At 65.2% G+C, this 56581-nt stretch carries 58 protein-coding genes (2 of these 58 only partly in view); 48 read left to right on the top strand and 10 right to left on the bottom strand.

All coding sequences use genetic code 11. From position 1 onward, the window contains the following. Together dapB and E3O11_RS11740 are read left to right on the top strand one after the other, a co-directional pair. Positions 1–220: the 3' portion of a 4-hydroxy-tetrahydrodipicolinate reductase gene (dapB, locus tag E3O11_RS11735; protein ID WP_092449921.1), read on the top strand. The gene continues 542 nt to the left of window position 1, outside the view; the window shows 220 of its 762 coding nt (coding positions 543–762); the start codon falls outside the window, past its left edge; its stop codon occupies positions 218–220. Next, positions 217–657 carry a tetratricopeptide repeat protein gene (locus E3O11_RS11740; protein WP_092449920.1) on the top strand — a complete coding sequence of 147 codons (441 nt, stop codon included), beginning with the start codon at positions 217–219 and terminating at the stop codon, positions 655–657. The genes dapB and E3O11_RS11740 overlap by 4 nt, the downstream gene beginning before the upstream one ends. 11 nt (positions 658–668) lie before the next feature. On the opposite strand, the gene E3O11_RS11745 is transcribed toward E3O11_RS11740, so the two are convergent. From E3O11_RS11745 to E3O11_RS11760, 4 genes are all read right to left on the bottom strand, one after another. After that, positions 669–1559, bottom strand: coding sequence for a TIGR01777 family oxidoreductase (locus E3O11_RS11745; protein ID WP_092449917.1), 891 nt, complete (start codon positions 1557–1559; stop codon positions 669–671). Positions 1560–1568: 9 nt separating this feature from the next. Continuing rightward, positions 1569–2000, bottom strand: a complete 432-nt coding sequence (locus E3O11_RS11750; RefSeq protein ID WP_092449915.1) for an OsmC family peroxiredoxin — start codon at positions 1998–2000, stop codon at positions 1569–1571. A gap of 133 nt (positions 2001–2133) precedes the next feature. After that, entirely contained in the window at positions 2134–2637 is a 504-nt protein-coding gene (locus E3O11_RS11755; RefSeq protein WP_092449913.1) for a DUF4395 domain-containing protein, read from the bottom strand. After that, positions 2624–3091, bottom strand: a complete 468-nt coding sequence (locus E3O11_RS11760; protein ID WP_134477294.1) for a TlpA family protein disulfide reductase — start codon at positions 3089–3091, stop codon at positions 2624–2626. The genes E3O11_RS11755 and E3O11_RS11760 overlap by 14 nt, the downstream gene beginning before the upstream one ends. A 165-nt stretch (positions 3092–3256) precedes the next feature. Between E3O11_RS11760 and thyX the strand changes: the two genes are divergently transcribed. The 15 genes from thyX to dapF all read left to right on the top strand — a co-directional run bounded on the left by thyX (position 3257) and on the right by dapF (position 18924). Next, positions 3257–3967: an FAD-dependent thymidylate synthase gene (gene thyX / locus E3O11_RS11765; RefSeq protein ID WP_092449911.1), complete on the top strand. Its 711-nt coding sequence runs from the start codon at positions 3257–3259 to the stop codon at positions 3965–3967. 88 nt (positions 3968–4055) lie between these two features. Beyond that, the gene (gene dapA / locus E3O11_RS11770) at positions 4056–5033 is read left to right on the top strand and encodes a 4-hydroxy-tetrahydrodipicolinate synthase (protein WP_092449909.1); all 978 of its coding nucleotides are present in this window, start codon (positions 4056–4058) and stop codon (positions 5031–5033) included. Positions 5034–5210: 177 nt separating this feature from the next. Further along, entirely contained in the window at positions 5211–6272 is a 1062-nt protein-coding gene (locus tag E3O11_RS11775) for an efflux RND transporter periplasmic adaptor subunit (protein ID WP_174775753.1), read from the top strand. Then, positions 6269–6964 carry an ABC transporter ATP-binding protein gene (locus tag E3O11_RS11780; RefSeq protein WP_092449907.1) on the top strand — a complete coding sequence of 232 codons (696 nt, stop codon included), beginning with the start codon at positions 6269–6271 and terminating at the stop codon, positions 6962–6964. The genes E3O11_RS11775 and E3O11_RS11780 overlap by 4 nt, the downstream gene beginning before the upstream one ends. Next, entirely contained in the window at positions 6961–8190 is a 1230-nt protein-coding gene (locus E3O11_RS11785) for an ABC transporter permease (protein ID WP_092449905.1), read from the top strand. The genes E3O11_RS11780 and E3O11_RS11785 overlap by 4 nt, the downstream gene beginning before the upstream one ends. A gap of 99 nt (positions 8191–8289) precedes the next feature. Next, positions 8290–11190 (top strand): FtsK/SpoIIIE family DNA translocase, encoded by a 2901-nt coding sequence (locus E3O11_RS11790; RefSeq protein ID WP_092449903.1) that lies wholly within the window; start codon positions 8290–8292, stop codon positions 11188–11190. Between the two features lie 3 nt (positions 11191–11193). Further along, positions 11194–11787, top strand: coding sequence for a CDP-diacylglycerol--glycerol-3-phosphate 3-phosphatidyltransferase (pgsA, locus tag E3O11_RS11795; protein WP_092449901.1), 594 nt, complete (start codon positions 11194–11196; stop codon positions 11785–11787). After that, on the top strand, positions 11780–12349 hold the full coding sequence (locus E3O11_RS11800) for a CinA family protein (protein ID WP_092449899.1): 570 nt from the start codon (positions 11780–11782) through the stop codon (positions 12347–12349). Before pgsA ends, E3O11_RS11800 begins: the two co-directional genes overlap by 8 nt. A gap of 155 nt (positions 12350–12504) precedes the next feature. Further along, the gene (locus tag E3O11_RS11805) at positions 12505–12828 is read left to right on the top strand and encodes a helix-turn-helix domain-containing protein (RefSeq protein ID WP_092449897.1); all 324 of its coding nucleotides are present in this window, start codon (positions 12505–12507) and stop codon (positions 12826–12828) included. A 103-nt stretch (positions 12829–12931) separates the two neighbouring features. Next, positions 12932–13156 carry a DUF3046 domain-containing protein gene (locus E3O11_RS11810; protein ID WP_092449895.1) on the top strand — a complete coding sequence of 75 codons (225 nt, stop codon included), beginning with the start codon at positions 12932–12934 and terminating at the stop codon, positions 13154–13156. A 317-nt stretch (positions 13157–13473) separates the two neighbouring features. Continuing rightward, positions 13474–14619: a recombinase RecA gene (recA, locus tag E3O11_RS11815; protein WP_092450132.1), complete on the top strand. Its 1146-nt coding sequence runs from the start codon at positions 13474–13476 to the stop codon at positions 14617–14619. Positions 14620–14658: 39 nt separating this feature from the next. After that, positions 14659–15348: a regulatory protein RecX gene (locus E3O11_RS11820; RefSeq protein WP_241994707.1), complete on the top strand. Its 690-nt coding sequence runs from the start codon at positions 14659–14661 to the stop codon at positions 15346–15348. 76 nt (positions 15349–15424) lie between these two features. Then, positions 15425–17029 carry a tRNA (N6-isopentenyl adenosine(37)-C2)-methylthiotransferase MiaB gene (gene miaB / locus E3O11_RS11825; protein WP_092449893.1) on the top strand — a complete coding sequence of 535 codons (1605 nt, stop codon included), beginning with the start codon at positions 15425–15427 and terminating at the stop codon, positions 17027–17029. Positions 17030–17034: 5 nt separating this feature from the next. Further along, positions 17035–18033: a tRNA (adenosine(37)-N6)-dimethylallyltransferase MiaA gene (gene miaA, locus E3O11_RS11830; RefSeq protein ID WP_373866155.1), complete on the top strand. Its 999-nt coding sequence runs from the start codon at positions 17035–17037 to the stop codon at positions 18031–18033. A 9-nt stretch (positions 18034–18042) separates the two neighbouring features. Next, positions 18043–18924 carry a diaminopimelate epimerase gene (dapF, locus tag E3O11_RS11835; protein WP_092449889.1) on the top strand — a complete coding sequence of 294 codons (882 nt, stop codon included), beginning with the start codon at positions 18043–18045 and terminating at the stop codon, positions 18922–18924. A gap of 172 nt (positions 18925–19096) precedes the next feature. On the opposite strand, the gene E3O11_RS11840 is transcribed toward dapF, so the two are convergent. Then, on the bottom strand, positions 19097–19705 hold the full coding sequence (locus tag E3O11_RS11840; RefSeq protein ID WP_092449887.1) for a class I SAM-dependent methyltransferase: 609 nt from the start codon (positions 19703–19705) through the stop codon (positions 19097–19099). 40 nt (positions 19706–19745) lie between these two features. Here E3O11_RS11840 and hflX point away from each other — a divergent pair, with 40 nt between their 5' ends. After that, positions 19746–21326 carry a GTPase HflX gene (gene hflX, locus E3O11_RS11845; protein ID WP_092449885.1) on the top strand — a complete coding sequence of 527 codons (1581 nt, stop codon included), beginning with the start codon at positions 19746–19748 and terminating at the stop codon, positions 21324–21326. 239 nt (positions 21327–21565) lie between these two features. Here hflX and E3O11_RS11850 read toward each other — a convergent pair whose 3' ends face one another. Genes E3O11_RS11850 through E3O11_RS11860 form a run of 3 tightly spaced genes read right to left on the bottom strand, consistent with a single transcriptional unit; the run spans position 21566 to position 24146 of the window. Further along, positions 21566–22585: a CobW family GTP-binding protein gene (locus tag E3O11_RS11850; RefSeq protein WP_092449883.1), complete on the bottom strand. Its 1020-nt coding sequence runs from the start codon at positions 22583–22585 to the stop codon at positions 21566–21568. Positions 22586–22639: 54 nt separating this feature from the next. Next, positions 22640–23065 carry a hypothetical protein gene (locus E3O11_RS11855; RefSeq protein ID WP_092449881.1) on the bottom strand — a complete coding sequence of 142 codons (426 nt, stop codon included), beginning with the start codon at positions 23063–23065 and terminating at the stop codon, positions 22640–22642. A gap of 43 nt (positions 23066–23108) precedes the next feature. Beyond that, positions 23109–24146: a GTP-binding protein gene (locus E3O11_RS11860; RefSeq protein ID WP_092449879.1), complete on the bottom strand. Its 1038-nt coding sequence runs from the start codon at positions 24144–24146 to the stop codon at positions 23109–23111. Between the two features lie 47 nt (positions 24147–24193). Here E3O11_RS11860 and E3O11_RS18785 point away from each other — a divergent pair, with 47 nt between their 5' ends. The 9 genes from E3O11_RS18785 (at position 24194) to metE (ending at position 32269) form a co-directional block, all read left to right on the top strand. After that, on the top strand, positions 24194–24343 hold the full coding sequence (locus tag E3O11_RS18785) for a ribosomal protein bL36 (RefSeq protein WP_134477310.1): 150 nt from the start codon (positions 24194–24196) through the stop codon (positions 24341–24343). Positions 24344–24647: 304 nt separating this feature from the next. Beyond that, the gene (locus E3O11_RS11870; protein ID WP_092449877.1) at positions 24648–24803 is read left to right on the top strand and encodes a zinc transporter permease; all 156 of its coding nucleotides are present in this window, start codon (positions 24648–24650) and stop codon (positions 24801–24803) included. A 163-nt stretch (positions 24804–24966) separates the two neighbouring features. Continuing rightward, positions 24967–25512 (top strand): Chromate resistance protein ChrB, encoded by a 546-nt coding sequence (locus tag E3O11_RS11875; RefSeq protein WP_174775754.1) that lies wholly within the window; start codon positions 24967–24969, stop codon positions 25510–25512. Beyond that, positions 25509–25940 carry a chromate resistance protein ChrB domain-containing protein gene (locus E3O11_RS11880; RefSeq protein ID WP_092449875.1) on the top strand — a complete coding sequence of 144 codons (432 nt, stop codon included), beginning with the start codon at positions 25509–25511 and terminating at the stop codon, positions 25938–25940. The genes E3O11_RS11875 and E3O11_RS11880 overlap by 4 nt, the downstream gene beginning before the upstream one ends. 18 nt (positions 25941–25958) lie before the next feature. Next, entirely contained in the window at positions 25959–27362 is a 1404-nt protein-coding gene (gene chrA, locus E3O11_RS11885) for a chromate efflux transporter (RefSeq protein WP_241994708.1), read from the top strand. Positions 27363–27929: 567 nt separating this feature from the next. After that, positions 27930–28145 (top strand): RNA polymerase sigma factor, encoded by a 216-nt coding sequence (locus E3O11_RS11890; RefSeq protein WP_134477316.1) that lies wholly within the window; start codon positions 27930–27932, stop codon positions 28143–28145. Between the two features lie 101 nt (positions 28146–28246). Then, positions 28247–28471 carry an RNA polymerase sigma factor gene (locus tag E3O11_RS18790; RefSeq protein WP_166787573.1) on the top strand — a complete coding sequence of 75 codons (225 nt, stop codon included), beginning with the start codon at positions 28247–28249 and terminating at the stop codon, positions 28469–28471. A gap of 399 nt (positions 28472–28870) precedes the next feature. Further along, on the top strand, positions 28871–29836 hold the full coding sequence (locus E3O11_RS11900; protein ID WP_170851564.1) for a methylenetetrahydrofolate reductase: 966 nt from the start codon (positions 28871–28873) through the stop codon (positions 29834–29836). Between the two features lie 87 nt (positions 29837–29923). After that, the gene (gene metE, locus E3O11_RS11905; protein ID WP_092449869.1) at positions 29924–32269 is read left to right on the top strand and encodes a 5-methyltetrahydropteroyltriglutamate--homocysteine S-methyltransferase; all 2346 of its coding nucleotides are present in this window, start codon (positions 29924–29926) and stop codon (positions 32267–32269) included. Positions 32270–32376: 107 nt separating this feature from the next. On the opposite strand, the gene lexA is transcribed toward metE, so the two are convergent. After that, the gene (gene lexA, locus E3O11_RS11910; protein WP_092449867.1) at positions 32377–33081 is read right to left on the bottom strand and encodes a transcriptional repressor LexA; all 705 of its coding nucleotides are present in this window, start codon (positions 33079–33081) and stop codon (positions 32377–32379) included. A gap of 290 nt (positions 33082–33371) precedes the next feature. Between lexA and E3O11_RS11915 the strand changes: the two genes are divergently transcribed. The 8 genes from E3O11_RS11915 (at position 33372) to E3O11_RS11950 (ending at position 43415) form a co-directional block, all read left to right on the top strand. Further along, positions 33372–33785 (top strand): LysM peptidoglycan-binding domain-containing protein, encoded by a 414-nt coding sequence (locus E3O11_RS11915; RefSeq protein WP_092449865.1) that lies wholly within the window; start codon positions 33372–33374, stop codon positions 33783–33785. A gap of 31 nt (positions 33786–33816) precedes the next feature. Further along, positions 33817–34941: a histidinol-phosphate transaminase gene (locus E3O11_RS11920; RefSeq protein ID WP_092449863.1), complete on the top strand. Its 1125-nt coding sequence runs from the start codon at positions 33817–33819 to the stop codon at positions 34939–34941. 9 nt (positions 34942–34950) lie between these two features. Continuing rightward, a complete protein-coding gene (gene hisB / locus E3O11_RS11925) occupies positions 34951–35574 on the top strand; it encodes an imidazoleglycerol-phosphate dehydratase HisB (RefSeq protein ID WP_092449861.1) in 624 nt (207 codons plus the stop codon). Next, on the top strand, positions 35571–36203 hold the full coding sequence (gene hisH, locus E3O11_RS11930; RefSeq protein ID WP_092449859.1) for an imidazole glycerol phosphate synthase subunit HisH: 633 nt from the start codon (positions 35571–35573) through the stop codon (positions 36201–36203). The genes hisB and hisH overlap by 4 nt, the downstream gene beginning before the upstream one ends. Positions 36204–36296: 93 nt before the next feature. After that, on the top strand, positions 36297–37043 hold the full coding sequence (gene priA, locus E3O11_RS11935; RefSeq protein WP_092449858.1) for a bifunctional 1-(5-phosphoribosyl)-5-((5-phosphoribosylamino)methylideneamino)imidazole-4-carboxamide isomerase/phosphoribosylanthranilate isomerase PriA: 747 nt from the start codon (positions 36297–36299) through the stop codon (positions 37041–37043). Then, entirely contained in the window at positions 37043–37882 is an 840-nt protein-coding gene (locus E3O11_RS11940; RefSeq protein ID WP_092449856.1) for an SseB family protein, read from the top strand. Before priA ends, E3O11_RS11940 begins: the two co-directional genes overlap by 1 nt. A gap of 48 nt (positions 37883–37930) precedes the next feature. Beyond that, entirely contained in the window at positions 37931–42634 is a 4704-nt protein-coding gene (locus E3O11_RS11945) for an ATP-dependent helicase (RefSeq protein ID WP_092449854.1), read from the top strand. Next, positions 42627–43415, top strand: a complete 789-nt coding sequence (locus E3O11_RS11950) for a DNA-formamidopyrimidine glycosylase family protein (protein WP_092449852.1) — start codon at positions 42627–42629, stop codon at positions 43413–43415. The genes E3O11_RS11945 and E3O11_RS11950 overlap by 8 nt, the downstream gene beginning before the upstream one ends. A 66-nt stretch (positions 43416–43481) precedes the next feature. Here E3O11_RS11950 and E3O11_RS11955 read toward each other — a convergent pair whose 3' ends face one another. Then, positions 43482–43847 (bottom strand): DUF1844 domain-containing protein, encoded by a 366-nt coding sequence (locus tag E3O11_RS11955; protein WP_092449850.1) that lies wholly within the window; start codon positions 43845–43847, stop codon positions 43482–43484. Between the two features lie 289 nt (positions 43848–44136). Here E3O11_RS11955 and infC point away from each other — a divergent pair, with 289 nt between their 5' ends. The 13 genes from infC to argB form a co-directional block, all read left to right on the top strand. Further along, the gene (infC, locus tag E3O11_RS11960) at positions 44137–44763 is read left to right on the top strand and encodes a translation initiation factor IF-3 (RefSeq protein ID WP_104127223.1); all 627 of its coding nucleotides are present in this window, start codon (positions 44137–44139) and stop codon (positions 44761–44763) included. Next, the gene (gene rpmI / locus E3O11_RS11965; RefSeq protein WP_092341054.1) at positions 44756–44950 is read left to right on the top strand and encodes a 50S ribosomal protein L35; all 195 of its coding nucleotides are present in this window, start codon (positions 44756–44758) and stop codon (positions 44948–44950) included. Before infC ends, rpmI begins: the two co-directional genes overlap by 8 nt. Before the next feature lie 36 nt (positions 44951–44986). Then, the gene (gene rplT / locus E3O11_RS11970) at positions 44987–45379 is read left to right on the top strand and encodes a 50S ribosomal protein L20 (RefSeq protein WP_092449848.1); all 393 of its coding nucleotides are present in this window, start codon (positions 44987–44989) and stop codon (positions 45377–45379) included. 125 nt (positions 45380–45504) lie between these two features. Beyond that, positions 45505–46305: a TrmH family RNA methyltransferase gene (locus E3O11_RS11975; RefSeq protein WP_092449846.1), complete on the top strand. Its 801-nt coding sequence runs from the start codon at positions 45505–45507 to the stop codon at positions 46303–46305. Between the two features lie 263 nt (positions 46306–46568). After that, positions 46569–47357, top strand: a complete 789-nt coding sequence (locus E3O11_RS11980) for an amino acid ABC transporter ATP-binding protein (RefSeq protein WP_092449844.1) — start codon at positions 46569–46571, stop codon at positions 47355–47357. 84 nt (positions 47358–47441) lie between these two features. Then, positions 47442–48305 (top strand): glutamate ABC transporter substrate-binding protein, encoded by an 864-nt coding sequence (locus E3O11_RS11985; protein ID WP_092449842.1) that lies wholly within the window; start codon positions 47442–47444, stop codon positions 48303–48305. A 137-nt stretch (positions 48306–48442) separates the two neighbouring features. Beyond that, the gene (locus E3O11_RS11990; RefSeq protein ID WP_092449840.1) at positions 48443–49090 is read left to right on the top strand and encodes an amino acid ABC transporter permease; all 648 of its coding nucleotides are present in this window, start codon (positions 48443–48445) and stop codon (positions 49088–49090) included. Next, on the top strand, positions 49087–49995 hold the full coding sequence (locus tag E3O11_RS11995) for an amino acid ABC transporter permease (protein WP_092449838.1): 909 nt from the start codon (positions 49087–49089) through the stop codon (positions 49993–49995). Before E3O11_RS11990 ends, E3O11_RS11995 begins: the two co-directional genes overlap by 4 nt. A gap of 110 nt (positions 49996–50105) precedes the next feature. Next, positions 50106–51131, top strand: coding sequence for a phenylalanine--tRNA ligase subunit alpha (gene pheS / locus E3O11_RS12000; protein ID WP_092449836.1), 1026 nt, complete (start codon positions 50106–50108; stop codon positions 51129–51131). After that, a complete protein-coding gene (gene pheT / locus E3O11_RS12005; protein WP_092449834.1) occupies positions 51131–53725 on the top strand; it encodes a phenylalanine--tRNA ligase subunit beta in 2595 nt (864 codons plus the stop codon). Before pheS ends, pheT begins: the two co-directional genes overlap by 1 nt. 170 nt (positions 53726–53895) lie before the next feature. After that, entirely contained in the window at positions 53896–54942 is a 1047-nt protein-coding gene (gene argC / locus E3O11_RS12010) for an N-acetyl-gamma-glutamyl-phosphate reductase (protein WP_092449832.1), read from the top strand. After that, complete coding sequence (argJ, locus tag E3O11_RS12015; RefSeq protein ID WP_092449830.1) at positions 54939–56120, top strand: bifunctional glutamate N-acetyltransferase/amino-acid acetyltransferase ArgJ; 1182 nt, start codon at positions 54939–54941, stop codon at positions 56118–56120. The genes argC and argJ overlap by 4 nt, the downstream gene beginning before the upstream one ends. Positions 56121–56122: 2 nt before the next feature. Further along, positions 56123–56581, top strand: the 5' portion of a protein-coding gene (gene argB, locus E3O11_RS12020) for an acetylglutamate kinase (protein WP_092449828.1). It continues 450 nt past the right edge of the window; the window shows 459 of its 909 coding nt (coding positions 1–459); the start codon lies at positions 56123–56125; its stop codon lies beyond the right edge, outside the window.

Genomic DNA, 56581 nt, shown 5'->3' on the forward strand with positions numbered 1-56581 from the left:
CAGCCTGCGCCTTGCCGGACTGCTCGCCCGGCAGGACGTGATTCTGGGCGGGACCGGTGAAACGCTCACGATCAGCCACAACACCCTGTCGCCGAGCGCCTACGAGAGCGGCATTCTACTGGCCCTCGCCGCGACACGCACCGCCACTGGGGTGACGGTGGGCCTGGACCAGATCGTCGACCTTGGATTCGATTCGGACACCGCGGGAGCGAACAAATGAAGGGCAAAATCGCCGTCATCGTCATGGCGGTACTCCTGGTTTTCTACCTACTGCTTGCCGGAGTGCGCGCCATTGCGTTCGTCCAGAGTGGGGAACCGGTCGGGATAGCGATCGGCGTGGCGCTGCTCGTCTTGCCGCTGATCGGATTCTGGGCGCTCGCGCGGGAGATTACCTTCGGCATCCGCTCGGAGCGGCTGGTGCGTCAGCTCGACGAACTCGGGGGGTTTCCGTCGAACGACCTGCCGGTGCGTCCGAGCGGTCGTCCTTATCGGGACGCTGCCGACGCTCAGTTTCCGGCGGCCCAGGCCGAGGTTGAGGCGGAACCCGAGAATTGGCAGTCCTGGCTACGTCTCGGCCTGGCCTACGACGCCTCCGGCGACCGCAAACGTGCGCGCGGCGCGATTCGCACGGCGATCACCCTCGAGCGCACGCGCTAGAGCCAGCGCCGCTACGGCTGGCGCAGCATCCAGGCGATCGCGGTGGCCGGCGTACGCTGAGCGAACTCGAATCCGTCGTCGAGCAGCTTCTGGGGGCTCACTTGCTGGTCGGCGAGCAGCAGTTGGCGGGCGGCATCCTGTAACAGAAAAGTCAGTATCGGTTTCGGTACCGGCAGCCGGAACGGCCGGTGTAGCGCTGCGGCGAGTGTGCTGATGATGTCGTTGGCCGTCGCGGGGGTCGGCCCGACCAGGTTCACCGGGCCGGACAGGGTCGAGGTCAACAGGTGCACGATCGCCGCGGCCTCGTCGTGCAGGCTGATCCAGGCCCAGTGCTGCATTCCGCTGCCGAGCGGCCCGGCCAGACCTAGCTTGGCCAGCGGCAGCACGGGTTTGAGCGCCCCGCCCTTGGCTAAAACCAGACCGGTCCGCAGAGTGACGATGCGGGTCGATTCGGGTGTGAGTTGCGCCTCGGCTTCCCAGCGCGTGACCACCTCGGCGAGAAAATCGGTGCCGACAGCGGATGCCTCGCTCAGTACTTCCCCCGGCCGATTCCCATAGATCCCCACCGCAGAGCCGTTCAGCAGAACGGTCGGCGGGTTCGTTGACCGACGCAGCGCGTCGGTCAACGTGCGCGTGGCGTGCAGACGGGATTGCAGGATTTCCTGGCGGTACCCGCTTGTCCACGGCAGCCGCGCCAGCGACGCGCCGGACAGGTTGACGACGGCGTCGATGTCGTCGAGCACGCTCGGATCCAAAACCAACGTGGCCGGGTCCCAACGAATCTCGTTGGGACCGAGGGCCTCGCGTCGTACCAGCCGCACCGGGGTGTGGCCGGCAGTTTCGACCTGGCGGCTAAGCTCCCTGCCGATGAGACCGGATGCGCCGGCAATCAGAACGCGCATGGCCTGAGCCTAGGCCAGCTCTGCTTCAATGGTGATCGGAATGCCGGCGAGCGCCTTCGAGATCGGGCAGTTCTCCTTGGCATCCTGTGCAAACGTTTCGAACTCGGCCTCGGTCAGACCGGGAATCTTCGCGCTGACCAGCAGGTGGCTGCCGATGACGCCGGTTCCGGCCGCAAAGGTGACGGCGGCGGTGGTCTGGATACTCTCGGGGGTATGGCCAGCCGAGCCGAGGGCGTTGGCGAGGGCCATAGAGAAGCACGCTGCGTGAGCGGCGCCGAGCAATTCCTCGGGGTTGGTGGTGTTCGATACCCCTTCGGCGCGAGCCTTCCAGTTCACCGAAAATTCCGCGGTATGTGAGGAATCGAGCGTGACAATTCCAGAACCGGTCGGAAGATCGCCGGTCCAGACGGTGGTTGCTTCACTCGTGAGTGTCGTGGGCATGGTGTTACCTCCAGGTGGTTGAATTCCACCCTATCCGTCAGACCTGCCCGGCGAACCTGTCCCGTCTGGGAACTTCCTGAGAGCCAGCCCGACACGACCCCGACCCAGTTTCCCGGCTGGGCCTGGAACACCTTCAGGCGCCTCGAACCCGTGCACCCCGGTTCAGCAAGCCGAATCGTACGAGCAGCAAGTAGATCTGGCAGCCGAGGCAGTAATCGAACACAGCGTTGAGAAAGGCCGCGACGAAGGCTGCCGCCGCGGCGATGCCGACCGCGCCGGGCACTCCGGCCAGCCCGAGAGCCACGCCGACGAGCGCGACCGCGAGGCCGACGCCCTGGGCAAAGGTCGGTGGAGCGGCATCCTCGAGTTCGGCCGGGGGAGCAAGGCGGGGTCGGACGAATTTCTTGAACAGCACGCCATAGGGATGCCGTCCGGCTCCGGCCGCAGCGCCCCACGCGAATAGTCCGGTCAGCGCCGACAGCAGGATCAACGCGGCAACGGATGCCCCGGTCAGCGACAAGAAGACCACGGCGAGCAGCAGCACGGCGGTGATCGCCGCACCGAACCTGGGCCCGCGCGGATCGAGCCGGGGGCGCACCCTGGGTGGCGTCGTGATCGGCGAATCAGCGGTTGACATAGGAACTCCAAAGGGTTGTGGACCGACCCGAACCGGGCTCGAAATTGTCCAGGGCAGCGGCGATGGCAGCGCGGTTCGGCGCACCACCCACTCGTGCGCGCACCCGTCCGGCTCCATCGAGAATCAGGGTCGTCGGTGTTTGCAAAATGGAGTACCGGTTCGCTAAATCCGCGCGATGGGTCAGGTCCACGTCGACGTGCACGACGCCGGGGCGGGAATCCGCCACGGCACCAAGTAGTCGGCGGGTGCCCGGGCAGCGGGCGCACAACTCGGTCGAAAACTGCAACAGGGTCGCCGCAGCGCCGAACGGGGTCGCAGCCGCGACATCCGCTGGCCTGATGATCTGGCCGGAAATCTGGGTGACGCGACCCTGTCTGGCCCGCCAGAACAGGCCGAGCACGGTCGTGCCGGCCAGCAATGCCAACAGTAGGCCGATAGCTTCGAGGGGATTCATGGTTGCAACGCTACGCGGGCGTACTGTGAATCTCGCACTGTGACGAGAGATTACGCCGGCTCACGGTGTGGCCCGACCCCTACCTGCGGTGGATGCGACTAACCTGAACCAGTGTCTGATACCGCCGAACAAGAGCCCCGCCCTGAAATCGAATTTAGATCGGAAATGACCGTCGAACTCGTGCGCGCGAGTGCCCACGACTCCGATGTGCTGTTTGCCGCCCGGGTATCGACCCTGGGAGAGCAGACCCTGGAACAGAGTCAGCTCGAGGGGTCCGAGAGCGAGGCCGACGAGAAGCGTGACCGCGGCCTGATCAATTACCTCATGCGCGACCGCCACGGCTCGCCGTTCGAACACAACTCGATGACGTTTTACGTGTGCGCGCCCATCTTCGTGTTCCGCGAGTTCATGCGGCACCGCATTGCCTCCTACAACGAAGAATCGGGCCGCTACCGGGAGCTCAACCCGGTGTTCTACGTGCCCTCCAACGAGCGCAACCTCGTACAAGTCGGCAAGGCCGGCGCCTATGACTTTCTGCCCGGAACCGCCGAGCAGACCGCGTTGGTGCAGCAGCAAACCCGTGCCGCCGCGATTCACGCCTACGAGGCCTACCAGCGGATGCTCCAAGCCGGCGTCGCGCGCGAGGTCGCCCGCATCGTGCTGCCGCTGAACATCTACTCCTCGATGTATGTCACACTCAACGCTCGTTCGCTGATGAATTTTCTCAGCCTGCGCACCAAGCGGGAGGGGAGTCAGTTCCCGTCCTTCCCGCAGCGTGAGATCGAGATGTGTGCCGAGCAGATGGAAACGCACTTCGAGAAACTGATGCCGCTGACCCATGCATCCTTCAATAAGAACGGTCGCGTTTCGCCGTAGCAGTATTCCGTTGAGAAGTGCCCGGTTCACACGGGCACTTTTTGGGCTCTCGCCGGGCGGAGGGCGTGGAGACGATAGCCTGTAGTTCGTGTCTACCTCTACGAATCCCTTTGGCCAGGTGCTGGTCGCACTGGTCACCCCGTTTACCTTTGATGGCGAAGTGGACTGGGCCGGGGTGGAGAAGCACATCGACGACGTCATCAACGCCGGGGCCGATGGCATCGTCGTCACGGGCACGACCGGTGAGACCAGCACGCTGACCGACCCGGAGAAGATCCGCCTGGTCGAGGTCGGCAAGTCGGTCGCCAACGGCCGCGCCAAGATCATCACCGGCGGTGGCTCAAATGAGACCGCTCACGCCATGCAGCTGGCCCGGCAGAGTGAAAAAGCCGGTGCGGACGGCAATATGATCGTCACGCCGTACTACAACAAGCCAACCCAAGCCGGTATCCTCACCCACTTCCGCATGATCGCGGATGCCACCGATCTGCCCGTCATCCTCTACGACATCCCCGGCCGTACCGGTGTTGCAATCGCCTACGAGACCATCCTGCGCGCGGCCAAGCACCCCAATATTCTGGCTATCAAAGATGCCAAGGGCGACTTCGCCCAGGTCAGCCGGGTGCTCAACCAGACCGACCTCCTGTACTTCTCCGGCGACGACCCCAACGTTCTGGCACACCTGTCGATCGGTGCGACCGGCTTGATCGGCGTGACCGGCAATATCACGGCCACCCCGTACCGGCACATGGTCGACGCCGTCAACCGTGGCGACCTCAAGGTCGCGACCGCCGCCCATCAGCAGCTCGAACCACTCGTGCGCGCCGTGATGACACACGTTCCCGGCACCGTGGCGGTGAAGTACATTTTGCACGGCCTCGGGCGCATCGGCAGCCCGCGGGTGCGCCTGCCCCTGGTCGGCCCGGAGGACTCCGAAGCCGCTCAGATCGAGGACGAACTCTCGCTCGTGCAAGACATCCCCGGCGTGGACTTCTCTAACTTCCGTCCGGACCGCAACGCTGCGGCCGGCGGATCGCTCCCCAAGGTCGCCGGCACCACCCGCTAAAGCGTTGATCGTGCTCGCGGCACTCGTTAACGTACGCGGCGCCCGTCCGTAGGGGTGCCGCGAACTGCAACGAGTGCCGCGAGCCCGGCAAACCCAGCGCGCGGCGCACCTTGCCACAAAACGCTAAGATCGACCCATCGAGCACGACCACGTCGGTCGGTGCGCGTTGGGAGTGTCGTGAACATTGCACGCAAATGGGTCTTTCCCATCCTTCGTCTGATCGTCATAGCGGCCATCGCCGTGGCCCTCGTGAAGCTCGCCTTCTACCCAGACGCCGCCGCCGACAGCAACCCGGCCGAGCCCACTGGCGTCATCGTCGAGCCCCAAATTCCGGTGGCCCTCGGCACGATCAGCAACGATGTCACCCTGCCGGGCACGGTCAGCGCCGACCCGGCCGTGGCCATCAAAGCGACCGCCGTCGGAACGGTCGACGAGATCTTCATCTCGGCCGGACAAACCGTGAACAAAGACGACAAGATCTACGACATCCGGGTTGAGACGATCAAAGACCCGGTCGAAACAACGGATGCCGACGGCAACGTGACCATCACCCAGCCGAAACCAGTGGTCACCTTCGCCAAGGTATTCGCGCCGATCACCGGAATTCTCAGCTCGCTCACCGTGATCCCCGGTCAGAGCGTGGCCGTCGGCGACGCCACCGGGCAGGTTGCACCGCCCACCTTCTCGGTGAGCGGCGCTCTCAGCCCCGAGCAGCAGTATCGGCTGCTGACCAAGCCGACGGAAGCATCCGTCGCGATAACGAAGGGGCCGGCACCGTTCACCTGTACCGGCCTGACCATCACCACCCCGCTGGCCGGGGAATCGGCCGGTGGCGACGGCTCGGCGGGCGGCCAGGCGGGCACGAGTGGCACGACCGTGACATGCGCGATTCCGGCCGACGTGACGGTGTTCGCCGGCCTCGCCGCGCAGATCACCATCGCCGCCGGCCTGGCGGAAAACGTGTTGGTCGTGCCGACCACCGCCGTCGAGGGCTCGGCCGAGACCGGTGTCGTCTGGTTTGTGCTGGCCGACGGCGGTACCGAGGAACGCCCGGTCACGCTTGGCATGACCGACGGCACCAACGTGCAGGTCATTGACGGACTCGTCGAGGGCGATGTGATCAATCAATTCGTGCCGGGTGCCCCCGTGGCACCGGGAGCCGACGGCTGTGATACCCAACCCGATGGCAGCCAAGTCTGCTACATGCCGAGCATCTCCAGCAGAGCGATCTCCCATTGAGTCTTCTACATCTTGAGGGCGTCACCCGCACCGTGCAGCTCATCGATGCGCCGCCGCTGACAATTCTCTCCGGCATCGACCTCGACGTCGACGTGGGCGACCGCGTCTCGATCGTGGGCCGCTCCGGTTCGGGCAAAACCACCCTGCTCAACCTGCTCGGGCTGCTCGACAACCCCACCAGCGGCACCATGCTGTTCGAAGACCGCCCCGTGCAGTCGCTGTCCTCCGGCGCGCGGGATCGGTTGCGCGGCCGAGAGGTCGGCTTCATCTTTCAACAGTTCAACCTGCTGCAGGGACGCACCGCCCTCGAAAACGTCATGACTCCGCTGCTCTACGCGGAGGGCCGCCAGTTCTGGCAGCGCACCCGAATCGCCACCGAGATGCTCGAACGCGTCGGGCTCGGCGACCGGCTCGGCTCACTGCCCGACAAGTTGAGTGGCGGTGAACAGCAGCGGGTGGCGATCGCTCGCTCGCTCGTGCGCGGCCCACGGCTGATTCTCGCCGACGAACCCACCGGCGCTCTCGACCTCGAGACCGGCGAAACGGTGATGGACCTGATCGACGAGGTCGCCACCGAATCCGGCGCAGCCCTCGTCACCATCACGCACGATCCCGCTATCGCCGCCCGAGCCAGCCGACACCTGCGCCTCGACCACGGCGCGCTGCAGGCCACCAGCACGGTGCCGGCATGAAGCGCGCCGTCAGTAATCTGGTAGGCGCGGTGATCGAGGCCTGGCAGGAGGTGCGCATCCACAAGACCCGCGTCATGCTGTCGTTGATCGGCGTCGCCGTCGCCGTCTGCGCCATCACCACCGTGGTCGGGCTTGGCGCGGTCGCCCAACAGGCGACCGTCGAATCGAGCGAACGCTCGGGTGGGCGCGCCGCGAGCCTCTTTCTGTCGGCATCGATGAACGACGGCTCCACCCCGCCGGGAATGCCCGAAATCTGGCGCACAGCGCTTGAACGCTACCAAATCGACTACGCCAGCCGGGTCATGAACGCCAGCCAGACCGTGCAATTCGCCGACGGAGCCGTACCGGTGCAGACCCTCGGCATCGACCCGCCCTACGGCACCATGCACCGCATCACCCTCGAGGAAGGTACCTGGTTCACCGAGGCCGATACGGCCCGGCTTGCACCGGCACTGCTCGTCAACTCCATCTTTTATGACCGTCTCGGTCGGCCGGATCTGCGCACGCACCCGACCACGACCCTGATCGGTGAACGCACCACGACGGCCGTCGTCACCGGCGTCTACCCCTCACTCTCGTGGGAGACCGAACCGGCCATGTACATGCTCGCCGACGCACTCACCGCCATTACGCCCGTCGTTAGCGACCCGAACCTCCAACAATTCGGACCGCCGTCCTACGAGCTGTGGGTGCCCGTTGACGTGTCGGAGCAGCTGGTCACCGCGCTGCAACGCGACGTACAGGGCGCGCTCGGCGCCGACGCCTTCGTGCAGGTGAACCGGCAGGACTTCGCGGCCTTCCAGGACGGCGACCCCTACCTCTCGCTCAAACTCACCGTCGGCGCGATCGCCGGGCTGGTGTTGCTGCTCGGCGCGCTCGGCCTGGTCAATATCGCCCTGGTCACCCTCAAGCAGCGCATCCGGGAGATCGGCATCCGGCGCAGCTTCGGCGCCACGGCCGGGCGGGTGTTCTTCGCCGTGATGATGGAAAGCGTCGTCGCAACCGTCGTCGCCGGAATCATCGGCGTGATCGGCGCCGTCCTCATCGTCAAGAGTCCTTTTGTCGAGGATTTCATCAGCCAGGGCCAGGTCACCGACTTCCCGCCGTTCCCGGTTGAGGCAGCCATCCTCGGCCTGGTCTGCGCCACCGTCGTCGGCGCCCTCGCCGGGCTGATCCCCGCGCTCGTCGCGGTGCGCGTCAAGGTGATCGACGCCATCCGCTATTAGCAGCAAAACGGATGCCGCGGCCAGGCTTTCGCGGACCAGTCACGCGGGCCGTAGGCGTGGGGCCGAGGGAATGTCACCGGTGCTTGGTAGCGTTATTTCATGGCTACGAGCACTAAGTCGACCGGGCGTGCCCGCACCCCCGCAGCGAAGGGCGCTCCGGCGCGCAAACCCGCAACGCGGGGAGCCGGCGGCACGGCCGCGCAGAAGACGGTCAAGTTCACCGCCGTCGAGGTGAAACCAAGCCTCGGAGCCCGCGCCTGGATGGGCCTGGCCCACCTGACCGGCGGCGCAGCGCGTGCCCTCGGCCCCGAAAAACTCTCCAAAGACGAACGCCGTGACGGTCTGCCGTTCTTTCTCGTTCTGCTCGCCATCTCCGGCGCCATCGTCGAATGGTTCCTGATCAATAACTTCGTCGCTCAGCAGCTCGACGCCTACACCTTCGGCGGATTGTTCGGCCGGGTCGCCTTTGCCCTCCCGGTCATCCTTCTACTGTTCTCCGTCTGGCTGTTTCGCAAACCGAGTTCGGTGCACGACAACGGTCGCATCGGCATCGGGCTGAGCCTGCTGCTCGTCACCATCTCCGGGCTCTGCCATATCTTCGGCGTGCAACCCGAGCCGCAGGACGGCATGCCGGCCCTCGCCCTGGCCGGCGGCGTGATCGGCTGGATGATTGCCGCCCCGCTGATCCTGCTCAGCACCTCGATCGGTGCCACCATCGTCGTCATCCTGCTGTTGCTGCTGAGCCTGTTCATCATCACCAAGACGCCGCCGAATCGCATCGGTCAGCGCTCCCGCGAGCTCTACGACTGGCTGTTCGGCGCGCAACTGACCGACGACGAAGAACGCGCGGCCGCCAGCAAGGTCGCCAAATCGGGCAAGACCGTTCAGGTCGAACTCGACGGCGTCGACGAAGACGGCCCGGAGGGCGCGCTGCCCTGGTGGCGCCGCAACAACAGCAAGCGGGAGGAAGACCCCGACTTCGGCAGTGCACTCTCGACCGAAAAACGAGGTGCCGACGCCAAGGCGGCGGACACCGCCGACCCGATGAGCGTGCTGCTCGGCGGCAACCAGTCCCGCGGCGGTTTTGACAGCGCGATCGAACCCGAAGTCACCGACCACACCGCCCCGCCGGAACGCGACCATTACGGCACCGAGGTGCTCGAAGACCTGCGCAAGGCCGAGCTCGCCGTCAAACGGTTCACCGGAGAGGTCGACCTCGGCGCGGGTCCGTCCACCGGCCTGCACTCTGACGACCCGGCCGGCCACACCGAGGTCCTTCCCGGCTTCGACGACGTCTTCCCCGAACTGAGTCAGGCAGTGGATGCCGACGGCGCGACTCTGCCGCCTCTCGCCTCCACAGATCCCCACCCTGCCATTCCGTATCTCGTGCCGGCAGCATCCACTCTCACCGCCGGCCCGCCGGCCAAGGCCCGCTCGGCCGCCAACGACGACGTGGTCAAGTCGATCACCGAAGTACTACGTCAGTTCCAGGTCGACGCGAAGGTCACCGGGTTCTCGCGTGGCCCCACGGTCACCCAGTACGAGATCGAACTCGGCCCGGGTGTCAAGGTCGAGCGGGTGACCGCCCTGAGCAAGAACCTCTCCTACGCGGTCGCCTCGAACGAGGTGCGCATTTTGTCGCCGATTCCCGGCAAGAGCGCCATCGGCATCGAGATTCCCAACACCGACCGTGAAATCGTCACCCTCGGCGACGTGCTGCGCTCGAGTACCGCTACCAACGCCACGCACCCGATGACCATCGGCGTCGGTAAAGACGTCGGCGGTGGCTTCGTCATCGCCAACCTCGCGAAAATGCCCCACCTGCTCGTGGCCGGTTCCACCGGTTCGGGAAAGTCGAGCTTCGTCAACTCCATGATCACAAGCCTGCTGATGCGGGCCAAGCCGAGCGACGTGCGCATGGTGCTGATCGACCCGAAACGGGTCGAGCTCGCTGCCTACGCCGGCGTGCCCCACCTGATCACGCCCATCATCACGAACCCGAAGAAAGCAGCCGAAGCGCTGCAATGGGTCGTGAAAGAGATGGACATGCGTTACGACGACCTCGCCAGCTTTGGCTTTCGCCACATCGACGACTTCAACAAGGCCGTCAATAACGAGGAGATCGTGCTGCCGGTCGGCAGTGAACGCAAGCTCAAGCCGTACCCGTACCTGCTGGTCGTCGTCGATGAGCTGGCCGACCTCATGATGGTCGCCCCGCGCGACGTCGAAGACTCGATCGTGCGTATCACCCAGCTCGCCCGCGCCTCCGGTATCCACCTCGTGCTCGCCACGCAGCGTCCAAGCGTCGACGTCGTCACCGGGCTGATCAAGGCCAACGTGCCCTCCCGGCTCGCCTTCGCCGTGACGAGCGTCACCGACTCCCGAGTCATCCTCGACCAGCCGGGTGCCGATAAGCTCATCGGTCAGGGGGACGCGCTGTTCCTGCCAATGGGCGCGTCCAAGGCCGTGCGCGTGCAGGGCGCCTGGGTGACCGAAGACGAGATCGAAAAAGTCGTCAAGCACGTCACCATGCAGGCCAGGCCCGACTATCGGCCCGATGTCTCCATGGTCGCCCCGCGTAAAGAGATCGACTCCGACATCGGCGACGACCTCGAAGTGCTGCTCGCCGCCGCAGAACTCGTCGTCTCCACCCAGTTTGGGTCCACGTCCATGCTGCAGCGCAAACTGCGGGTCGGCTTCGCCAAGGCCGGCCGCCTGATGGACCTGCTCGAGTCCCGCGAAATCGTCGGCCCCTCCGAGGGCTCCAAGGCCCGCGACGTGCTCGTCAACGCCGAACAGTTGCCGAGCGTGCTCGCCCGCCTGCGCGGCTCCGACGACGAACAGCACGCCCTCAAGGCTCAATCCGACGATTCCCGTGCAGCCGCGGCACCCGACCCGCGCTACGCCGACGACCCGGTGGAGAAAATGTCGCAGGGGTATCCTGAGGTCGACGGCACCGAGGACGACGAGGATGCCTGGAAACTAACGGGCAGGGACTGAACCATGGCATCACCGCAAGCATCCGTCGCCCGCCCGAGCAACTGGAACCTGCCCAACCTGATCACGGTCGTACGCATCCTGCTCGCCCCCGTCTTCATTTGGATGCTGCTGGCCGACAACGGCGCCCACGACGCACTGCGCTGGGCCGCCGCCGTGCTGTTCATCATCGCGATCGCCACCGATGGAATCGACGGCATGATCGCCCGCCGCCACAACCTCGTCACCGACCTCGGCAAGATCCTCGACCCGATCGCCGACAAGATCCTCACCGGCGGCGCCCTGGTCTGCCTCTCCATCCTCGACGAGTTGCCCTGGTGGGTGACCATCGTCATCCTGGTGCGCGAAATCGGCATCACCGTGTTCCGATTCGTCATGCTACGCGACCGGGTCATCCCGGCCAGCCGCGGCGGCAAGCTCAAAACCGTGTCCCAGTCGGTGTCGATCTCGCTCGCGCTGCTGCCGTTCTGGCTCGTTTTCGGCGAGTGGGTGCACTGGCTCAACACGGCTACCATGACCATCACCCTGATCCTCACCGTGGTGTCCGGCCTCGACTATCTGCTCTCGGCCTGGCGCCTGCGCAAGCACGACGATGCCTGACCCGGCCGACTCGATCGACCTCCCCGACGTCACCCTTCGCGCCCGCACCGCTTCAGGCGATCTGCAAGCGGATGCAACGGCCGATTTGATCGCGCAACTCACCATTCGGCACCTCACCATTGCGGTCGCCGAGTCACTGACCGGCGGGCTGCTCGTGGCCGAACTCGTGCGCATCCCTGGGGCATCCGTTGTGGTGCGCGGGGGAGTCGTCGCCTATGACTCGGACCTCAAACGGAGCCTGCTTCAGGTGGACAGCAGCGTGCTCAACGTTCATGGCCCCGTGCACGCCGACGTCGCCAAGCAGATGGCCGTCGGTGTACGCACACTCCTCGCCGTCAATGATGTGCGCGCCGACGTCGGGGTGTCCACGACGGGCGTGGCCGGACCGGGCCCCGATGGTGGCCACCCGGCCGGAACCGTCTACATCGGGCTCTCCAAAGGCACCGGATCCTGGGCGGTGCCCCTGCAACTCGATGGAGACCGAGCCGAAATTCGCACCGAAACGGTGCGCCAGGCCATCCTTGCTGTGCGTGCGCTGATAGCGCGCGGTGACGCGGAATAGTTCTTGTTACGGGCTGGTTACATCGAAGGAATACATAAGCAAAGTCCAACGTATTTCGGTTAGTGTCAGCTTGTCAGAGGAATGACGTAGTGTAAGCACCAACTGGAACTTCAGTAGTTTGGGCTCGAGTTATTAAGGTATAGAAGGAGGTTCCGATGATTCTTGTTCGTCAGGAAATCGGCGATGTGCTCAGGGACTTCCGCCTGCAAAAGGGGCGTACCCTGCGTCAGGTCGCAAGCAAAGCCAGCGTCGCGCTCGGCTACCTCAGCGAGGTAGAACGTGGACAGAAAGAAGCCTCCTCGGAGATTCTCGCTTCCGTGGCCGATGCGCTGGAAACCCCGATTTCGGTCATCATGCGTGAAGTTGGTGACCGTCTCGCCGTCATCGAGGGAATGGATCAGTTCCCCGACACGGTACCCGACGACCTCGTCACCACGTTCGATTCCGGGCTGATGTCGTTAGACAGCGGCGCGCGCTAGTCGCCCCACCGATTCAAAACAATAAGGCCACCGTCGACACCTTGTGTCGGCGGTGGTTGTCTTTCAGGAGTGTGTGTGTTCAGATTCGGGTGGAGGCAGCGCCGTGCGATTGAGTGAATTTCGCACCGCGCTGAAGGAAGAATTCGGCGACGGTTACGGCCGAGTGCTCACCCGTGACCTCGTGCTCACCCCGCTCGGCGGACGCACTGCCGATCAGGCACTCGCAGCCGGCGTCCCGGCCCGTGACGTGTGGCTGGCACTGTGCGCCGCGGTCGACGTGCCGCGCAGTCGTTGGTATGGCGCTGGCATCCCGGCCCCTCGCCTGTAACAGACTGGACTTCACCTTAGGCCTCTGATTCGACACGCCGTGCACAATATCCGGGAATGCTCGAATACCTGTTCGGCTTTGATAGGCTCCTCAACAGCAGACTTTCTGACAGGTTCTCCACTGTTCGATCGTGCTCCCGGCCAATGTCGGAGGTGCGGCGTACAGTCGAATTTGTCAGAGAAAGTCGGCGATTGCCTTGTCGAAACGGGCATCGGGGTCCTCTCGATGAGCGGGCCGACAGCCTATAGGCGCCACCAGGCACGTCCCGAAGCTCCGTTCAAAGCGAGCGACCGTGCAGAACCCAGGAGATGAAGACCATGGCATCACAAGCGAACCGCGAGAAGGCCCTCGAAACCGCCCTCGCGCAAATCGATCGTCAGTTTGGCAAGGGCTCGGTCATGCGCCTCGGCAGCGACGAGCGTGCCCCCGTTGAAACCATTTCTACTGGGTCGATCGCGCTAGACGTCGCGCTCGGCGTAGGTGGACTGCCGCGTGGCCGCATCGTGGAGATCTACGGTCCGGAATCCTCGGGTAAGACCACGCTCACCCTGCACGCCATCGCGAATGCGCAGAAGAACGGTGGCATCGCCGCGTTCATCGACGCGGAGCACGCCCTCGATCCGGAATACGCCAAGAAGCTCGGCGTCGACATCGATGCCCTGCTGGTCTCGCAGCCCGACACGGGCGAGCAAGCCCTCGAAATTGCTGACATGCTCGTGCGAAGTGGGTCCATCGACCTCATCGTTGTCGACTCGGTTGCTGCCCTCGTGCCGCGTGCTGAGATCGAGGGCGAGATGGGTGATTCCCACGTGGGCCTACAGGCCCGGCTCATGTCGCAGGCGCTCCGCAAGCTCACCGGTGGTTTGAGCCAGACCAACACCACCATGATCTTCATTAACCAGCTGCGCGAAAAGATCGGCGTCTTCTTCGGTAGCCCCGAGACCACGTCGGGCGGTAAGGCACTCAAGTTCTACGCGTCGGTGCGCCTTGACATTCGCCGCATTGAAACCCTCAAAGACGGAACCGAAGCCATCGGTAACCGCACCCGGGTCAAGGTCGTTAAGAACAAGATGGCGCCGCCCTTCAAGCAGGCTGAGTTCGACATCATCTATGGCATCGGAATCTCGCGCGAGGGCAGCCTGATCGACTTCGGAGTCGACCAGGGCATCGTTAAGAAGTCCGGTGCCTGGTACACCTACGACGGCGACCAGCTCGGTCAGGGTAAAGAGAACTCGCGCAACTTCCTGCTCAAGCACCCCGAGATGGCCAACGAGATCGAGAGCAAGATTCTGATCAAGCTCGGCATCGGCCCGGAGGGCATCGCGGCCAAGGCCGCCGAGAAGGCCGCAGCGGCGATTGTCGCTGAGGCCGAAGCGAAGGCTAAGGCAGAAGCGGATGCCGCGGCGGTACTCGATGGTGGTCCGGTCGCCATCAAGGTACCGGCAGCGCGCAAGAGCGCCTAACCGAGACCACCGCACGACAACGAAAGGCAGGTCACGGGAATGGTTCACTTCGAACCCAAGAATGACGCAGCACCACAAGCAGACGCCGGCTTGGCTCCCGTGACCTACCTGCCCGGTGCGGCTCCGGGAATGAAGCGCCGCTCGCCGCTGCAGGCAGCGGCCAGCGAACCCGAGGCTGAGATCGACGACGTCGACGCTGACGCTGACGCTGACGCCGAAACCGATGCAGACGCCGACGCGCTCGACCAGCGTGAGCGGGCCGAGAAGGTGCTGTTGCACCGGTTGCGTGGCCGTTCCCTGTCCACCGTCGAGGCCCTGCTTGTCTTGAACGGCACCGGGGTAGACTCCGGCGAGGCGAGTGAGGTCATCGAGAAGTTCATTCAGCTGCAGTACCTCGATGAGGCCAAGCTCGCCGATCAGATCATTCACAGCCACAACGTGCGCAAGGGTCTCGGTCGCACCGGTGTTGAGGCTGAAATGCGGCGGCGCAAGCTCGATCCGAGCGTCATGATGGACAAGCTCGAAGAGCTTCCCGACGACGAAGCTGAACGTGCCATCGACCTGGCCACCAAGCGCATGGGTCAGATGGAACGTTTCGACGACCAGACCATCGACCGTCGACTCACCGGTTTTCTCATGCGCAAGGGCTATAGCTCGGCCGCCGTACGATTGGCGGTCAAAGCAGCAATGGACAGCCGCGGTGGCGGCTCGCGTGTGCGCTTCCGCTAATGCTGCCGCCCGTTATTTCTGACCGCGCGTCGCACACGGCTCGCACACCGAATTGCTCGCGTAAACTATACCCACTATGAGTATCGTCGCCCCCGCACTTGCCCGCCGAACCGTGATCACCCCCTCGGTAGCCGCGATCGACGCCTCGGGGCGTGCGCGCACCTATGAGGTGCGCACCTTCGGCTGTCAGATGAACGTGCACGACTCCGAACGCTTGAGCGGCTCTCTCGAAGCCGCCGGCTACGTCTCGGCGAACGGCGGTGAGGCCGACATCGTCGTGATCAACACCTGCGCCGTACGAGAGAACGCCGACAATAAGCTCTATGGCAACCTCGGCTACCTCGCCTCGGTCAAGCGCAAGCATGAGGGCATGCAAATTGCCGTCGGTGGGTGCCTCGCGCAAAAGGATAAGAACACCATCCTCGAGAAGGCGCCCTGGGTGGACGTCGTCTTCGGAACGCACAACATGGGCTCTCTTCCGAGCTTGCTCGAGCGGGCCCGCCATAACGGTGAGGCGCAGCTCGAGATTCTCGAGTCGCTCGAAACCTTCCCGTCCACCCTGCCGACCAAACGTGACTCCAGCTACAGCGGCTGGGTCTCCATTTCGGTTGGCTGCAACAACACCTGCACTTTCTGCATCGTGCCCGCCCTGCGCGGCAAAGAGAAAGACCGCCGTCCGGGCGAGATCCTCGCCGAGATTCAGGCCCTCGTCGACGACGGCGCCATCGAGGTCACCCTGCTCGGGCAGAACGTCAACTCCTACGGCGTTGAATTCGGCGACCGCCTCGCCTTCGGTAAGCTGCTGCGCGCGGCCGGCAAGATCGACGGGCTGGAGCGCATCCGCTTCACCAGCCCGCATCCAGCCGCGTTCACCGATGATGTCATCGACGCCATGGCGGAGACGCCCTCTGTCATGCCCCAGCTGCACATGCCCCTGCAGTCCGGGTCCGACCGGATCCTCAAGTCAATGCGCCGCTCCTACCGCTCGGCGAAGTTCCTCGGCATCCTCGACCGCGTGCGTGCACAGATGCCACACGCCGCCATCAGCACCGACATCATCGTCGGCTTTCCCGGCGAAACCGAGGAAGACTTTCAAGAGACCCTACGGGTCGTTGAACAGGCTCGCTTTGCCACTGCGTTCACCTTTCAGTACTCGATTCGTCCGGGTACCCCGGCCGCGACGATGGCCGACCAAATTCCCAAGGCCATCGTGCAAGACCGCTACGAGCGTCTCGCCGCCCTGCAGGAACGTATCTCCCTCGAAGAAAACCAGGCCGTCATCGGTCGCGAGGTTGAACTGCTCGTCGCCAACGGCGGTCGCAAGGACAGCGACACCCACCGCCTGAGTGGGCGCGCCCCCGACAGCCGGCTCGTGCACTTCGACGTACCGGCCGGTTCGCCACGGCCGCGTCCCGGCGACGTGGTTACGGTCGTCGTCACCCAGGCCGCACCGTTCCACCTGATCGCTGACTCGACCACCGACGCGCCCCTGCGCATCCGTTCCACCCGTGCCGGGGATGCCTGGGACCGCCTTGAAGCCGAATCCTGCGGCGTTCCGTCACACGGTGGAGCAGCTGGCGGTACTGGTCCGGTCTCGCTTGGCCTGCCGACCATCGGTCTGCGAGTCGAGAGCGGCTCGAGCACCATCCCCATCTACAACGTGAACGACGACGAGCGTTAGGAACGGTGTCGCCTGAGAAACCGGTGCCAGCCGAACCATTGGGGTCAGCTGCCTTGCCGGTGCTGATCGCGATCGTCGGATCGACCGGCACCGGTAAGTCGGAGTTGTCCCTTGATCTGGCCGAACGGCTGATCGAGCGCGGCCAGCCGGCCGAAATCGTCAACGCCGATGCCATGCAGCTCTATCGCGGCATGGATATCGGCACGGCAAAACTCACCCTCGCGGAACGCCGCGGTATTCCGCACCACCTGCTCGATGTGCTCGAGGTGACCGCCGAGGCCACCGTGAGCAATTACCAAACGGATGCCCGTGCAGCGATCACCGAGATCATCGCGCGTGGCGCCGTGCCGATCCTGGTCGGCGGCTCGGGATTGTATGTCTCCTCGGTCGTGTTCGACTTTCGGTTTCCCGGCACTGATCCGGAGCTGCGCGCCCGGCTCGAAGCTGAGTTGATCGACATTGGACCCGGCCTGATGTACGCCCGGCTGCAGGCCGTCGACCCGCAGGCTGCACAGAGCATCGGCCCGAGCAACGGCCGGCGCTTGGTGCGGGCGCTAGAAATCGTTGAGCTGACCGGTGCCCCGCACCTGGCCGCCCTGCCGAACGAGCCGGTTTACTGGCGCGCCAGCGTCTTGCTTGGCCTCCGCACCGCGCGCGAACAACTGACCCCTCGGCTCGACGCCCGAGTAGAGCGGATGTGGGCGGCCGGCATCATCGACGAAGCACGCGGGCTGCTCGCGGGCGGCATCGAAGACGGCGTGACGGCGAGCCGTGCGATCGGCTACGCCCAGGCCCTCGGTCAGGTGCACGGAACGCTCGGCCAGGCCGAGGCGATCGAGGCAACCCAGCAACTCACTCGGCGCTATGCCCGCCGCCAGGTGAGCTGGTTCAAGCGCTACGCCCACACCCACTGGATCGAATCCGACGCGGCCGACCGGGTCGATGACGCGCTCGCGCACGTCGACCGCGCCGTGACCGCAGAGTACGCAGCGACCGCCCCGTAAACTGGCAGCATGGGCATCACTCTGAACTTCACCAAGGGCCACGGCACGGGGAACGACTTCGTGCTGTTCGCTGATCCAGACGGAAAACTGGAACTGACTCCGGCACAGATTCGTGCCGTGTGCGACCGCAAGTTCGGAGTCGGTGCCGACGGCATTATCCGTGCCGTGCGCAGCCAGAACCTGCCCGACGGTACTGCCGCCCTCGCCGAAGACGACGCGGCCGAGTGGTTCATGGACTACTGGAATGCCGACGGCACCGTCTCGGAAATGTGCGGAAACGGCATCCGCGTCTACGCCAAATTCCTGATCGAAAACAACCTTGCCGAGCTGTTACCCGGTGACACCCTCATTATCGGCACCCGCGGCGGCGTGCGCGACGTGCAGCGCAACGCCTCCGGTTTTCAGGTCGACCTCGGTCGGTGGAAGCTTAACGGCACCGAGCCGCTCGTGCGCACCAAGAACCTGCCCGTGGCCCGTCCGGGCCTCGGCATCAACGTCGGCAACCCGCACACGGTCGTCGCACTCGCCGACGACGACGAGCTGGATGCCGCTGACCTCACCTTCATTCCGCAGCTCGACCCGGAACCAGTCGGCGGCGTCAACATCGAATTTGTGGTGCCGAACGACCCGCTCGTCGTCAACGGCGTTGGGCGGTTCCGCATGCGCGTGCACGAGCGTGGCAGCGGGGAGACACTGTCGTGCGGCACCGGAGCGGTCGCGGCGGCCCTGGCTACCCGGCACTGGGCCGGGAAAGCGGCACCGCATCAGTGGCGGGTCGAGGTTCCCGGCGGCGTGCTCGGGGTACGGATGTTCCCGGCCGAGGATGGCGAGCACGTGTCGCTGTCCGGGCCGGCGGAGCTGGTGTTCGACGGGGTTCTGAACCTAGGCTGACGCCGGTTTCTGGAGGTGGGGCCGGGCCGGCGGGTCATCCGCTCCTCGCTCAAACATTCGGACCTTCCGGGAGGTCTCCGCGAAAAGCGTGCGGAAACCTCCCAAAAGACCCGAAAACTCGCAACCCCGCGGAAAACCCCGCCGCCCCGGCCGGTTGACCGGAATTTGGGGACTAAGAGCGGTGCACCTGGAGTACTCGGAAGCCCTTGCTGATGGCCTCGCGGGTGGTCTCAAAGGTGTCGGGGAGTTCGGCAGCGAGCCAACGCTGGAGTGAGTCAGAGCCGAGGTTTCGCTGGATGACGAGCCAGGCATCCGCTTCGGATTCGAGGCGGGGCAGCCAGGTCTGCATGAGGCCGTGCAGCTCGTCCTTGCCGACGCGGATGGGCGGATTCGACCAAATGGTGCGAAAGCTGATGTCTGCGGGCACGTCGGCGGCGAGCACGGCCTTGACGTTGGTCAGGCCGAGGGTCGCGGCGTTGGTGCGCACGAGGTCGAGTGCGCGCTCGTTCACGTCCACGGCCCACACGGTGGACTCGGGGGAGGCCAGGGCGAGATGCAGCGCGATCGGACCCCAGCCGCAGCCGAGGTCGAGAAAATGACCGGTCAGGGGCGGCTCGGGGGCGTATTTCAGCAGTACCTCGGTGCCGGTGTCGATGTGGGAGGGGCTGAACACCGAGTTGGCGGTCGTGAGTTCATGATCCTGCCCGTGCAACTGCACTGTGATCTGTCGGGTTTTCAGTACGGTGCCGGGCGCCGGAGAAAAATAGTGGTCGGACGACATAGGAGGAACCTTTCAACTTCGTTGAACTAAGGTTAATGGGATGAATGATCCAACGGCGCCCCGCGGCAACGACGCAGTAGAAAACGAGCCCGTAGAACCGGCACTTGACGCCGATGATGTCGTGGCGCGCGTGTTGGCCAGCGCCGACAGTAAGGCTGCCGGCTATTCCCTGTTCCGTAGCGGATCGGCTCAGGCCCTGCAAACGCAGGCCTCCGGTGAATATGACGGCAGCGACCACGACGGTGACCAGTCCGAACGTGCCGACCGCAACGCCCTGCGTCGCGTCGGCGGCCTCTCCACCGAGCTTGAAGACGTCACCGAGGTGGAATACCGCCAGCTGCGCCTCGAAAACGTGGTCCTGGTGGGCGTCTACACGCACGGCACCGTCGACGACGCCGAAAACTCTATGCGGGAACTGGCCGCCCTGGCCGAGACCGCCGGCGCAACCGTGCTCGACGGTTTGCTACAGCGTCGGGCCACCCCCGACCCCAGCACCTACCTGGGCAAGGGCAAGGCCCAGGAAGTCGCCGACATCGTCAAGGCGCTCGGCGCCGACACCGTCATCGCCGACACCGAACTCGCTCCCAGCCAGCGGCGTGCCCTCGAAGACGTGGTCAAGGTCAAGGTCATCGACCGCACCGCCGTGATCCTCGATATTTTCAGCCAGCACGCCAAAAGCCGGGAGGGTAAAGCGCAGGTCGAACTGGCTCAGATGGCCTACATGCTGCCGCGCCTGCGTGGCTGGGGTGACTCGATGTCTCGCCAGGCCGGTGGCCAGGTCGGTGGCACCGGGGCCGGCATGGGCTCGCGTGGTCCCGGTGAGACCAAGATCGAACTCGACCGTCGCCGCATTCACACCCGGATGTCCAAGCTGCGCAAGCAGATGGTTGAGATGAAACCCGCTCGCGAGGCCAAACGCGCCAACCGCAAGCGCAACTCCGTTCCCTCGGTCGCAATCGTCGGTTACACGAACGCTGGCAAGTCCAGCTTGCTGAACCGCATCACCAAGGCCGGAGTGCTCGTGGAGAACTCCCTCTTCGCGACCCTCGATGCCACCGTGCGAAAGTCGACGACCGCCGACGGCCGCCTGTACACCCTCACCGACACGGTCGGCTTCGTGCGCAACCTGCCGCACCAACTGGTTGAGGCGTTTCGTTCGACCCTGGAAGAAGTTGCCGATGCCGACGTCATCGTGCACGTGGTGGACGGCTCCCACCCCGACCCGGTCGCGCAACTGGCGACCGTGCGCGATGTTATCTCCGAGGTCGGCGCCCGCGACATACCCGAACTGGTCGTCTTCAATAAGAGCGACCTGATCAGCGACGATGACCGGCTTGTGCTGCGCGGCCTCGAGCCGAAGGCGACGTTCGTCTCGGCTCGAACCGGTGAGGGTATCGAAACCGTGCTTACCGCGGTGGCGCTGTTGCTGCCGACGCCGCAGATCGAACTCGACCTGCTCATTCCCTACGATCGAGGCGACCTCATCGCCGTGCTGCACGATCAGGGCCGCATCGAGGCGACCGAGTACGTGGAAGCCGGTACTCACGTGACGGCGTTCGTCACCCTCGAGATCGAGCCCCAGTTCGCCCCGTTCGTGATTCTGTCCGCGCTCTCCGCGTAGCTTTTCGCTTCAAGTAGGGTGGACGCACGAGGAAACGATCTATTCCGCGGTTCCTTGTCTTCCTCGTTGTAGTAGTTGCATCGAGTTCCGCTCTCATGCTCGTCGTTCCGGCCAGTCTTGTTGCGCGTAGCCGTCGGGGTCGAGGGTTCGGCTGAGGCGTTTCCAGTGGCGGCCGGGCCCGCGAGCGGGGCGTCACCCTGACCGATACGTCCTGCGGTTAGTGGGCCGTGTCAAATCGGTCAGATGCTCAACCGACGCAGCCGGGTGAGCCGACGGAGACCGTCGTTGGGTGAAAGACTTCGTGCCGGGTTGACGGCGCTTTCGAGGCGGTTGTGCACCGACGCCACGATTAGATGCATCCCGATCGCGACCAAGCCGTCTTCGCCCGATCCGACCGGGTGCGGGGCGATGTGGATGTGCCGGCCGACGACGTTGACCGAAATTCGGCGCCGACGGGATCCAGCCCCTACCGTGACCGCACCCTTTAGCCGGTACACCCCATCGGGCGGGTGCTCAAGAAGATCCACCAGCCGACCGGCGTCCACCGGCGCAAGGGCCGTCACCGTCACGGCGTCGGCATGCGGGTGGGGGTGTAGGTCACGAACCGGGCCAGAGCCGAGCAGCGCGGCGAACGATAGCTCGCCATCTGGAGCCGGTTCGAGCGCCGCGTCGAACACTAGCGCGGGGTCGAGGCGCCCCTGGGCCGTGCTGATAATGCGAGCCCAGGGATTGCGCTGCCGAATCCGATTAACGATGCGCGCCACCGCAGCTTCTCGTTCGGGCGGCGGGATACGGTCGGTCTTGTTGATCACAATGAGAGATGCCGCGGAATACCGCGCCAGCGCCAGGACACCGGTGTCGATGGTCTTGAAGTGTTCTACGGCGTCTACGATATCCACTAGCCCGCCGGGCCGTACGTTGGCAACTCCGCTGTAGCGGATGAGGCGGGCAAGAGCGGACGGCTCGGCCACGCCACTGGCCTCGACGATCACGGCGTCCAGTCGCAGCCGTGGCTGGGTGAGCGCGTCGAGGGCGGCATCAAGGCCGCCCGCGTCGGGCAGGCAGCACACGCATCCGCCACAGATGCCCGCCACCTCATCGATTTGGCCGATCGCCAAGCCAGCGTCGACGTTGAGGACGCCAAAGTCGTTGATGACGACGCCCAGACGCGCGTCCGGGGCGCGCAGTAAGTGATTGAGCACCGTGGTTTTGCCGGCGCCGAGGTGGCCCGTCAGAGCGATCACCGGAACTTGCCGCACAGCGGATGCCTCTCCTTCATTCGGTCGCGCCGCTGGCGGTCCAGCCGGCCCTGCCTACCGCTTATTAGGATGGCCCTGGATGGGCTTGCCGACGCCGAGGACGGCGTCTTGCAGCAGGAGGGGTACGTCGTTGGCTGGCATTTCGCCGGGCAACGGTCCGCCGCCGCGAATCCACCCGAGGAGCGCGTCCAGGATTGCGGGCCGGTCCACGCCACCCAACCATACGGATGGTCCGGTCGTGCCGGTGACTCCATCGCGGCGGGCAACAGCGGCGACTGCCCCATTGGCGCAGGCGCCCAAGCAGGGTGCGGACACGAGCACGGCGCCGCGACCGCTCACGATCGTGGTGCGCACTATGTCGGTGCCGGTCTGGTCATCGGCCAGCCGGTGCAGAGCCTCGCAGCGGTGTCCGGTGCAGAGAGCGACGAGTGGGCCGCTCGCGCCGGGAACGATCGAGGTGTGAGTGTGGGGGCTGGTCATAGTTGTCTCCCTTGCGGTGTGTTGCGGATGGGGCGGTGCCGTTTCAGTCGTCATCCTGGTTGAGGTCCCAGGCCGGGAACGGGTCGGTCAGGCTCCGCCACTCCATGGGACCGCCGATGAACTCGCGATCGTCGAGCAAGCAAGCGTCAAGGTTCGCGGTGAGTCGGGCGCCGTCAAGGTTTCGGCCAAAGAAGGCGATTTCCTGACCCCATGGCGACTCGGGGTCGTGGCTGCCCATGCTGGTCGGCTCGAATGCGATGGTGGGACCGGCGCTGTTCCACGACCCGACGACGTGCGGGCGCGATGCCAGTCTGAACAATCCACGGGAGCGGAGGATCTCGCCGGACTCGGTGGACGTGTCGCTGAGGAAGCTGGCGAGGCGGCCCGGGTGAAAGGGGCGGGGATCCCGGTAGACGACGTAACCGAGACCGGTGCGGCCCGAAGCTAACAGCCCCTCGCCGTTCAGCTGTCGGATCCAGCCGGGGCTCTGCTGCAGCCAAGTGAGCATGTCCACCCGGGGTGGCAACCACGCACTGACCGAGCTGTGCCCGTGACGGGCGAAGATCACCTGGCAGGACGGGTTGAGCAGTCTCACGAAGTCGCGCAGGTCCGCGCACTCGGCGGCGGTGGAGAGATCGGTCTTGTTGATCACCACCACGCTGGCCCACTCGATCTGTTGCACAAGGGCATCGGCCACCGTGCGGTCGTGCTCACCGTGGGTGGCGCAGGGCTGCGGTGGCTCGGGTGCGAGTTTATCGCTGCGTATGTCCCGCCAGAAGGTGGACGCATCGAGCACGCTGACGAAATTTCCCAGGCGGATGGCGCCGGCTTCCGAGTGCAGAACTAGGTCACCGCCGGCGGCCATGACCGCGACGGCCACCTCGAGCGGCACGGCGGATGGGTGGATCTCCAGCATGACCTCGCTCCGAGTGCCGGTGCCCGCGATGGCCCCACTGACGGCGGCCCGATCGGCACCGTCCAGACTGATGCTGGTTCGGCCGCTCGCGCGAGCGATGGAGGACTTGCCGGCGCCGGCGAGGCCGCTCACGAGGTTCAGGGTGAGGAATGAAGGCGATGTCATGCCTGCTACTCTAATTGATATGTATTCTCAATAAGGAAGAAATGGTCATGAAGGTACGCAATTCGCTCAAGAAGCTCCCTGGCGCCCAAATCGTGCACCGGCGCGGTCGGGTGTTCGTGAGCGACAAGAAGATCCCCGCGCCTGAAAGCCCCACACGGCTGGTCCTGCCCGTAACCGACCGGCCACCGACTCCGTAGACGCGGTCGACCTGTCAACCGGTGAGACCGCCGCCTCGACCAAGCCGCCGGAGCACCCGGTGAGATCGCAGTCATCACCGACAACTGCACCGCTGCGGGATGCCGTCATGCTGCCAGGTGCTGGTCCAGCAAACCCCATCCGCGCATGAAGCCGCGACAAGCGTGACAATACGGCACCACTCGAGTCTTCCCTGCCGCCTGCGGAACATGCCCAACCCGGGAACGAATACATCGTCGATCGCTCATGTATCTGGTTGGCTGGATCTGCTAGCAGTTGCCTAGACGGATCCACAAGGAGAACAGCATGCCCCTCAGCGACACCCATGCAGAGCACGCGGTCGCGGACCACCAACACGGCGACAACTGCGGCCACCAAGCCATCAGTCACGACGACCACACGGACTACGTGCATGGCACGCACCACCACGCTTTGCACGGCGACCACTACGACGAGCACTAGCTAGACGGCGTCCTTCCCGGCTACGGCTCGTCCAACGGTTTATTGCATTTCATTGGTTGTGAGACGGTGGCATGTGTTGAATCTCGGCTGTGGGCAAGCTCCCTGTCTGCGCGACGCCGCTGACCTCCGCCTTAGAAAGTGTAACTATGGTTACACTAGAATTATGGATCTGACCTCTCCGCCGCCCGAAACGCACCCGTGGGTGTTGTTGAGCTATCACCTGCCCCGTGAACCGTCGGCGCCCAGAATCGCGCTCTGGAGGAGGTTCAAAGTCCTAGGCGTCGTCAGGTTGCAGACCAATCTCGTAGCCCTTCCCGCCGAGGCCAAAACTCGTGAACAGCTGGAGTGGCTCGCCGAACAGGTAGTGCACAACGGCGGCGAGGCGGGAGTGTGGCTGGCAACGGCCGGGTCTCAACGTCAAGAACAGGACCTGGTCGCGTCCATGACGGCAGACCGGGTCGCGGAATACCGCACACTCGCGGAGGCTGTGGTTCAGGCCCAGCCCCTGATCGGCACCGCCCGGACCACAGCGATCAAGAAGTTGCGCCGCGAGTGGCGGGACATCAGCCGGCGGGACTATTTTCCCCCGCCGGCCAAAGAGGTAATCTCCCGTCTGTTGGACGAGATGGCCCGGTCCGCCCTGGACGGCGCTGTCGGAGCTGGCGACATTGTCGGCGTTGCAACCGACGCAGCCGGCGCGCCATCATGAAGTGGGCAACGCGCGAACATATGCATATCGACCGGGCTGCATGCGCCTGGCTGGTAACGCGATTCATCGATGCGGATGCCCAGTTCATCTTTGTCGCCGATCCGACCCACGTTCCGAAAGGGGCGACGGCATTCGATATGCGCGGCGCCGAGTACTCCCACGTGGGGTCCGACTGCACGTTCGAAACGATCCTGCGCCGGCACGAACTGGCCGATCCCGTACTCTGGAAAATCGCCCAGATCGTGCATGAGGCCGACATCGAAGATGGGCGCTTCGACGCGCCCGAGGCCCCCGGACTCGACGCCGTCCTGAGGGGACTCTCCCTGACGGGCACCGACGAACAGACCCTGGCCGTGAGTAAGCCGATATTCGACGGTCTGTATGAGTTCTACCGCCGCAGCCTGCTCCACGGCCGCGAAGCCTCCTGACGATACGAGAACTGCACTGTGAAACCCAAGAAGGCCCGGCCAGTGTCCGCAACGGATGCCGCCGAGACCCGAGACCTGGTCCCGTTCCGGGACGCCCTGCGCGTCTGGTTCCTCGTCTCGCTCGAGACTTTCGGCGGGCCGGCCGGACAGATCGCCGTCATGCACCGCATCCTCGTCGAAGAGAAACGGTGGATCGGACACCGCCGCTTCCAGCACGCCATGAACTTCTGTGTCATGCTCCCCGGCCCCGAGGCGCAACAGCTTGCCATCTACATCGGCTGGTTGCTCAACGGCAAACGCGGCGGCCTGGTCGCCGGCACACTGTTCGTTTTGCCGGGCGTCGTCGCCCTCCTCGCCTTGTCCGCCATCTTCGTGGCCTACGGTGACGCACCCGTGGTCGCAGCGCTCTTCACCGGCATCGCCGCCGCGACACTAATCATCGTGGGACAGGCCATCGTCAAAGTCGGCCGACGGTGCCTCGTCCACCCCGCCTTGGTCGTGCTCGCCGTCGCCGGGTTCGCCGCCCTAGCCCTGTTCGCAGTTCCCTTCCCCGTCGTGATCCTCATCGCAGCCCTGACGGGCTGGCTCCTCACTCGATATGTGCCCGGCGTAGCGAAGAAGATCGACGGCAGCGGCGATGCACCCGACCGAATCCAACCCGTCATCGCCGATAACGCGCTCAACGCCGGGAAGCCCTCCGCCGTGAGCGCGGGCAAGATTCTGGCCGTGGGGCTGACACTGTGGATCCTGCCCATAATCGCCGTAGTACTTTTCACCGGCATCGGCTCGGTATTCACGCAGCAGGGCGTGTTCTTCTCCACCATGGCCCTGGTCACCTTCGGTGGCGCGTACGCCGTGCTGGCCTACGTCGCCCAGCAAGCGGTGGAGGTCTTCCACTGGCTCACGCCCGGGGAGATGGCGCGCGGACTCGGTCTGGCCGAGACCACACCCGGACCCCTGATCATGGTCGTCCAGTTCGTCGGCTTCGTCGGCGCCTACCGCAACCCCGGCGACCTCGACCCGTGGGTCGCGGCCATCATCGGAGCCCTCCTGACCACCTGGGTCACCTTCGTGCCCTGCTTCATTTTCATCTTCCTTGGCGCACCCCACATCGAACGGCTCCGCGGCAACCGCCAACTCTCCGGAGCGCTCACCGGCATCACTGCGGCGGTCGTCGGAGTCATCGCCAATCTCGCCGTCTTCTTCGCCTTCAACATGCTCTTCTCCGAAACGTTCCGCCTCGACTCCGGGCCGCTACAACTCCAGCTGCCTGTGCTGAGCTCGGTGAGCATCCTGCCGCTCGCCGTCGCCGTTGTCGCGGGAGTGCTCATGCTGAAACTCCGGTGGACCGCACTGCGCACCATCGGCGTGTGCGCCCTCCTCGGACTCGCCGCCGGACTACTCGAGCTGGCCACCGCATAGATATATTTCAGGACGCCCCGCGAGCGACATATCGCGAACACAGAATGCCGCCACCAAACGGCAAAATCCACATGGTATGTCGATTCGACCGCGGTCTCAGTCTGCGTGAAAAATCGGCGACGTTCTCGCTCCTTGCCCGGACTTCATCACATCCAATCAGGGAGATCAACTTGCCGAGTGATCGTTTCGAGTCCGTCCGGACATGTCTGTAATGACGGACCCTTCAGACTTGGAGCAACACATGAACGCAGCAGACCCACTCGACGTGATGCTTGACCAATCATCACCGGGGACGGTGACGATCACGCCGAGTGTGCAGCGCGATCTTGAGGTAACGAATAGGGCAGCAGCACGCGAAGTCGTGGCATTGACTCCCTCTCGTTGGACCACTCGTTTGGTCGTCGGATTCGGCCTTGCCCTGGCGCTGCCGGCGCTGCCACAGCCACCGGTGTTTTCGCGTGGCTGCCCTGGGCTGAGAATCCTGACATGGCCTACGCGTTTGTGCATGTCAGCGGTGAGAGGTGTGGCCGTTTCCGACGCCCAGGTCCAGTGCGCGGTTGTCGCGCCGTGAGCGCCCGTCAGAAGGGCGAAAAGCTGAAGTCCATCCTCGACCAGTGTGCTGGGGACGTGCTGCGTTACCTGCAACGCCGAGTGGGGCCCGACGATGCCGCCGATCTCCTCGGCGACACAATGGTCGTCGCCTGGCGCCGGGTGAACCTTCTTCCCGAAAACGCAGAGGTGCCCGGATGTGGATCTTCGGACTTGCCAGGGGAACCGTCCTGAACCATTCCCGCGGTGAACGACGTCGCCTCGCCCCGACGTAGAAGATTCGAACACGCGGAATATCGGCCTGTACCGCGCCGGCAGCCGACGAGGGCAGCGAAGTGCGGGGCGCTCTCTCGCAACTCAACCCCGCGCTTCGGGAAATCGTTCAGCTCGTCCATTGGGAAGGGTCCACCCTCGCTCAAGCTGCCCAGGTCGTCGGAATTCCCGCACCGACGGCGCGCGGGCGGTATGCACGTGCGAAGGACGAACCGCGAAAACTACGAATCCCGATAGGGGGACGTTCTTTGTGCAGTTCTCTAGCTAGGCTAAAACGGCGACGTTAATGGCGTTGACCCGCCCCGATTTTAGGGACGAGAAGACGATCGGTTGCTCAGCGCCCGCATGCGAATAGGCGTCGTAGCCGCCGGTCTCCGGCAGTACGGGAAGCGCCGAAATCGGTGACACCGTAGGGGACCAGTCACCCGCGCGGGCTTAACACCTATCCCGTCCGCTGGGCCAGCGGATAGATGCCGTCTGACCGCGCGGATGACACGAACTGTCATATTCGCATCGCTCGACGTTGGTGTTGTTACTGTCTAATCAATCGTTGCCGACGGAATTCATTCCCCGGCATGGAGCGACAGCCGAGCCCGGCATCCGCCCGCGAAGAACCGCCAGCCCGCTGGCGCGTCCGCGGCCACCCGGCCATCACCCGCTGTACTGCTTCTGCCGAATGAGGAACCATGACCACGACAGGAATTTCCGCGTGTAACGCCCGCCCGGCGTTCTCGTTCGAGGTGTACCCGCCCAAATCGGCGGCCGCAGCATCCGCTCTAATGAGCACCATCGACCACCTGGCCGCCGCCGGCCCCGAGTTCATCTCGGTCACCTACGGCGCCAACGGCTCCTCGCGCAACTCTTCTCTAGACTTGCTGCGCTACATCAAGGACCACACCGAAGCGGATGCGATGGCGCACCTCACCTGCGTCGGCTCCTCGCACGCAGGCGCAAGCCGCCTCATTCGGGAGTTCCTCGACGCCGGCATACGCAGCTTTCTGGCCATTCGCGGCGACGCACCGCAGGGTGCGGTCGAAGGCGACAACACTTTTCTCGGCGATCTGCACAGCGCGGGGGAGCTGGTGCAGCTCATTCACCGCGTGCAGACCGAACGGGTGCCGTATATCGAAACGGTGATTCCGGGCCTGCCCGGCGCCCGCGGGGTGAAAACGGAACGCAGCAAGGTGCGCATCGGGGTCGCGGCCTTTCCGAACGGACATCCCAACTCCCGGTCGGTCAGCCAGGACATCGACACCCTGCTGGCCAAGCAAGCAGCTGGTGCCAACCTCGCCATCACCCAACTCTTCTTCCACGCCGACGACTACCTGAGCTTCATCCAGCGGGCTCGCTCGGCCGGGGTGCTCTTTCCCATTCTTCCCGGCATCATGCCGGTGACCAGCCCCAACCGGTTGCGCCGAATTCTGCAGCTCTCCGGGGAGAAGCTGCCGGCCGACCTGTCCATCGACCTTGAAGTCGAACCGACCGAGGAAGGGCAGCGCCAGATCGGCATCGACTACGCCGTGCGCCTCGGGCAGGATGTGCTTGCGGGCGGCGCCCCCGGACTCCACCTCTACGCCTTCAACCAACACGACACTGTGCTGCAGGTTCTCGAGGGGTGTGGGGCACTTCCGGTGCCGGCAGTAATGCTTTAGGCCTCACGCCCGCTTCAGCGTGTAGGCCCCGAACTCGTTCGTTATTTTGCACCATTCCAACGACCAATCTCCAGTGAAGGAATCTCCATGCCCATTTCACCCGCATTTCCCACCGGTACCATCCTCGGCTACCCGCGTATCGGTCGCCGGCGCGAGCTCAAGAAGGCCGTGGAAGCGTTCTGGTCTGGGGCGATCGACGCGGTCGCTGTGGAGAGCGTGGCCGCCGAACTGCGCTCGGCCACCCGGGAACGGCTCGTTGACCTCGGGCTCGGCCGCGCCGACTCGTCGATCCCCGAGTCGTTCTCGTACTACGACCAGGTGCTGGACACCATTGTCGCCGTTGGAGCGATTCCCACCCGGTTTGCCTCGCTCGTCGGTGCTGATGGAACCATCGACCTGGCCGGGTATTTCACCCTGGCCCGCGGCGAGGGCGAGAACCTGCCGCTTGAGATGACCAAGTGGTTCGACTCGAACTACCACTACCTCGTGCCCGAGATTGGCCCGGAGACCGTGTTCTCGTTGGCCGGTGACCGCATCGTGCGCGAGTTTCTCGAGGCCAAGGCGGCCGGCTTCCTCACCCGTCCGGTGCTCGTCGGTCCGGTCACCTTTCTACTGCTCAGCAAGGCCAGCGATGAGGCGCCGGCCGGGTTCTCCCCGTTGTCCCGGCTCGACGACCTCCTTCCTGTCTACGCAGCGCTGGTATCGCGGCTAGCGGATGCCGGCGCCGACTGGGTGCAACTCGACGAGCCGGGACTGGTCAGCGAATCGATCGATGTGCCACGCGGGGACACGCTGGCGGCGGTCGCATCCGCTTATGGCGTGCTCGGTCGGCTCAGTGGCCGCCCCGCCCTGTTTGTCGCGGCGCCCTACGGCAGTCTCGATGATGCCCTGCCGGTTCTTGCCGGCACTACCGTCGAGGCGATCGGCCTCGACCTGGTTCGGGGCACCCTGCCGCAGGCGGTGCCCGGGCTGGCCGCCAAGACCCTCGTTGCCGGGGTGATTGACGGGCATAACATCTGGCGCGGCGACCTGGCGGGCGCCTTCGAGCGCGCCGAGAGCGTGCGCGCGCTGTCTGACTCCGTCACCGTATCCACCTCAACGTCGCTGCTGCACGTGCCGCACGACGTGCTCGATGAGACCTCGTTGCCGGTCGACCTGGCCAGCTGGCTGGCCTTTGCCGACCAGAAGGTGGGCCAGGTTGCCACCCTCGCGTTCGGCCTCGCTGCGGGGCGGGCGGCCATTGCCATTCCGCTCGCGGATGCCGCTGCCGCGCTGACCGCGCGTCTCGCCGCTCCGGGGGTGCGCAACGGTTCGGTGCGAGCGCGTTCGGCCGCACTCACCGACGCCGATTTCACCCGTGGTGCCTACGCCGATCGCCTGACTGCTCAGAATGCTGCGCTGCAGCTGCCGTCGCTGCCCACGACCACGATCGGATCCTTCCCGCAGACCGCAGACATTCGCCGGGCACGCGCCCAGTTTCTCAAAGGAAACCTGCCAGCCGATGACTACCGCGACCTGATGCGCGCCGAGATCGGCCGCGTCGTCGCCCTGCAGGAAGAGATCGGACTCGACGTGCTCGTGCACGGGGAACCCGAGCGCAACGACATGGTGCAGTACTTTGCTGAGAACCTCGACGGGTTCGCCGTGACCGAGAACGGCTGGGTGCAGTCCTACGGCAGCCGCTGCACCCGGCCATCCATTCTGTGGGGCGACGTCTCGCGCCCGGCCCCGATCACGGTGGACTGGTCGGTGTACACGCAGAGCCTGACAGCCAAGCCGGTCAAAGGCATGCTCACCGGACCGGTGACGATTCTGGCCTGGTCGTTCGTGCGTGACGACCAGCCGCTTGGCGAGACCGCTCGCCAGGTCGCCCTTGCCCTGCGCGATGAAATCGGCGACCTGGAAGCTGCGGGCATCAAGATCGTTCAGGTCGACGAGCCGGCCTTGCGGGAGCTGCTGCCGCTAAAGGAGAAGGACCACGCCGACTACCTGGACTGGTCGGTAGGCTCCTTTCGGCTGGCCACGGCCGGGGTCGCGGAAGCGACTCAAATTCACACGCACCTCTGCTATTCGGAGTTCGGCGTCGTCATCGAAGCTATCCGCAACCTCGACGCCGACGTCACGAGCATCGAAGCGGCCCGCTCGCGCATGGAGGTGGTACAGCAGATTGAGGCCGGCGGGTTCAACCATGGCATCGGGGCCGGCATCTATGACATCCACTCGCCGCGAGTACCCAGCGTCGACGAGCTGACGACCCTGCTGGACACCGCCCTGGAATCCATCCCCGAACGCCAGGTCTGGGTGAACCCGGACTGCGGGCTCAAAACGCGTGGCTACGAGGAGACGGTGCAGTCCCTGCACAACATGCTGGCTGCGACCCGGGTGGTGCGCGATCGCCGCGCTGCCGATCTGAGAGCCAGCCTCACCCGGTAACTCACCCGCGTACCTGGCGCCAGCAGGCAGTCTTCAGGCCCGATCACCGGTTAGTGGTCGGGCCTCACGCCGTGCTTCTGCTCTCTTCTTTGCTTGAAGCTGACTCGCTAGACCGAGCGCAATACGGCGACGACCTTGCCGAGGATGTCGGCGTAGTCGCCGACGATGGGCTCGAAGTTACTGTTGCGCGGCAGCAGCCAGGTGTGGCCGTCGCGCTTGCGCAGTACCTTCACGGTGGCCTCGTTGTCGAGCATGGCCGCCACGATCTCGCCGTTCTCCGCGGTCTTCTGCTGGCGAACGACAACCCAGTCACCGTCGCAGATCGCCGCATCGATCATCGACTCACCGACGACCTTGAGCATGAACAGCTCCCCCTGGCCGACGAGCTGGCGGGGGAGCGGGAAGATCTCGTCTATCTGCTGATCGGCCGTGATCGGAATGCCAGCAGCGATTCGACCGACGAGGGGAACCATCGCAGCGTCGCCGACCTGCACGCCCGGGTGAAAACTGTCCTGGTCGCCGGTTCCGACGTCTTCGGGCGCGCGTTGAATCTCGATGAGTACCTCGAGTGCGCGAGGACGATTCGGGTCACGACGCAGATAGCCGCTCAGCTCAAGCTGGTTGAGCTGGTGAGTCACGCTCGACAGCGAGGCGAGGCCGACGGCGTCACCGATCTCACGCATGCTCGGCGGGTAGCCGCGCGAGCTGACCGAACGCTGAATAACGTCGAGGATGGCGAGCTGGCGCGGGCTCAAACTCTTTCGGCGCCGAGTGCTGGCCTTGTCGCGGGTACCGCCGGTGCTTTGTGTCACGAGAAGCGCTCCTTGAGTCGGTCCCGCGCGGGTTAGAGGACGTCTCGCGGGAATGTCGGTGGTGTCTGGTTGAGTAGCAATCAAGCAATTGACCTATCGAAAGTTTATCCAGTTCTCGGCCTTGAAACAAACACTTATTCGAGTGTGTTGCGTGATTTCCCGGGCAGAGACGAGAAAAAGCTTGCATGTTCGATTGTTCGAAGTTATATTCGGAACATAGTTTCGTATTCGGTCCTCCCGGCCGAGGGTCGAATACGAGACTCGCAGCCCGCCTACCTTGGAGGTTTGACATGACCACAGCATTTGCCCCCGCAGTTTCTCTCCCGCCCGTCACACGTCTTCGCCTCACCCGGCGTGGACGAGTCGTCTTCACCACGCTCGCCGCATTGCCGGTCATCCTTGGCGCCCTCGTATTTGCCGTCAATGGGGGAGCGGCCGGCGCCTCTGGGTCCGCCACCGGCATCGATCTCATGTCGTACACAACCGACTCCGGCATTGTGGCCACGCTGGCCTATTCACCGACCGACGTCGGTTCAGCCCGATTCATCACGGTCGAACCCGGCCAAACCCTCTGGAACCTTGCCGAAGAGAACTTTCCCGCCGCCGACCCGCGCGACGTTGTCGCCGATATCAAGCGCATCAACGCCCTGTCGGTGGAAACGCTGCAGCCGGGCCAGCGCCTGGAAATCCCCGCCAACTCCTAAGTAGTGATGGGCAGCAGTACGGGGCCCTAGCATGGAGAGGGTGACCAGTCTCGAAGATCTTCCCCTCCGCACCAACCTGCACGGCCTGACGCCCTACGGGGCTCCGCAACTGCATGTTCCAGTGGCCCTGAACGTGAACGAGAACACGCACCCCATTCCTGAAGCGGTGGCCCGCGACATCCTCGCCGGCCTGGCCGAGGCCATCCGCACGGTGAATCGGTATCCCGATCGAGAGTTCACCGCCCTGCGCGAGGCGCTCGCCCGCTACCTCGGCGAAGGACTGACCGCCGAGAATATCTGGGCGGCCAACGGGTCCAACGAGGTGCTGCAACAGGTGCTGCAGGCTTTCGGCGGACCGGGACGCAGCCTGCTGGGCTTTGCCCCGACCTACTCGATGTACTCGATCCTCGCGTCGGGAACCGACACCACCTGGATTGCCGGTGCCCGCGACGCCGACTACGAGCTGTCGCCAGCGACCGCCGTGAGCGAGATCACGCGTACCAAGCCCGATATCGTCTTTCTCTGCTCGCCGAACAACCCCACCGGTACGCCGCTCTCCCTCGAGACCATCGCCGCTGCCTATGACGCGACCGACGGCATCGTCGTGGTCGACGAGGCCTACGCCGAATTCGCTCCGGTCGGCACCCCGAGCGCGCTCACCCTGCTGCCTGGCCGGGAACGCCTGCTCGTCTCCCGAACGATGAGCAAGGCCTTCGCGTTCGCCGGTGCCCGTGTAGGCTACCTGGCAGCCGATCCGGCCGTAACGGATGCCCTGCGTCTGGTTCGCTTGCCGTACCACCTCTCGGCCCTGACCCAGGCGGCCGCAAACGCGGCCCTGGCTCACAGCGTCGAGATGCTCGCGATGGTCGATGACATTCGTGGGCAGCGCGATCGGCTCGTTGTCGAGCTTGCGGGCCTGGGCTATACCCCGCACCGCAGCTGGAGCAACTTCGTACTGTTCGGGGGAGTAGCCGACCCGCACGAGACCTTCGAGGCGCTGCTGGCTGAGGGAATTCTTATTCGCGATGTGGGCATCGCCCACCACCTGCGCGTAACCGCCGGCACCGAACAGGAGACGACCCTGTTCCTAGACGCCATCGCCCGACGTGGTCGCAGTGGCGGCTCCGGTCAAATTGCGCCCGCCCAAGCCGAATAAACTAGGTCCATGAGCTCACCTGCTGACATTCCCGCGCCCCGCGTCGCACACCTGCAACGGGAGACGAGTGAATCCAGCATCGACCTGTCTCTGAACCTTGATGGCACCGGCGTCAGCGACATCCGTACCTCGGTTCCGTTCTTCGACCACCTGCTGACGGCGTTCGCCAAACACTCCCTGACCGACCTCACGGTGCGCGCCTCCGGCGATATCGAAATCGACGTGCACCACACCGTCGAAGACGTGGGAATCGTGCTCGGCCAGGCCATTCGTCAGGCCCTTGGTGACAAATCGGGCATCTCCCGTTACGGTGACGCTCTCGTGCCCCTCGACGAGGCGCTGGCCCAGGCCGTGGTCGACATCTCCGGCCGCCCCTACCTCGTGCACACCGGCGAACCGGCCGGTTTTGAATTTCACCTCATCGGCGGACACTTTACCGGCTCCATGGTGCGTCACGTCTTCGAAGCGATTACTTTTCACGCCGGCCTGACGGTGCACGTCACCCTGCTTGGCGGGCGCGATCCGCACCACATTGCCGAGGCTGAATTCAAGGCCTTCGCCCGCGCCTTCCGACTCGCCAAGGCCCTCGACCCGCTGGTGCACGGTATTCCGTCGACTAAGGGAGCCCTATGACGAAGGTTGTCGTCTTCGACTACGGAACCGGAAACGTGCACTCCGCGGTCAAGGCGCTCGAGTTGGCCGGCGCCGAGGTCACCCTCACGAGCGACCGCACGACTGCATTGGAGGCCGACGGTCTCGTCGTGCCCGGAGTTGGAGCGTTCAGCGCCGTGATGGCAGCGCTCAAGTCCGTTCGCGGTGACGACATCGTCGACCGTCGTCTGGCCGGCGGCCGCCCGGTGCTCGGAATCTGCGTCGGCATGCAGGTCATGTTTGAGCATGGAGTGGAACGTGGCGTGGACACCGAGGGGCTCGGCGAATGGCCGGGAACGGTCACCGAGCTTCCCGCGAAGATCCTTCCGCACATGGGCTGGAACACCGTCACGAGCGCACCCAACTCTGAATTGTTCCGAGGCATCGAAGAAGAGCGGTTCTACTTCGTGCACTCCTACGCCGCGCAATCCTGGACGCTTGAGGTCATGCCACCGTTCCCAGAGCCCCGGCTGACCTGGGCCGATCATGGGGTGCCGTTCCTGGCCGCGATCGAGAACGGACCGCTCAGCGCCACCCAGTTTCACCCGGAGAAATCGGGGGAGGCAGGCATCCGCTTGTTGAAGAACTGGATCGGCACGCTGCACAGTTAGCCCGGCGAGCCTAGACTTCACAGTCCCATCCGCATCACAGCCACAGCCCCTGCAATTGGTCGCACAGCGCGACCGCACCAATCAAGGACACCAATGAGTGAGTTCAACAAGACACCGAGGCTCGTCCTCCTGCCCGCCGTCGATGTGGCCGGCGGCAAGGCGGTTCGCCTGACCCAGGGCGAGGCCGGCACGGAAACGAACTACGGTGACCCCGTCGACGCCGCGGCCGACTGGGCCAGGCAAGGTGCTGAGTGGATTCACCTCGTCGACCTCGACGCGGCCTTCGGCCGTGGCAGCAACACCGGTGTGATCAAGAAGGTCATTCGTCAGGTCAAGGGCGTGAACATCGAGCTCTCCGGCGGTATCCGCGATGACGAATCGCTCGAAGCGGCACTGACCACCGGCGTTAAACGCATCAACCTCGGCACCGCAGCGCTGGAAAACCCGGAGTGGGCGGCGAGCGTCATCGCACAATACGGTGAGGCCGTTGCCGTTGGCCTTGATGTACGCGGAACAACCCTGGCCGCGCGTGGCTGGACCAAAGATGGCGGGGACCTCTGGCAGGTCCTCGAACGGCTCGAAACAGCCGGGTGTGCCCGCTATGTGGTGACCGACGTCACCAAGGACGGCACTCTGCAGGGCCCGAACATCGACCTGCTGCGTCAGGTGCTCGACCGCACGCGCAAGCCGGTCATTGCCTCCGGCGGCATTTCGAGCCTTGATGACATTCAAGCGTTGCGCAAGCTTGTGCCGCTGGGGCTTGAGGGTGCCATCGTGGGCAAGGCGCTCTACGCCGGCGCGTTCACGCTGGCCGAGGCGCTGGACGTCGCGGGGGACTAATGGCTCGGGCGCGAAACCTCGGCTCAACGGGAGACCCCTCGGGCCAGCCGGGCTCAGGGCGACCTGGCGACGGGAATGAGTCAGCCAACACGGCCGACTCGGCCGGCCAGCCGTGGGCCGGACGGGAATTCGAGGCCAACCTCGAAGCCGGTGATGACGGGGCCGCGCCCGCCGCCCTTGCCGCGGCGCTTGCCCGTTTTCAAGCTCGAGAGGCCGGCGAAGAAAGCGTCATCGATGCCATTCGCGGATCTCGTCTGCTCATTCCGCTGGTGACCAAGCTCGGCGAGGCCGCCGTGAACGCGCGCGGGCAGACCATCGATAAAACCCAGGAACTATCGATCATCACGGTTGAAGGGCCGGACGGCCGTACCGTGCTCCCAGTCTTCTCGTCGACCGCTGCCATGGCGGCGTGGAACCCCCTCGCAAGGCCCGTACCAGCGGATGCCGTGCGCGTCGCCCTGGCCGCCGCGCAGGAAGACACCGACCTCGTCGTGCTCGACCCGACATCCCCCGGGGAATTCATCATTCGGCGACCGGCGCTTTGGGCGATCGCCCAGTCGCTGCCGTGGACTCCGAGTTACGCGAGCCACTTCATCGCCGACGCTTTCACCGCATCAATCGCCACGGAACTCTCGGTGCTCTCGGTTCAGCTCATGGCGGGCGACCCGCTGGCGCAGCTCAAAGGTCCCGAACTCGTGGTCCAACTGGAATTGGTCGACGGCCTCACCCAGTCGGACCTTGACGCGATTCTGAGCCGCCTCGGCACCCGGTGGTCGGAGAGCGAGATCATCACGACCGGCGTGGATTCGCTGCGCGTCAAGCTCGTCGCCTCCGCTTAGGTTTCCGGGTGAAACCCGAATGTCGGTGGGGTGAGCGACAATAACGGTATGAGCGACGTTCTTGAACGATTCTCCCCGGCCGCTCGGGCCTGGTTCACCGAGGCTTTCGCGGCACCGACAGCAGCGCAGCTGGGAGCATGGGAGGCCATTTCGTTGGGTTCGCACGCCCTCGTGGTGGCTCCGACTGGGTCGGGCAAGACCCTCGCCGCGTTCCTGTGGGCCATTGACCGGCTGGCCACCGAGTCGGCCGAGTCGGCCGCACCGGCCGTGCCCGCCGCTTCCACGCCCATCACTCGCGTGCCCGCCGCTTCCACGCCCATCACTCGCGTGCCCGCCGCTTCCACGCCCATCACTCGCGTGCTGTATATCTCGCCGCTCAAAGCACTCGGCGTCGATGTGGAACGCAACCTCACCGCTCCGCTCGTGGGAATCACCCGTTCGGCCCAGCGGCTCGGCCTAGAGCCGCCGCGCGTCACGGTTGGCGTGCGCTCGGGAGACACGCCGGCCGCCGACCGGCGCAAACTGGTCACCTCGCCACCCGACATTCTTATCACCACCCCGGAGTCGTTGTTTCTCATGCTGACCTCGGCCGCCCGCGAATCCCTGCGCGGCGTGCAGACCGTCATTATCGATGAGGTGCACGCGGTCGCGGCGAGCAAACGCGGTGCACACCTGGCCGTCTCCCTCGAGCGACTCGACGCCCTGCTGAGCCGGCCGGCGCAACGTATCGGGCTCTCCGCCACGGTGCGGCCGCAGAGCGAGGTGGCCCGATTTCTCGGCGGCGCCGCACCCGTGCAGATCGTGGCTCCGCCCGTGCTGAAACGGTTCGACCTGCGGGTGGTCGTACCGGTGGACGACATGAGCGACCTCGGTCCGGTGCCGCAACGCGAAGGAGTCACGTCAGCTTCGGCGCCGCAGACCGGGTCGATCTGGCCCCACGTAGAGGAGGCCATCGTCGACGAGGTGCTTGCACACTCCTCCAGCATCGTGTTCGCAAACTCGCGCCGCCTCACCGAACGGCTCACGGCGCGGTTCAATGAAATCTATGCCGAGCGCCTGGCCGGGGAGGAGGCATCCGCTCTCGTGACGCTGTCGCGAGGGGACGCCCGGGCGGTGGGCAGCCCCGCGCCTGCCAGACCGCCAGCCGAGCTCATGGGCGCAAGCGGCGAGAGTGCGGGGGCCGAACCGCTGCTCGCTCGCGCGCATCACGGTTCGGTCAGCAAAGAGCAGCGCGCGCTCATTGAAGACGACCTGAAATCGGGGCGGCTGCGCTGTGTCGTCGCCACGTCGAGCCTTGAACTCGGCATTGATATGGGCGCCGTCGACTTGGTCGTGCAAGTGGAGTCACCGCCGTCGGTTTCGAGCGGGCTGCAACGGCTCGGCCGGGCCGGGCATCAGGTGGGTGAGATTTCGCGCGGGGTCATCTACCCCAAACATCGGGCCGACCTCATCCACGCCGCGGTCGCCGCCGAACGCATGGTCGCCGGTGCCATCGAATCGCTGCGGGTGCCGACCAATCCGCTCGATATCCTGGCCCAGCAGACGGTCGCGGCCTGCGCGCTCGAACCAATCGACGTCGAGACCTGGTTCGACACCTTGCGGCGCAGCGCACCCTTCGTAACCCTGCCCCGCTCCGCCTACGAGGCCACCCTCGACCTGCTGGCCGGTCGGTATCCCTCCGACCAGTTCGCAGAACTGCGCCCGCGCATCGTCTGGGATCGCGACGCCGGCACCCTCACCGGCCGCCCCGGCGCGCAACGGCTGGCCGTCACCAGTGGCGGCACCATTCCCGACCGCGGTCTATTTGGCGTCTTCATGGTCGGCGGAGAGCAGATCACCGGCAAACGGGTCGGTGAACTCGACGAGGAGATGGTCTACGAGTCCCGCGTGAATGATGTCTTCGCGCTCGGCACCACGAGCTGGCGCATTCAGGAGATCACGCACGACCGAGTACTCGTCGTGCCGGCGTTCGGGCAGCCCGGGAGGCTGCCGTTCTGGAAGGGCGACGGGCTGGGCCGCCCGGCCGAACTGGGCCAGGCCATCGGTGCCTTCGTGCGCGAGGTCGGCAGCCTGCCGGCCGACCAAGCCAGGGACCGCTGCGCCGTGGGTGGCCTCGACGACCGGGCGATCACTAACCTGCTGGCCTTTCTCGGCGAGCAACGCGCTGCCACCGGGCAACTGCCGACCGACCGCACGCTCGTGGTCGAACGCTTTCGTGACGAGCTGGGGGACTGGCGGGTCGTGCTGCATTCCCCGTACGGCGCCCCGGTAAACGCACCGTGGGCACTCGCGGTCGGTGCCCGCGTGCGCGAACGCTATGGAATCGACGGCTCCTGCGTGGCAAGTGACGACGGCATCGTCGTACGCATTCCCGACACCGAAACCGAGCCGCCCGGCAGCGAACTGTTCGTGTTCGACCCCGACGAGCTCGAGCAACTGGTCACCGACGAGGTTGGTGGCTCGGCTCTGTTCGCGTCCCGGTTTCGCGAGTGCGCCGCCCGAGCCCTGCTTCTGCCCCGCTACAAGCCCGGGGCGCGCTCACCGCTCTGGCAGCAACGCCAGAAGGCGGCGCAACTGCTCGACGTGGCCCGCACCTTCCCCACTTTTCCGATCATTCTCGAAACCCTGCGGGAATGCCTGCAAGACGTCTACGACCTGCCAGCCCTCGGGGTGCTGGCCCGACAGATCGCTTCGCGCGAACTGCGCCTGATCGAAATCACGACCGACACCGCGAGCCCGTTCGCGAGTACCCTATTGTTCGGTTACGTCGCCGCCTTCATGTATGAGGGCGACACCCCGCTGGCCGAGCGGCGGGCGACCGCCCTCGCGATCGACTCGAGCCTGCTCGCCGAACTCCTGGGTCGGGTCGAGCTGCGGGAGCTGCTCGACCCAGCCATCATCGACCAGACCGACCGGGAACTGCAGCGGCTCACCTCCGACTACCGGGCCAAGGGCGTTGAGGGTGTCGCGGACCTGCTGCGTACCCTGGGGCCGCTCAACACCAGCGAGGTCGCCGAGCGGATGCTCCTGCCCGCGCCCGAATCGCCGCACGTGCCCGGTGCGATGGCGGCAGAGCAGGCCCTGCTCGCTCTCGTTGATGCCCGCCGTGCCATCCGGGTCAACGTCGGCGGTGAGGATCGCTGGGCGGCGGTCGAAGACGCCAGCCGGTTGCGCGATGCCCTCGGTGTTCCCCTGCCGATCGGCGTTCCCTCCGCCTTCACCGAATCCGTGCCTGATCCGCTCGGTGATCTGGTGAGCCGGTATGCGCGTTCCCACGGGCCCTTCACAACGAATGCCGTCGCCGACCGGTTTGGCCTCGGTACGGCCGTCGTCCAAATCGCCCTCGGCCGACTCGCCGATGCCCGACGCATCGTGGCCGGAGAGTTTCGACCCAACGGCAGCGGCCTGGAATGGTGCGACGCCGAGGTGCTGCGGCGGCTCCGCCGTCGTTCCCTCGCCGCGCTCCGGCACGAGGTCGAACCGGTCGACCAACGGGCGATCGGCCGGTTTCTGCCGGCCTGGCAGCACGTGGGCGGAAAGCTGCGCGGAATCGACGGCGTCGCATCCGTTGTTGAGCAGCTGGAGGGGGCGCGCATTCCGGCATCCGCGTGGGAGACGCTCATTCTGCCCGCCCGGGTCAGCGACTACCGTCCGGATATGCTCGACGAACTCACCAACGCGGGCGAGGTGCTCTGGGCCGGCGGGGGAACGCTTGCCGGCAATGACGGCTGGGTGAGCCTGCACCTCGCCGAAACCGCCCAGCTCACCCTGCCGGTACCGATCGACGTCGAAACGACGCCCCTGCAACAGGAGATCCTGGCGACCCTGGGCAGTAATGGTGCCTACTTCTTTCGGCAACTTGCCGATGCCGTCGGTAGCCAGAATGACCAGGAATTGGTGCATGCGCTGTGGGACCTGGTCTGGGCCGGCCTGATCACCAATGACACCTTCGCCCCGGTCCGGTCGCTTCTCTCCGGCGGTCACACCGCGCATCGTCCGAGCCGGGCCGTGCCCCGGGCACGCCTGCACCGCGGGCGGTCGATGCCCCGGCCGAGCCTGGCGAGCCGCGGCGGACCACCGACGGTGTCGGGTCGCTGGTCGATTCTGCCCGTGGCCGACGACTCACCGACCCGCCGCGCGCACGCCCTGGGGGAGACCCTGCTCGAACGCTACGGAGTAGTGACGCGCGGCGCGGTCATGGCCGAGAGCGTCATCGGCGGATTCTCCCTCGTCTACCGCACGCTCACCGGATTCGAGGAGATGGCGCGCTGCCGACGCGGCTACTTCATCGAGGGGCTCGGCGCTGCCCAGTTCGCCACCGGCGGCACCATCGACCGGCTGCGCACCTTCGCCGCCGGGGTAGCCGACTCGTCGGTCGGGCATCCGGCCGTGGTGACCTTGGCCGCGACCGACCCGGCGAACGCGTACGGTGCTGCCCTGCCGTGGCCAGCGCTCCCCGGCGACACCACCCATCGCCCGGGCCGGAAGGCGGGTGCACTCGTCGTGCTCGTCGATGGCGCCCTCGTGCTCTACGTCGAGCGCGGCGGCAAGACCGTGGTTGCCTTCGAGACGGATGAGGCCACGCTCGCGGCCGCCACGGCGAGCCTGGCTGCTCTGGTCACAACGGGTCGCATCCAGAAAATCGCGGTCGAAACGGCCAACGGCGTGTTCGTCATGGGCACCGAGGTGGGTGCGGCTCTGCGCGCCGCGGGATTCACCGAGACTCCAAAAGGGCTGAGGCTTCGTGCCTGAGGGCGATACCGTCTATCGCACGGCCCGAACCCTCGACCAGGCGCTGCGCGGCAGTATTCTCACCGGCTGCGACATCCGCGTGCCAGCCTTCGCGACCGCCGATCTTACGGGCCAGACCGTGCACGAGGTCGTCAGTCGCGGCAAACATCTACTGCACCGGGTCGGCGAGACGAGCATTCACTCGCATCTGAAAATGGAGGGCGCCTGGCACCTGTACCGGCCCGGCACGCGGTGGCAGCGGCCGGCGTTCCAGGCGCGCATTGTGCTGCAGACCCTGGACTGGGTCGCGGTCGGGTTCGAGCTTGGTGTGCTGGAGCTGGTTCCTACCCGGGCCGAGTCGGAGGTGGTCGGCTATCTCGGACCCGACCTGCTCGACACCGAATGGAGTGCGGTCAACAGCGCCGAGGCGGCCACTCGCCTCGCTGCTCGGCCCGAACAACCCGTCATTCTGGCCCTCGCCGACCAGCGCAATCTGGCCGGACTCGGCAACGTCTACGTCAACGAACTCTGCTTTCTGCGCGGACTCTTGCCGACCCGGCCCCTGGCCGAGGTTACCGACGTCCCCGGACTCGTCGCCCTGGCCCGGCGCCTGCTCCTGGCCAATAAAGACCGCGACGAACGCACGACCACCGGCAACCTGCGCCGCGGCACCCAGACCTGGGTCTACGGGCGAGGCGGTCAGGCGTGCCGACGCTGCGGAACCCACATTCAACGCAGCACTCTCGGTCGCAGCGATGTCGAGCAGCGCAATACATTCTGGTGCCCGCACTGCCAGACCTGACTCAAGCTGCGCAGAACGGATGCCGTCGGTCGGGTGACCGGCGGCATCCGTTCGTGAGGGGAGGAATCAGTTGACCGGGCCGGTGAGCTTCTCGCCGGGGCCTTCGCCGATCGCGTCGGGAAAGGCGGACGCCTCGCGGAACGCCAGCTGCAGTGAGCGCAGCCCGTCGCGTAGGCTTCCTGCATGAAGGCTGGAGATGTCGGGAGCGGCAGCCGTGACCAGCCCGGCGAGAGCACTGATCAGTTTGCGCGCCTCGTCAAGGTCGATCTGGGCATCGGGATCGTCGGCGAGCCCGCACTTGACGGCGGCCGCGCTCATCAGGTGCACCGCGGCCGTGGTGATGATCTCGACAGCGGCCACATCAGCGATATCGCGCGTTGCCTGTGCTGCATCCTGCTCAAAATCCGTATCTTGCTCAAAACTAGGGCTCACTGCATTCCTCTGCTAGGCTTGTCTTTGGTTCCGAGACAATAGTCTCGGTACGAAAGTGGAGAATCTCCCACCCGCGCATACCGCTTCATCAAGGTTACCGGGTAGATTGCACTCCGCCGTCGCGTTATCGCCTCCCTCGGGAAGGTGGCAGCGTGAGGGTAGACAGGGTGCCGTGTGGAACACATCAACGAAAAAGTTGGCGTGGAAATCGCGTGATTTTTCTCTCTTCGTCCCCAGGCGGCATCCGCTGTCTGGTTGTGATCACGAAGTTAACCAAGAGGAGAGACGCATCAGCGATCCCCGTACAAATGACCGTATACGCGTCCCCGAAGTTCGTCTCGTTGGTCCCAACGGCGAGCAGGTCGGGGTCGTGGCGATTGATGTTGCCCTGCGCCTGGCACAGGATGCCGACCTCGACCTCGTCGAAGTTGCACCCGAAGCCAAGCCGCCCGTGGCCAAGATCATGGACTACGGCAAGTTCAAGTACGAGGCTGCGCAAAAGGCCAAGGAGGCCAGGCGCAACCAGGCGAACACGATCCTGAAAGAGGTTCGTTTCCGTCTCAAGATTGATACGCACGACTACGAGACCAAGCGCAAACGCGCCGAAGGCTTCCTGAAGAGCGGTGACAAGGTCAAGGCCATGATTCTTTTTCGTGGCCGTGAACAGTCCCGGCCTGATCAGGGCGTACGACTGCTCCAAAAATTTGCCGAGGATGTCGCCGAGTACGGTTCCGTGGAATCGACTCCGATGATCGACGGTCGAAACATGGTCATGGTGATTGGCCCGTTGAAAAACAAGTCAGAAGCCAAGGCCGAGATCAACGCCCACAAGGCTGCCGAGAAGGCAGACAAGGTCGCCGATAAGGCAGACAAGGTTGCCGACAAGGCAGCGAAACAGGAGGAACCACATGCCTAAGATGAAGACCCACTCCGGAACCAAGAAGCGTTTCAAGGTCACCGGAAGCGGAAAGATCATGAAGCAGCAGGCCGGACTTCGTCACAACCTCGAAGTCAAGAGCACGCAGCGCAAGTCCCGTTTGAACCAGGACCAGGTGCTGGCCAAGTCAGACCAGAAGGTCATCAAGAAGCTTCTCGGTCTGTAACACCAGGCCCCCGTAACGAATAAGGATTTGTAAAAAATGGCAAGAGTAAAGAGGGCCGTAAACGCCCACAAGAGTCGCCGCGTTATTCTCGAACGCGCCAAGGGCTACCGCGGACAGCGTTCACGCCTGGTCACCAAGGCGAAGGAGCAGCTCACTCACTCCTTCACCTATAGCTACCGCGACCGTCGCGCACGCAAGGGTGACTTCCGTCGCCTGTGGATCCAGCGGATCAACGCTGCGTCGCGCGCCAATGGCCTGACCTACAACCGTCTGATCCAGGGCCTCGGCCTGGCCGGCATCGAGGTTGACCGTCGTATCCTCGCCGACCTGGCCGTCAACGAGGCAGCGACGTTCGCCGCCCTCGTTGAGAGCGCCAAGGCAGCCCTTCCCGCCGACACGTCGGCACCGAAGGTCGCCGTCAAGGCGTAATGCTTCACCGTGATTGACCACCACCGGCTGCCTCCTGGGCGTGAACGTGGTGAATCGGTCAGAGTTCCACAGTGAGGAGCGGGCGACCTGGTCGCCCGCTCCTTTTCTGCAAGTAAACTTGCCACATGCTTGATAATCCACGTTCACCGCGCGTCCGTGCCGTCGCAAAACTTGCCAAGCGCGACGCGCGCCTCGAGTCCGGTCTCTTTCTGCTCGAAGGCCCGCAGGCCGTCTCAGAAGCCCTCACCTTTCGCCCAGAGCTCGTCGTGGAGCTGTTTGCCACGCCGACCGCGCTCGATCGCTATACCGATCTGGCCCAGAAGGCCGTCGACGCCCAGGTCGAGGTGGAGTTCGTCTCCGAAGAGGTACTCGAGGCCATGGCCGACACGGTCACCCCGCAGGGCTTCGTGGCTGTCTGCCACCAGTTCCCCACCTCGGTCAAGAAGATCTTCAACGCGGGCCCCAAGCTCGTCGCCATTCTCGAAGAGGTGCGCGACCCCGGCAACGCCGGCACCATCATTCGGGCAGCGGATGCCGCTGGCGCGGACGCCGTCATCCTCACCGGTCGCAGCGTTGACCTGTACAACCCCAAGGTCATCCGTTCCTCGACCGGCTCCATTTTTCACCTCCCTGTCGCCATCGCGGCTGATCTCTCCGACGTGCTGGACCGTGCTCGCTCCGCCGGCCTGCAGCTGTTCGCCGCCGACATCAAGGGTTCCGACCTGCTTTCCGCCCGCAATGAGGGGCTGCTCGCCGCTCCGACGGTGTGGCTGTTCGGCAACGAGGCCCGCGGCCTGACCGATGAAGACCTCGCCCGGGTCGACCGCAGCGTCAGCGTGCCGATCTACGGCGAGGCTGAGTCGATGAACCTGGCGACCGCGGCATCCGTTTGCCTGTACGAAAGCGCGTTCGCCCAGCGCGCCTGACCTGCCGTTCCGAACAAAAACTCGATGCCCGGACTGCTCCGTCCGGGCATCCGGCATGCCCGGGGCGAGTGTGCTCGGGCATGGCCGAGCCGACCCTTTTTCTGCGGCGACCGAGCCGCTGGACGGGCCGGCCGGTGCCCGGCCGGAGACCGCCGGCTGACCTGCTACATAGCACAGACGACGGATGCCTGGACTGTTACAAATGCGTTACTGTCCGGGAATTTGGCACCCCTCATCCGGTGATCTGTTCTAAGTTGGGGGGTATGGAGCCAATAGATTCGTCCCCGGCCACCTCGAATATCACCGTTCGTCGGGGCGAACCGCTAGTCGTCGTCAAGGACATCAACAAGCACTACGGAGAACTGCACGTTCTCAAGAACATCAACGCCGTAGTCAACCGCGGCGAGGTGGTCGTCGTGATCGGACCAAGTGGGTCGGGAAAATCGACGCTCTGCCGGGCCATCAACCGCCTCGAGACCATCGATGGCGGCGTCATCACCATCGATGGCGTCAAGCTTCCGGAAGAGGGCAAAGCCCTGGCCCACCTGCGTGCGGACGTCGGCATGGTCTTTCAGGCCTTCAACCTGTTTGCGCACAAGACCGTGCTTGAAAATGTGACCCTCGGTCCGATCAAGGTGCGCGGCCTCAAGAAAGCCGACGCCGAGAAGAAGGCGATGGCACTGCTCGACCGTGTCGGAGTAGCCAACCAGGCGCAGAAGATGCCCGCACAGTTATCCGGTGGCCAGCAACAGCGCGTCGCCATTGCGCGTGCCCTGGCCATGGATCCGAAGGTCATCCTTCTCGACGAGCCGACCAGTGCCCTCGACCCGGAGATGATCAATGAGGTGCTCGAGGTCATGGTCGACCTCGCCAACGACGGTATGACCATGATCGTCGTGACGCACGAGATGGGCTTCGCCCGCAGGGCCGCAGACCGCGTCATCTTCATGGCGGAGGGCGAAATCGTCGAGGAGACCTCCCCGGAGGAATTCTTCACGAACCCGCAGACCACCCGCGCTCAGGACTTCCTCTCCAAAATTCTCGACCACTAAAACTTTCTTCCACTAGATCTCTTGTCCACTAGTCAGTGTGCAAGATCGTCCAGAGCACCTCACAGCAATCAGGAGCAGACACAAATGAGACTCAAAAAAGGCCTTGCAATTTCGGCCCTTGCCCTCGCCAGCGCACTCGTACTCAGCGGTTGCACCGACTCCGGGGCAACCACCGACACGGTCGACGTAGCCGACGCCCCCGAATTCGAAGCGGGAACTACCATGGCCGCCCTCGCCGAAGCCGGCGAGATCACCATCGGCACCAAGTTCGACCAGCCGCTCTTCGGCCTCAAGGGCACGGGAGACCCCATCGGCTTCGACATCGAGATCGGCAAGCTCGTCGCCGGTGCGCTCGGAATCAGCGCCGACAACATCAACTGGATCGAAACCATCTCCGCGAACCGCGAGCCGTTCATCATCAACGGCCAGGTCGATATGGTTGTCGCCACCTACACGATCAACGATACGCGCAAGGAATCCGTCTCCTTCGCCGGACCGTATTACTCGGCCGGGCAGGACCTGCTCGTGCTCGCGGGCAACACCGACATTACCGGCCCAGAGGACCTCGCCGGTAAGGCTGTTTGCACCGTGAGCGGTTCTACTTCGGAGAAGAACATCGCCGAGTACACGACGGACATCATCGCCACGGATGCTTATTCCAACTGCCTCGGCCCGCTGCGCAGCGGCGAAGTCGCCGCTGTGACCACCGATAACGTGATTCTCGCGGGCCTCGCCGACCAGAACGGTGATGAGTTCGAGGTCGTCAACAACCCGTTTACCGAGGAGCCCTACGGTATCGGCGTTGCGCTCGAAGACACGGAGTTCCGTAACTTCATCAACGATGTACTCGAAGCCTCCTACGAAGACGGAACGTGGGTGAAAGCCTGGGAAGCCACCGCGGGCAGCGTTCTCGACACCCCAGAGCCGCCGGCCGTCGACCGCTACTAGGTCGATTGCAGCAGCAGCGCACTCGCGCTCAGTCCGGATGGCCCGTTCGTCTCACGGACGGGCCATCCGGGTGAACCCGCACTACGATCTATCCGGTCGCTCACACAGTTTTACATCTACAGAAGGGGAGGTGAGTTGTGGACGCAGTTATCGACAACCTGCCGTTGTTCTTGGAAGGCTTCCGGAACACGCTGGGCCTCCTCGCTGTCGCCGGCGTGGGCGCATTCATCCTCGGCGTGCTCGTCGCCGCAATGCGCATCTCACCCGTGGCATCGCTCCGGGCCTTCGCCACGGTTTACACCGAAATTGTGCGTAACACACCGCTCACGCTCGTGTTGTTCTTCTGCGCCTACCTGCTGCCCTACCTGCAATTCTCGCCGGGGTACTTTCAGCTCGCTGCGATCGGCCTGACGGTGTACACCTCGCCGTTCGTCGCCGAAGCGCTGCGCTCCGGCGTCAACGGCGTGCACGTGGGCCAGGCCGAGGCCGCCCGTAGTGTCGGCCTGACCTTTGGCCAGACGCTCTCCTTTATCGTTCTGCCGCAGGCGTTCCGAATGGTGATCCCCCCGCTGATCAACGTGTTCATCGCCCTGGCCAAGAACACCTCGGTCGCCGGCGCATTCTTCGTCTTTGAACTTTTCGGGGCGGCTCGCCGTATCACCAACGATCGTGGGGACGCCGTCATTGCGATCCTGCTCGCGGTTGCCGCGTTCTACCTCATCATCACCATTCCTTTGGGCTTCATCGCCGGCAGGATCGAGAAGAAGGTGGCGGTACTCCGATGACCTCCGTGCTCTACGACGTTCCCGGCCCCCGAGCCCGCTTCCGCTCCAAGATCTTCTCCGTCGTCGGCGTCGTCATCATTGTTGGTGCTTTGCTGACCCTGATCGTGGTTTTGGGCCTTCCCAAGACGAGTGCCAACGGGGCCGTGCAGCCCGGCATCTGGGATGCCTCCCGTTGGGACGTCCTCAACGACGTGCAGGTCTGGCGCACCCTGGGCATCGGCGCCTTAAACACGCTGCGGATGGCCTTCGTCGCGGCGGCTTTTGCCCTCGTGATCGGCGTTCTCTTCTCCTTCGGCCGTTCCTCCGGCGCCGCCTGGATCCGCATCCCGACCACGATCGTGCTCGAATTCTTCCGCGGCATGCCCGTGCTGCTGATGATGCTGTTCATCCTGCTGGTCTTTTCTACCGGTTCGTTCTGGGCCGGCGTGGCCGCCCTGGCCGTCTATAACGGTGCAATCATTGGCGAGGCCCTGCGCGCGGGCATCAACGCCCTGCCGAGCGGACAGCGTGAAGCTGGGCTGGCCATCGGCCTGACGCCGATCGCGACGCGTTTTCGCATCGAATTTCCGCAGGCGTTTCGCCAGATGCTTCCGATCATCATCGCGCAGCTGGTTGTGCTGCTCAAGGACACCTCGCTGGCCTTTGTGGTCGGCTACCCCGAACTGATGCGCTCCGGAAACTACAACCTGGGTACCTTCTTCGGCAACCAATACCAGTTCTCGTTCTTCTTCGTCGTGCTTGCCATCTACCTGACGATGAACCTGTCGCTGTCTTGGCTGGCCCGCCGAATCGCCAAGCGCACCGGGCCACAGGCTGGCAAGCTCATCAAACCCGACCCTACGCCGCCGATCGACCCGAACCTCGTCGACCCGCGCGCACTGGGTGCGCAGAGCAGAGGCCAGTAGCAAGCCCGCTAAACTTGGGCCTTGTGTCTGTTCCCAGCGTTCCCCCAGAGCCCACCACACCATCCGATCCGGCGGCACCTGACGCCGTCGCATCCGCTCAGCCGGAGCCGTTGATCTCCGAAGACGCCGTCAACGCCGCGGTTGACGCGGCATTAGCCGCCATCGCTGCCGCCACTACGACCGCCGCGCTCAAGCGTGTGCGCAGCGAGCACGCGGGGGAGTCGTCGCCGTTGTCGAAGCTCAACGCGCTCATGCGCAGCGTGCCCGGAAACCAGAAGGCCGCCGCCGGCAAGCTCGTCGGCCAGGCCCGCGGCGCTGTCACGAAGGCGCTGACCGCCCGCGAAGACGAGATCGGTGCGATTGAAGCCGCCGCCCGGCTGCTCGCCGAAACGGTGGACGTGACGGCCGCAGCATCCGCTTGGAAAGCCGGGGCGCGGCATCCGATTTCACTGCTGACCGAACGGGCCGCCGACGTGTTTGTGGCCATGGGCTGGGAAGTAGCCGAAGGACCGGAGCTCGAGAGCGAATGGTTCAACTTCGACGGGCTCAACTTCGACGAGGACCACCCCGCCCGCGCCATGCAGGACACCTTCTTCGTCGAACCGACGGATGCCCACCTCGTTTTGCGCACGCAGACCTCGCCCGTGCAGCTGCGCGCGTTGCTCAGCCGCGAGCTTCCGGTGTACGTGGTCGCGCCCGGACGGGTGTTTCGCACCGATGAGCTCGACGCGACGCACACGCCGGTGTTCCACCAGATCGAGGGCATCGCCATCGACAAGGGCCTCACCATGGCGAACCTGCGCGGCACGCTCGACCACTTCGTGCAGGCCTTGTTCGGCCCCGAAGCCAAGGTACGCCTGCGCCCGAACTACTTTCCGTTCACCGAACCGAGCGCCGAGCTCGACGTCTGGCACCCGACCTTCAAGGACGGCGCGCGCTGGATCGAGTGGGGCGGCTGCGGCATGGTGCACCCTAACGTGCTGCGCTCCGCCGGAATCGACCCCGAGGTGTACTCCGGGTTCGCGTTCGGCGTCGGCGTGGAACGAGCAGTGATGTTTAGAAATGACGTAAAGGACATGCACGACATGGTCGAAGGCGATATCCGGTTCAGCCAGCAGTATGGGATGACGATCTAATGCGGGTACCACTGTCCTGGCTCGGCGAATTCGTCGACCTCGCGCCCGGCACGACGCCGGAAGACGTGCACGCCGCTCTCGTCAGTGTCGGCCTCGAAGAAGAAGACATCCACCGCTTCGAGGTGTCCGGCCCGATCGTGGTCGGCGAGGTACTCGAATTCGTCGGCGAAGAGCAGAGCAACGGCAAGACCATCAACTGGTGCCAGGTGCGCGTAGCCCCCGAGGGTGAACTCGCCGCCGACGGCGGCCCGGCGGTGCACGGCATTATCTGTGGTGCGCACAACTTCGCCGTCGGCGACAAGGTCGTTGTGACCCTGCCCGGCGCCTCGCTGCCGGGACCGTTTCCGATCGCCGCCCGCAAAACGTACGGCCACGTCTCCGACGGTATGATCGCCTCGGCCCGTGAACTCGGCCTTGGCGACGAGCACGATGGCATTCTGCTGCTGTCATCGCTCGGCATCGACGCCCCGGTGGGAACGGATGCCATCCCCCTGCTGGGCCTGGACGACAGCGCCGTCGAGATCAACGTGACGCCTGACCGCGGCTACGCCTTCTCCATTCGCGGCGTCGCCCGCGAATATTCGCACGCGACCGGCGTACCGTTTCGGGACCCCGCACTCGCCCTCACCGTCGTGGCCCCGGTCACTCGGTTCCCGGTCACGATCGACGACCAGGCCCCGATTCGGGACCGGACCGGTGCGACGGTGTTCGTGACCCGCGTCGTGCGCGGCGTCGACCCGACCCGGCCAACCCCGGCCTGGATGATCGCCCGGTTGGGGCTGGTCGGCATCCGCTCGATCTCGCTCGTAGTCGACGTGACCAACTACGTGATGTTCGAGCTCGGCCAGCCGCTGCACGGCTACGACCTCGACAAGCTGGCCGGCGGCATCATCGTGCGACGCGCGACCGCCGGCGAGAAATTCACCACGCTCGACGCCGTCACCCGCACGCTCAACATCGAAGATCTGCTGATCACCGACGAATCCGGGCCAATAGGCCTGGCCGGAGTGATGGGAGGGGCGAACACCGAGATCAGCTCGGAGACCGTCAATGTGCTCGTCGAGGCCGCCAACTTCGACCCGGTGTCCATTGCGCGCTCGGCCCGCCGCCACAAGCTGCCTAGCGAGGCGAGCAAGCGGTTCGAACGTGGCGTCGACCCGCAGGTTGCTGCCGTTGCCGCCGCCCGCGTGGTGCAGCTGCTGGTGGAACTTGCCGGGGGAGTTGCCGACAACCTCGGGTCGGTTTACAACGAGGCGCCGGCCGCACAGCCGATTCTGCTGCCGACCGGATTCGTGTCGGGCCTGATCGGCTTTGCCTACACTGGCGACGAGGTGCGTGCTGCCCTGGTCGACGTCGGTGCCTCCCTCGAGGAAGCCGACGGCGACCTGCAGGTCACTCCGCCGAGCTGGCGCCCTGACCTCACCGACAAGTGGACCCTGGCCGAGGAGGTCGCCCGCATTGTCGGATACGACAAGATTCCCTCGGTTCTGCCGGTCGCGCCGCCCGGCCGCGGCCTGACGCACACCCAGACGCTGCGCCGCACGGTCGCGCAGACCCTCGCCGCCACCGGCCACAGTGAGGTGCTGACCTATCCGTTCGTCTCCGAGCAGGCGAACAACCTGTTCGGTGTGGCCGTCGTGCCGTCGCAGACGGATACTGACAGCACCGACGGTGCTGCGGCATCCGCTGCCCCGGTCGCGGTGCCCCAGATGAAGGTCGCCAACCCGCTCGACGGTGAGGCGCCGTACTTGCGCTCCTCGATCCTGCCCGGAATGCTGCAGATCGCGCACCGCAACCGTTCTCGCGGGCTCGTCGATGTGGCCATCTACGAGCAGGGCCTGGTCTTTCGGCCCGTGGCCGGGGTGAGCTACGGCATGGCTGTGCTTCCCGCCGGGGCCGCACGTCCGAGCACGCAGGATGAGGCGGCGCTGAACGCGGGGATTGTGCCGCAGCCGCTTCTGGTCGGCGTCGTTCTCATCGGCAACGACGTGCGGCACCAGCCGGGCCAGGCTGCCGTCGCCGCCGGCTGGCAGTCGGCGCTGGCCGCCGTGCAGCAGGTGGCGCTGGCCACCGGGGTGCGCATCGAGGTTCGCCAGGGTCGGCACCCGGCGATGCACCCCGGGCGCACCGCCGAACTGTTCGTCGCTGCTCCGGGCACCGCCGCCACGGTGTCGGTTGGATTTGCCGGCGAACTACTGCCCGCGGTAGCCGACGACTACGACCTGCCCGCAGTCGTCGCCGTCGCAGAGATTAACCTCGCGCTCGTCTTCGCGCAGGCCGGAGTGATCAATACGGTCACGCCGATCCGCACGATGCCCGCCGCCACCCAGGACCTCTCGCTCGTCGTGGCGGCCTCCGTGCCGGCTGCTGACCTGCGTGCGGCCGTGGCGGAGGGCGCCGGTGACCTGCTCGAGAGCATCGAACTGGTCGATGACTACCGCGGTGCCGGAGTCGAACCCGGCCAGAAATCACTCACCTTCGCGCTGCGTTTTCGCGGTGAGGAACGCACGCTGACCGCTGCCGAAGCCAGCGCTGCGCGCCTGGCCGGTGTCGCTCTCGCGGCCGACCGGTTCGGCGCGACCCTGCGCGAGTAAACGCTGGTGAGCGGATGCCGCGGCCCGACCCTGCGGGGTCGGCCCGCGGCATCCGCTGTTCGGGCTGCGAGGTGCAGCGTTCGGATGCGGCCGGGACCGCACCGAACTCGCGCATGACGCCGCGCGCCGATGCGGAACCGGGGCCGCCGGGGCCGCGCTAGGTTTAACCCATGGTTTTTTCGGTGGCAGTGGCGGGCGCGAGCGGGTATGCGGGCGGCGAACTGCTGCGGCTGCTCGCCGGACACCCCGAATTCGAGGTGCGCACGGTCACCGCGCACAGCAATGCCGGGCAGCTCCTCATCGATGTGCAACCATCGCTGCGTTCCCTCGCCCACCTGACCCTGGTCGACACGACCCCGCAAAACCTCAGCGGGCATGACGTCGTCTTCGTCGCCCTGCCGCACGGAAAATCCGGCGAGCTGACCGCGCACCTGCCGGCCGACACCCTCGTCATCGATTGCGGCGCCGACCATCGCCTCGAGAACCCCGACGACTGGGCCGCGTTCTACGGCGGCGACTACTTTGGCGCCTGGAGCTACGGCGTACCAGAACTGCTGATCGGCACCGGCAAGCAGCGCGACCGACTGGTCGGTGCCCGCCGCATCGCCGCCCCCGGTTGCAACGCCAGCACGGTCGCCCTCGCCCTGGCTCCCGGCATCCAGGCCGGCGTGATCGAGGCGCAGGACCTAGTCGCGGTGCTCGCCGTCGGCCCGAGCGGTGCCGGCAAGAGCCTGAAGCTACCCAACCTCGCGGCCGAGATCCTCGGCTCGGCCAACCCCTACGCCGTCGGCGGCACCCACCGGCACATTCCCGAGATCGTGCAGTCGTTGCGCTGGGCCGGCTCCGAAACCAACGCCACCATCTCGTTCACCCCGGTGATCGTGCCGATGGCTCGCGGTATCCTCGCCACCGCGACCGCTCGAATTGTGCCGGGCACCAGCGCCGCGGTCGTGCGTGCCGCCTGGCAGAGCGCCTACGCCGACGAACCGTTCGTGCACCTGCTGCCCGAGGGGCACTTTCCGCGCACGGCTGACGTTATCGGCGCGAACACAGCCCTGATCGGCCTGGCCGTCGACGTAGCAGCCGGCCGGGTCGTCACGATCACCGCCATCGATAATCTTGTTAAGGGCACCGCCGGCGCTGCCATCCAATCCGCCAACATTGCCCTGGGCCTGACCGAAACGCTCGGTCTGACCCTGAATGGAGTTGCTCCGTGAGTGTCACCCTTCCCGCCGGTTTTGCTGCTGCCGGTGTCACCGCCGGCCTGAAAAAGTCCGGCGGGCTCGACCTCGCCCTCGTGCAAAATCTCGGTCCGCTGCAGAACGCCGCGACCGTGTTCACGAGCAACCGCTGCCAGGCCAACCCCGTCATCTGGAGCACCCAGGTCATGAGCGACGGCCGGGTCAGCGCGATCGTGCTCAACTCGGGCGGCGCCAACTGTTATACCGGCAGCATCGGCTTCCAGACCACCCATGCCACCGCCGAAGCGGTCGCCACGCGCCTCGACATCTCCTCCGGCGACGTACTGGTCTGCTCCACCGGGCTGATCGGAGAACAGCTCGACCTCGACCTCGTCACCGCCGGCGTCTGGGACGCTACCCTCGCCATCAAAACGGATGCCGCCACCACGCCCGAAGCCGGCCTCCTGGCCGCGCAGGCTATCATGACCACCGACACTCGCCCGAAGCAGGCCTCCCACACCTCGCCTCACGGCTGGAGCATTGGCGCAATGGCCAAGGGTGCCGGTATGCTCGCGCCGGGACTGGCCACGATGCTCGTCGTCATCACGACCGACGCCGTGCTCAGCTCGACCGACCTCGACACTGCGCTCCGCGCGGCGACCCGGGTCACTTTCGACCGCCTCGATTCCGATGGCTGCATGTCGACCAACGACACCGTGAGCCTGCTCTGCTCCGGGGCGAGTGCCGTCCCCACCGACCACGCGGAATTCAGCAAAGCGCTCACCGACACCTGCCGCGACCTGGTCCTGCAGCTGCAGGGTGACGCCGAGGGCGCCGCGCACGACGTGGCGATCACGGTCACCAACGCCGTCTCCGACGACGAAGCCGTCACCGTGGCCCGTGCGGTCTCGCGTAGCAACCTGTTCAAGTCGGCCATCTTCGGCAACGACCCCAACTGGGGCCGAGTGCTCGCCGCCGTCGGAACGGTACCGGTTCAGGACGCCGCATTCGACCCCTACGGCATCGATGTCGCCATCAACGGTGTGCAGGTCTGCACAGCGGGGGAGCCCGACCAGCCGCGCGAACTCGTCGACCTCTCGGGCCGCGCCGTGACTGTATTGATCGACCTGCACGCGGGTAGTGAAACGGCCACGCTGTGGACCAACGACCTCACCCACGATTACGTCGAAGAGAACAGCGCGTACTCGAGCTGAATATGACCGACATCACCCACGCAGACGAAACCAGCCAGGCCGAAGCATCCGTCAAAGCCGCGACGCTGATCGAAGCGCTGCCCTGGCTCAAACGCTTTCACGACCAGATCATCGTCGTGAAATTCGGCGGCAACGCCATGGTCAGCGAAGAGCTGCAACGCGCCTTCGCCGAGGACATGGTTTACCTGCGCTACGCCGGAATTCGCCCGGTCGTCGTGCACGGCGGCGGCCCGCAAATCTCGGCCATGCTCAAGCGCCTCGGCATCGAGAGCGAGTTTCGCGGCGGCTACCGGGTGACCACGCCCGAAGCGATGGACGTGGTGCGCATGGTGCTCACCGGCCAGATCAACCGCGACCTGGTCAGCCACATCAACCAGCACGGTCCGCTCGCCGCCGGACTGTCCGGCGAAGACGCCGGCCTGTTCCGCGGAAGACGTCGCGGCGTGGTCATCGACGGCGAA

The organism is Cryobacterium levicorallinum (genome assembly GCF_004402405.1).
Classification (GTDB): domain Bacteria; phylum Actinomycetota; class Actinomycetes; order Actinomycetales; family Microbacteriaceae; genus Cryobacterium; species Cryobacterium levicorallinum.

Excerpts from the sequence above, each read along its gene's own strand:
- pgsA (WP_092449901.1), top strand. The coding sequence starts at position 11,194 with ATGGCATCACCGCAAGCATCCGTCGCCCGCCCGAGCAACTGGAACCTG.
- hisH (WP_092449859.1), top strand. The coding sequence starts at position 35,571 with ATGACGAAGGTTGTCGTCTTCGACTACGGAACCGGAAACGTGCACTCC.
- rpmI (WP_092341054.1), top strand. The coding sequence starts at position 44,756 with ATGCCTAAGATGAAGACCCACTCCGGAACCAAGAAGCGTTTCAAGGTC.
- E3O11_RS11800 (WP_092449899.1), top strand. The coding sequence starts at position 11,780 with ATGCCTGACCCGGCCGACTCGATCGACCTCCCCGACGTCACCCTTCGC.
- E3O11_RS11785 (WP_092449905.1), top strand. The coding sequence starts at position 6,961 with ATGAAGCGCGCCGTCAGTAATCTGGTAGGCGCGGTGATCGAGGCCTGG.
- E3O11_RS11995 (WP_092449838.1), top strand. The coding sequence starts at position 49,087 with ATGACCTCCGTGCTCTACGACGTTCCCGGCCCCCGAGCCCGCTTCCGC.
- E3O11_RS11870 (WP_092449877.1), top strand. The coding sequence starts at position 24,648 with ATGCCCCTCAGCGACACCCATGCAGAGCACGCGGTCGCGGACCACCAA.
- E3O11_RS11745 (WP_092449917.1), bottom strand. The coding sequence starts at position 1,559 with ATGCGCGTTCTGATTGCCGGCGCATCCGGTCTCATCGGCAGGGAGCTT.
- E3O11_RS11790 (WP_092449903.1), top strand. The coding sequence starts at position 8,290 with ATGGCTACGAGCACTAAGTCGACCGGGCGTGCCCGCACCCCCGCAGCG.
- E3O11_RS18785 (WP_134477310.1), top strand. The coding sequence starts at position 24,194 with ATGAAGGTACGCAATTCGCTCAAGAAGCTCCCTGGCGCCCAAATCGTG.
- miaB (WP_092449893.1), top strand. The coding sequence starts at position 15,425 with ATGAGTATCGTCGCCCCCGCACTTGCCCGCCGAACCGTGATCACCCCC.
- E3O11_RS11875 (WP_174775754.1), top strand. The coding sequence starts at position 24,967 with ATGGATCTGACCTCTCCGCCGCCCGAAACGCACCCGTGGGTGTTGTTG.
- E3O11_RS11855 (WP_092449881.1), bottom strand. The coding sequence starts at position 23,065 with ATGACCAGCCCCCACACTCACACCTCGATCGTTCCCGGCGCGAGCGGC.
- E3O11_RS11920 (WP_092449863.1), top strand. The coding sequence starts at position 33,817 with ATGGAGAGGGTGACCAGTCTCGAAGATCTTCCCCTCCGCACCAACCTG.
- E3O11_RS11900 (WP_170851564.1), top strand. The coding sequence starts at position 28,871 with ATGACCACGACAGGAATTTCCGCGTGTAACGCCCGCCCGGCGTTCTCG.
- E3O11_RS11945 (WP_092449854.1), top strand. The coding sequence starts at position 37,931 with ATGAGCGACGTTCTTGAACGATTCTCCCCGGCCGCTCGGGCCTGGTTC.
- E3O11_RS11980 (WP_092449844.1), top strand. The coding sequence starts at position 46,569 with ATGGAGCCAATAGATTCGTCCCCGGCCACCTCGAATATCACCGTTCGT.
- dapF (WP_092449889.1), top strand. The coding sequence starts at position 18,043 with ATGGGCATCACTCTGAACTTCACCAAGGGCCACGGCACGGGGAACGAC.
- pheT (WP_092449834.1), top strand. The coding sequence starts at position 51,131 with ATGCGGGTACCACTGTCCTGGCTCGGCGAATTCGTCGACCTCGCGCCC.
- E3O11_RS11975 (WP_092449846.1), top strand. The coding sequence starts at position 45,505 with ATGCTTGATAATCCACGTTCACCGCGCGTCCGTGCCGTCGCAAAACTT.
- E3O11_RS11840 (WP_092449887.1), bottom strand. The coding sequence starts at position 19,705 with ATGTCGTCCGACCACTATTTTTCTCCGGCGCCCGGCACCGTACTGAAA.
- rplT (WP_092449848.1), top strand. The coding sequence starts at position 44,987 with ATGGCAAGAGTAAAGAGGGCCGTAAACGCCCACAAGAGTCGCCGCGTT.
- E3O11_RS11755 (WP_092449913.1), bottom strand. The coding sequence starts at position 2,637 with ATGTCAACCGCTGATTCGCCGATCACGACGCCACCCAGGGTGCGCCCC.
- E3O11_RS11985 (WP_092449842.1), top strand. The coding sequence starts at position 47,442 with ATGAGACTCAAAAAAGGCCTTGCAATTTCGGCCCTTGCCCTCGCCAGC.
- thyX (WP_092449911.1), top strand. The coding sequence starts at position 3,257 with ATGACCGTCGAACTCGTGCGCGCGAGTGCCCACGACTCCGATGTGCTG.
- E3O11_RS11860 (WP_092449879.1), bottom strand. The coding sequence starts at position 24,146 with ATGACATCGCCTTCATTCCTCACCCTGAACCTCGTGAGCGGCCTCGCC.
- priA (WP_092449858.1), top strand. The coding sequence starts at position 36,297 with ATGAGTGAGTTCAACAAGACACCGAGGCTCGTCCTCCTGCCCGCCGTC.
- E3O11_RS11750 (WP_092449915.1), bottom strand. The coding sequence starts at position 2,000 with ATGCCCACGACACTCACGAGTGAAGCAACCACCGTCTGGACCGGCGAT.
- E3O11_RS11820 (WP_241994707.1), top strand. The coding sequence starts at position 14,659 with ATGGTTCACTTCGAACCCAAGAATGACGCAGCACCACAAGCAGACGCC.
- E3O11_RS11915 (WP_092449865.1), top strand. The coding sequence starts at position 33,372 with ATGACCACAGCATTTGCCCCCGCAGTTTCTCTCCCGCCCGTCACACGT.
- E3O11_RS11740 (WP_092449920.1), top strand. The coding sequence starts at position 217 with ATGAAGGGCAAAATCGCCGTCATCGTCATGGCGGTACTCCTGGTTTTC.
- hflX (WP_092449885.1), top strand. The coding sequence starts at position 19,746 with ATGAATGATCCAACGGCGCCCCGCGGCAACGACGCAGTAGAAAACGAG.
- argC (WP_092449832.1), top strand. The coding sequence starts at position 53,896 with ATGGTTTTTTCGGTGGCAGTGGCGGGCGCGAGCGGGTATGCGGGCGGC.
- metE (WP_092449869.1), top strand. The coding sequence starts at position 29,924 with ATGCCCATTTCACCCGCATTTCCCACCGGTACCATCCTCGGCTACCCG.
- E3O11_RS11880 (WP_092449875.1), top strand. The coding sequence starts at position 25,509 with ATGAAGTGGGCAACGCGCGAACATATGCATATCGACCGGGCTGCATGC.
- E3O11_RS11760 (WP_134477294.1), bottom strand. The coding sequence starts at position 3,091 with ATGAATCCCCTCGAAGCTATCGGCCTACTGTTGGCATTGCTGGCCGGC.
- hisB (WP_092449861.1), top strand. The coding sequence starts at position 34,951 with ATGAGCTCACCTGCTGACATTCCCGCGCCCCGCGTCGCACACCTGCAA.
- E3O11_RS11940 (WP_092449856.1), top strand. The coding sequence starts at position 37,043 with ATGGCTCGGGCGCGAAACCTCGGCTCAACGGGAGACCCCTCGGGCCAG.
- recA (WP_092450132.1), top strand. The coding sequence starts at position 13,474 with ATGGCATCACAAGCGAACCGCGAGAAGGCCCTCGAAACCGCCCTCGCG.
- E3O11_RS11805 (WP_092449897.1), top strand. The coding sequence starts at position 12,505 with ATGATTCTTGTTCGTCAGGAAATCGGCGATGTGCTCAGGGACTTCCGC.